The following is a 56181-nucleotide window of genomic DNA, read 5'->3' as shown; positions in this document are numbered from 1 at the left end:
CGCCTCGTTGATCTCGACGAGGTCGATGTCGTCGATGGTCAGTCCGGCCTTGGCGAGGGCCTTGCGGGTGGCCGGGGCCGGGCCGGTGAGCATGATGGTGGGCTCGGAGCCCGAGACGGCGGCGGAGACGATCCGGGCGCGGGGCGCCAGGCCGTAGCGCTCGCCGACCTCCCGGGAGCCGATCGCGACGAGCGAGGCGCCGTCGACGATGCCGGAGGAGTTGCCCGCGTGGTGGACGTGGTCGATCTTCTCCACCCAGTGGTACTGCTGGAGTGCCACCGCGTCGAAGCCGCCGAGTTCACCGATGTCCGCGAAGGACGGCTTGAGCCCCGCGAGGGAGTCGGCGGTGGTGCCGGGGCGGGGGAACTCGTCGTGGTCGAGGACGACGAGGCCGCTGCGGTCCTTCACGGGGACGACGGACCTGTCGAAGCGGCCGTCCTTCATGGCGGTGGCGGCCCGCTCCTGGGAGAGGGCGGCGTATTCGTCGACGTCGCGCCGGGAGAAGCCCTCGATGGTGGCGATGAGGTCGGCGCCGATGCCCTGGGGCACGAAGTTGACCAGGAGGTTGGTCATCGGGTCGTTGAACCAGGCGCCGCCGTCGGAGGCCATCGGCACCCGGGACATGGACTCGACGCCACCCGCGAGGACGAGGTCCTCCCAGCCGGAACGGACCTTGGCGGCGGCCAGGTTGACGGCCTCCAGGCCCGAGGCACAGAAGCGGTTCTCCTGCACGCCGGCGACGGTGTCGGGCAGGCCCGCGGCGATGGCGGCGATCCGGGCGATGTCGGAGCCCTGGTCGCCGACCGGGCCGACCACGCCGAGGACGATGTCGTCGACGGCGGCCGGGTCGAGGTCCGGGAACCGGGCGCGGATCTCGTGGATGAGTCCGACGACCAGGTCGATGGGCTTGGTGCCGTGCAGGGCGCCGTTCGCCTTGCCGCGGCCGCGCGGGGTGCGGATCGCGTCATACACATACGCTTCGGTGCTCACGAGGAGGCCTTTCACTGAGGGTTGCCAAGCGCGGGGAGCAGCCCGGGGACGTCCCAGTCCCGGGCGACGTCCGTGGTGTCGGCGCCCGGCCGGGCCGGGCCGGTACGGACGGAGGTCGGGGTCGCGGAGAAGCGGGGGGCCGGGGCGGGCTGGGTGATGCCGCCGTGCTCGGTGAAGGTGCCGCGGGCGGCGAGGTGCGGGTGGTGCGGGGCCTCGCGCAGCGACAGCACGGGCGCGACGCAGGCGTCGGTGCCGTCGAAGACGGCCGTCCACTCGTCCCTGGTGCGGCTCTTGAAGCGGGCGGCGACTTCCTCGCGCAGTTCACCCCACCGGGCGACGTCCGTGCGCGCCGCGGCCCGGTCCCCGACGCCCAGGAGGGTGAGGAACTCCGCGTAGAACTGCGGCTCCAGGGCGCCGACGGCCATGTACCGGCCGTCCGCCGTCTCGTACGTGCCGTAGTACGGGCAGCCGCCGTCCAGGAGGTTGGCGCCGCGGCGGTCCTGCCAGCCGCCGGCGGCGAGCATGCCGTGGATCATCGTCGAGAGATGGGCGGTGCCGTCGACGATGGCGGCGTCCACGACCTGGCCGGTGCCGGTGGCGCGGGCGTGGTGGAGGGCGGCGAGGACGCCGACGACGAGGTAGAGGGAGCCGCCCGCGTAGTCGCCGAGCAGGTTGGCCGGGGCCGCCGGCGGCTCGTCCGGGCGGCCGATCATGCCGAGGGTGCCGGTGGGGGCGATGTACGCGATGTCGTGCCCGGCGCGCCGGGCGAGCGGGCCGTCCTGGCCCCAGCCGGTCATCCTGCCGTAGACGAGACGGGGGTTGCGGGCGTGGCAGGGCTCGGGGCCGACGCCGAGGCGCTCGGCGACGCCGGGGCGGTAGCCCTCGACGAGGATGTCGGCGCGGGCCACGAGGCCGAGCACCTGCTCGGGGCCGTCGGGGGCCTTCAGGTCGACGACCACCGAGCGCTTGTTGCGGTTGGTGACGTCGCAGGCCGGGTCGATCGCGAGTCCGGGGCCGCCCGGACGGTCCACGCGGACGACGTCGGCGCCGAGGTCGGCCAGGAGCATGGCGGCGAACGGGCCGGGTCCGATGCCGGCCAGCTCGACGACGCGCGCGCCGGAGAGCGGGCCGTGCCCTGGCGTCCTTGCCGTGGTCATCCAGCCCCCAGTGCTGTGACACATCTGATGTAACACCAGCGATGCTAAGAACGTGTTCCACTCGGCACAAGCCCTGAACGAGCAAGCGCTCAGCAATCTGCCGGACGAGGTCAGTGCCCGTCCAGCACGACTATCAGCCGCTTCGGGGCGATCTCCCGGTAGCTCTCCTCCACCCAGTCGCAGAGCACCTCGGCGGCCGGGGCGCCCTGCTCCTCCAAGGGGACGTACACCCAGCCCGCCTTGCCCAGGCCGTACCCGGCGGGCTCGGCGCCGGGGCAGGCCAGCGCGTGGGCGTGTGCCGTCTCGTCCTTGAGCTTCACCGTCACTCCCAGGGGGTAACTGCCGTCCTGGACGCCGAGGAAGACGAACACCTTCCTGTTGACCTTCGCGACGGACTCGCCCCAGGGGAACTCCTCGACGGCATCCGGCAGCCCCAGTGCGAACGCGCGCACTTTCTCCCACTTCTTCAGGGCATTCCTGGGCACGGCCATCGTGGTCCTCCGGGCTCGTCGTCGGGCTCCGCACTCCTCACGCTAGCCTCGGCCACCGACAGCGGCACGGGCTGCACGACCGAGGGGTGTCATGAGCAGGCAAAGCAGGACGGACCGTCCGTACGACATCGTGCTCTTCGGAGCGACCAGTTTCGCCGGAGCGCTCACCGCGGAGTACCTGGCCGCCCACGCCCCCGAGGGGCTGCGCTGGGCGATCGCGGGCCGCAACGCCGGGAAGCTGGAGCGGCTGCGGGAACGCCTGCCCGCCGGCACCGAGGTGGGGGTGCTGCACGCGGACGTCTCCGACCCGGCCTCGCTGCGCGACCTCGCGGACCGCGCGCGCGTGGTGGCCACGACCGTCGGCCCCTACGTGACCCACGGCGAGGAACTCGTCGCCGCCTGCGCGGACGCCGGAACCGACTACCTGGACCTGTGCGGCGAGCCGGAGTTCGTGGACCTGATGTACGTGCGGCACGACGCCCGCGCCCGGGAGACCGGGGCGCGGCTGGTGCACGCCGCCGGGTTCGACTCGGTCCCGCACGACCTCGGCGTGTACTTCACCGTGCAGCAGCTGCCTCAGGACGTGCCGCTGAGCGTCGAGGGCTTCGTGACCGCCGACGCGGCGTTCTCCGGCGGGACCTTCGCCTCGGCGCTGGGCCAGTTCGCACGGCAGCGGGAGATGGCGGCCGCGGCCCGCGACCGGCGGCGGCACGAACCGCGGCTGGTGGGCCGGCGGGCGGCGGCCCCGCTGGGCGGTCCCCGGTTCGCCAAGGAGGTCGGCGCGTGGGCGCTGCCGATGCCGACCATCGACCCCCAGATCGTGCGGCGCTCGGCGTCGGCCATCGACCGGTACGGGCCCGACTTCCGCTACCGGCAGTATGCGGCCGTCCGGCACCTGCCGGTGGCCGTCGGCGGGGTCGCGGCGGTCGGCGCACTGGTCGCGGCGGCCCAGGTGCCGCCCGCGCGGCGCTGGTTGTCGGACCGGCTGAAGCCCGGGGACGGGCCGAGCCCCGAGAAGCGGGCGAAGAGCTGGTTCTCCGTGCGCTTCGTGGGCGAGGGCGGTGGCACGCGGGTGTACACGGAGGTCTCGGGCGGGGATCCCGGCTACGACGAGACGGCGAAGATGCTCGCCGAGTCGGCCCTGTGCCTGGCGTTCGACGACCTGCCGCAGACGGCGGGCCAGGTCACGACGGCGGCGGCCATGGGCAACGCGCTGATCGACCGGCTGCGCGCGGCGGGCATCCGCTTCCGCGTCGCGTCGACCCGCTGAGGCAGCCGCGTCGGCTCGCTGAGGCTCCTACAGCGGCCACTCGGCGATGGTGTAGATCATCCCGGCGATCCAGCCGAGCCCCGCCAGCACGGCGAGGATCAGCCCTATGGTGACGGCCCGTTCGACGGTCTGGGTGGGGCCGGCAACTGGCTTGGGGGCGCGGTGCGTCGTCATGCGCCCCAGCCTGCCGACGGGGGTGGGGGCGGGCATCCGTACGGGTACTCAGAGCCGGTACTCAGTTCCGGCCGCCCGCCCGGCCCGCCCATCTCCCCCCGGCTTGAGACTTTTCGGCGTTCCGCCCCCGGTGACCGCTCGAAAAGTGCCAACAAGGAGTTCAATGAAACCCTTGAAGGTATGAGATTCCTTCTGGAAGTTTCCCTGGACGACGCGGCGTTGGCGAAGGACCCGGCGGGCGAGCTGGGCAGGATCCTCAGGTACTGGGCCGGCAATCTGCGCCACTACGCGCTCGCCCCCGGGGACCAAGCGGCGATCTACGACTCGGAGTACCGCGAGGTGGGCCGCTGGCGGGTGGACGGTCAGGACGAATAGGTCCGGCGGAGTGCCTCGCGGCACAGCGCGTCCGCCCGGCGGGTGGTCTCCGGGAGACGGTATGCGGGGGTCAGGGCGAGGGTGTGCGCGCAGGCGTTGTCCAGCGTCGTCCGGTGTCCGACGGAGACGAACACCGGCTTGACCCCGTCCCGCGTGCGCAGGGCCCGGCCGACCTCCTCGGAGCCGGCGAGGAGCGCGGAGGTACTGCCGCGCGGGGTGTCCGGGTCGTCGTAGGTGAAGGTGAACGGGTTCTTGGCGACGCCGATCGTGGGCAGGCCGGTCAGGACGCCGAGGTGGCCGGCGAGGCCGAAGCGGCGGGGGTGGGCGAGGCCGTAGCCGTCGCAGACGACCAGGCCGGGCGGGCAGGGCAGGGCGGCGAGGGCGGCGAGGACCGTGGGGATCTCACGGAAGGCGAGCAGCCCGGGCACGTAGGGGAAGGAGATCCGGCCCACGGCCGTGGCCTCGGCGACGACTTCGAGACTCGACGCGTCCAGCACGACCGCCGCAGCGGCGACGACGTCACGTTCGTCGTCGTAGGCGACGTCGACCCCGGTGACCGGGCCCGAGCCGGGCGGCGGCCCCGGTTCGCCGAGGATCACGCGGGCGCGCAGTGCGTCCTGGACGGCGCGGGCCTCGTCCTCGGTCGTGGGCCAGTCTTCGGGGATGCGTACGGTCGTCATGGTGGCCCGAGCCTACGGGCTTCCCGGCGGCGGGGCGGATGCCCGGGGGTAGGCTCCCGGGCATGTTCGTGCTGGAGCTGTCGTACACCGCCCCGCTGGAAGCCGTCGACGCCGTGCTGGAGGAGCACGTGGTCTGGCTCGACGAGCAGTACCGGCAGGGGGTCTTCCTCGCGTCCGGGCGCAAGAACCCCCGCGACGGCGGGGTGATCATCGCCGTCGCGGGGGACCGCGAGCGGATCGAGGAGATCACCGCGGAGGACCCGTTCGTCACCGCGGGCGTGTGCGCGTACCGCGTCACCGAGTTCACGGCGACGAAGACGGCGCCCGCGCTGGAGGCCTACCGGGAGACCCTCTGAAGCATCCGCCTCACTTGCCCAGTGCGCGCTGCAGCTGGCTCTTGTTCATGCTGGAACGGCCCTCGACGCCCTTGCGCTTGGCCTCCTGGTACAGCTGGTCGTAGGTGGGGCCCTGGGAGCCCTGCCCCGACCGCTGGCCACCGCGCTTGCCGGACGACATGTCCTTCGTGGAGGTGCGGCTGGCCGTCTTCGACTCGCCGGAACGGGCGCGTTCCTTGTTCACCGTCCGTGCGGCGATCTCCTTGGCGCGGCCGGTGCTCTCGCCCCGGTCCTTCGCACTTTCCTTGATGTGTTCGTACTGGCGCTCCCGCTTGGAGCTCGAACCGCGTGGCATTCTCGCTCACTTCCTTTCACGATCAGTGAACGAGTACCCACCCTGCCAACGATCAGGGCACCCCGCATGCTCAGCGCTCCAGGCGGGCAACCCGGCCCTTCTCGCCGGCCGCCCAGCACCCGTGGTCGGGAGTGCAGTCGACGGTGTCGTAGGAGCCGGTGCCGACGGTCCGCCAGGTGCGGCCCGCGTCCGTGGTGAGGTCGGTGCCGGTGGGGCCGACGGCGAGGGCGGCGGTGCGGCTGTGCGGGAGCCAGGCGACGCCGGAGCGGTAGGCGGGCGCAGGCGTGGCCGCCGGACGCCAGGTGCGGCCGCCGTCGGAGGTGCGCGCGGCGGCGCGCGGTGAGGGCTGGTCGGGCCGGTAGTCGCCGCCGACGGCGAGGCCGCGGGTGCGGTCGCGGAAGGCGAGCGCGAAGACGCCGCGGGCCGGGTCGCCCGCCGGAAGAGGCGTGTCGGTGGCCGTCCAGGTGCGTCCCCGGTCGGCGGAGTGCAGCACCCGCGCGCGTGCCGCCCCTCCGGTGGCGAGCCAGACGTCCTTCGGCCCGGACGTCACCAGGCACTGGCCGCTCGCCGCGAAACCGGCCTCGCCCTCCTGCGCGGCCGGCATGCCCTCGTCCGGCAGCACCTTCCAGGTACGACCGCCGTCGCGGGTCGACAGGATGCGGAACCTGCCGTCCACCGGGTCGCTCATCGCCAGGCCGTGGCGGTGGTCGAAGAAGGCGAGGCAGTCGTAGAAGGCCCTGGGGTCGGTGTTGCGGAAGGATTCCGTCCAGGTCGCTCCGCCGTCGTCGGTGCGGTAGACCCGGGACGCCTCGCCCTCGCCGATGGCCAGGACCACGGCCCGGCGCGCGTCGAACGCCTCGACGTCCCGGAACTGCAACTCCCCCGCGCCGGGCGGTGAGACGTTGCGCCAGGTCGCCCCGGCGTCGGTGGTGCGCAGGACGGTGCCGCCGGTCCCGGCGACCCAGGCGGTGGTCCGGCTGACTGCGGCGAGGCCCCGGAACCGTGTCTCCGGGGCCCCGGTGTCCTTGAGTTCCCAGTGCGGCACCCGGCGCTCAGGTTCGTGCGCCTGTGCCGGTACGGCGGTCAGGGCCGCCAGTGCCGTCGCGCAGGCCGCCAGCGCGGTCGCCCTGCTGCGGATTCGTCCCGTCCGTCGCGTGCTCCCCATGCGCCTCATGGCGGGGGAAGCTAGCCCACCGCCCGGGTGCCGTCCAGATGGCCTCACCGGCTCTCCGCGTGGTGCCGCGGGTGCCACAAGTGCCCTTCGTGGCACACGAGGAGAGCCACGTCACTCTGGTGCATGAACGCGGTGACAGAGGTCACTCGCATTTCGTGTGCACGGATTGGCTGATTCCGTCGTCTCTTCCAGTGCCCGGCCTCATCCGCCCGGAAGTGTCCGTCCAGCCGTCACAAGGGAGCAAGGCGTTGTCCATCGTCATCGAGCAGCCCGTGGAGGCCCGCCTCGTCGCCGCCGCGCCGCGTATGCCGAGCATTCCCGCGACGCTGCACTACGACCGGCGTGACCCGTTCGCGGTCCGCATGACCTTCCCCGCCCCGGCCACGCTGGAGGGCGTCGAGGTCTGCTGGACCTTCTCCCGCGAGCTGCTCGCCGCGGGCCAGAAGAGCGCCGAGGGCCACGGCGACGTGCGCGTGCGGCCCTACGGCTACGACCGCACGGTGCTGGAGTTCCACGCCCCCGAGGGCACGGCCGTGGTCCACGTCCGCTCCAGCGAGATCCGCCGCTTTCTGGAGGCCACGAGCGAGCTCGTGCCCGTCGGTCTCGAGCACCTCCAGCTGGATCTGGACCACGGTCTCGCCGAACTGATGCGGGACGCGTGCTGAGCTGAGGGGACTGTTCGAGAAGGGCGTTGACCTCACCGCGGGCGAGCTGGCCGGTCAGCGCCCCGTAGGTCCCCCGGTCCAGCAGCTCCGGTGTGAGGTCCTCCCCCACTGCCCTTGAGTCGTGGGAGGTGCCACCACCCAGGCGGCGATCAGGCAGGCGTATCGGTCCCTGGGGGGGGTGTCAGGGCGAGGCCGCCACCGCTGCTCCGGCCGTCACCGCCGTGCTCAGCTCGCGCAGGATCCCGCGCAGCCCGGGCGCCGCCGCCGCGGCCCGTTCGGCCAGCTCCTCGGCGCGCCGGCCGGGTGTGCTGTCGCCGAAGAGGCCGGCCGCGGCGGCGAGGACGGCGAGCGCGGCGTCCCGCTCGGAGATCCCGGCGACCGGCAGCGGCCCGCGAAGGACCTGCCGGGTCTCCTCCCGGAGCACCTCCACGGCTGCCCTGCGCTCCAACGCGTACTCCACGGACGGGAACACGCCGAGGACCCGTCTCTTCTCCGCCCGCAGACACCCCTCGGCCACCAGTTGCTCCCGTACGGCGTCGAGGGTCACCCGTGCGCGCAGCGTCACCCAGGTCCGCCAGGGGTGGGGACACGACTCGCGGACGAGTTCGAGCAGCCCGTCGAGGACCGCGTCCCCCGTGCCCGTGTCCAGGTCGGCCGGTGTGACGATGCCGTCGTCGTCGGTGAGCAGCCCGCGACGGGCCAGCTCGACGAGGGCGCCGGCCCGGACCGGTCCGGGCCGGTGGGCGGTGCCGTCGGCCGCCGGCCGCGCGGTGTCCCAGGTCAGCAGGCAGAGCCGGGCCGGCAGCGTGAGCGGGCCGTGGGGCACGGGGCCTCCTCGGTGCGGGGAGATCGGGTTCCACGTTAATCCGTTGACAGCCTCAGAGCGCCCTCGTACGGTTTGTAGCGCCCCTGTTGCCGCCGATTGGAGAAGGACGTTGCTCGTCTGAGGTCCTGAGACACCGCGTCACACCCGACTGGTGTGCGCTGCGTGCGACCTCGGCGTTCGAGCCGTCCTTTGGTGCGGGGCATTTTTCCTGTCCGTGGTGTGCCATGGAGCCTCCCCCCCCTGGTCGCAGGTGTCTCGACACGCGTTTGCCCCCGACCGCTTCGAGCAACCGCGAGTGAGGCCCCATGTCTGCTTCCATCACCGTGACATCCCTTTCGTTCACCTGGCCCGACGGCAGCCCCGTCTTCGAGGGCCTGGACGTCGCCTTCGGCCCCGGCCGGACCGGCCTGATCGGCGTCAACGGTTCCGGAAAATCCACCCTGTTGAGGCTGGTCGCCGGTGAACTCGCACCGGCCGACGGCACCGTCCGCGTGGCCGGCGAGGTCGGCTACCTCCCGCAGAACGTCACGCTCGACACCGCCCTGCGCGTGGACGAGGCCCTCGGCATCGCCGGACAGCGCGCCGCCCTGCACGCCATCGAGGCCGGTGACGTCTCCGAGAGGCACTTCGAGACCGTCGGCGACGACTGGGACGTCGAGGAACGCGCCCTCGCCACCCTCGGCGAACTCGGGCTCGGACACGTCGAGCTGGACCGCACGATCGGTGAGGTGTCGGGCGGCGAGTCGGTGCTGCTGCGCCTGGCCGCCCTGCTGCTGCGCCGTCCCGACGTACTGCTGCTGGACGAGCCGACCAACAACCTCGACCTGTACGCCCGCAAGAGGCTGTACGCGGCCGTCCAGTCCTGGCCGGGCGTGATGGTCGTCGTCAGCCACGACCGTGAACTGCTGGACCTCGTCGACCAGATCGCCGATCTGCGCTCCGGCCGGGTCACCTGGTACGGCGGCAACTACTCCGTCTACGAGGAGGCCCTGGAGATCGAGCAGGAGGCGGCCGAGCGCATGGTGCGCGTCGCCGAGGCCGACTTCCGCAAGCAGAAACGCGAACTGACCGACGCCCAGGTCAAGCTGGCCCGCCGCAAGCGGTACGGGCAGAAGATGTGGGATCAGAAGCGCGAGCCGAAGATCGTCATGGGGGCACGCAAGCGCGCGGCACAGGAGTCCGCGGGCAAGCACCGCATCATGCACGAGGAGAAGCTCGCCGAGGCCAAGGAGCGGCTGGACGACGCGGTGGAGGCGGTCCGGGACGACGACGAGATCCGCGTCGATCTCCCCTATACGGCCGTGCCGCCGGGCCGTACCGTCCTCACGCTTCAGGATCTCGGGCTCCGCTACGGCGCCCGGGTGAAGGGCGGCCTGGAGCTGCGCGGCCCCGAGCGGGTCGCGCTGATCGGGCGCAACGGCGCGGGCAAGACCACCCTGCTGCGCACGATCGCCGGGGAGCTCGCCCCCGAGGCGGGCGAGGTACGGGCGCACGTCCCGCTGCGGTTCCTGCCGCAGCGGCTCGACGTCCTCGACGGCGAGCGGACCGTCGCCGAGAACGTGGCCCGGTACGCGCCGGGCGCCACCAACAACCGGGTCAGGGCGCGGCTGGCGCGCTTCCTGTTCCGGGGCGCCCGCGCCGACCAGAAGGCGGCGACGCTGTCCGGCGGCGAACGCTTCCGGGCGGCGCTGGCCGCGCTGATGCTGGCGGAGCCCGCGCCGCAGTTGCTCATGCTGGACGAGCCGACCAACAGTCTCGACATGGCGAGCGTCCGGCAGCTCACCACGGCCCTGGAGTCGTACGAGGGGGCGCTGGTCGTGGCCAGTCACGACCTGCCGTTCCTGGAGTCGGTCGGCATCACGCGCTGGCTGTTGCTGGAGGAGGGAGAACTGCGGGAAATCACGCCAGAGGCTGTCTGGTTTTCCGCCTAGCGTCGGTGGCATGACCGACTTCGCACACGATGCCATCACCCTGACCGGAGCACGCGAGAACAACCTCAAGGACGTCACCCTGCGCATCCCGAAAGGCCGGCTGACCGTGTTCACCGGCGTTTCGGGGTCGGGGAAGTCGTCCGTCGTCTTCGACACGATCGCGGTGGAGTCGCAGCGCCAGCTGAACGAGACGTATCCGTGGTTCGTCCGCAACCGGCTGCCCAAGTTCGAGCGGCCGCACGCGGACGGCCTGGAGGACCTCACCCCGGCCATCGTCGTCGACCAGCGGCAGGTCGGCGGCCACTCCCGGTCCACCGTCGGCACCATGACCGACGTCTACTCGGTGATCCGGGTGCTGTTCTCCCGGCACGGCACCCCGAGCGCCGGACCGGCGACGGCCTACTCGTTCAACGACCCGTCGGGCATGTGCCCCGGGTGCGACGGCCTCGGCCGGGCGGTACGGCCCGACTGGGACCGCATCCTGGACCCGGACCGTTCCCTCGCCGAGGGGGCGGTCCGCTTCCCGCCCTTCGCCGCCGGGACCTGGCAGGGTCAGACGTACACCAACAGCGCCGACCTCGACCCGGACAAGCCGGTGGGACGCTTCACGGCCGCCGAGCGGGAGTTCCTGATGCGCGGGCGGCCCGGCAGCAAGGTCACCGTCAGCGGCACGGGCGGTACCTGGGTCACGGAGTACGAGGGGCTGGCCGTCCGCTTCGAACGGCTGTACCTGAAGCGGGACCTGTCGGCCATGAGCCAGAAGACCCGGGAGCTGGTGAGCGCGTTCCTGGTGGAGGACACCTGCCCGGACTGCCGCGGAGCACGTCTGAACGCGGCGGCCCTGGCAACGAGGATCAACGGCCATTCGATCGCCGACTGCACCCGTATGCAGGTCACCGACCTGATCGCCGTGCTGAAGGAGATCGACGACGCGGTGGCGGGGCCGGTCGCCTCGGCCGCCGTGGCCGCGCTGGAGCGCATCGAGGCGATCGGCCTCGGCTACCTCAGTCTCGACCGGGAGACGGCCACGCTGAGCGGCGGGGAGGGGCAGCGGCTGAAGACGGTGCGGCACCTCGGCTCCAGCCTGACCGGCATGACGTACATCTTCGACGAGCCGAGCGTCGGTCTGCACCCGCGTGACGTGGGCCGTCTCGGCGACCTGCTGCTGAGGCTGCGCGACAAGGGCAACACGGTGCTGGTCGTCGAACACGACCCCGACGTCATCGCGCTGGCCGACCACGTCGTCGACATGGGCCCGGGCGCCGGAGCCGGGGGCGGAACGGTGGTGTTCGAGGGGACGCCGGAGGAGCTGGCCGTGTCCGGCACGCTCACCGGGCGCTGCCTGCGCACGCGCACGGCGGTCAAGGACGAGGTACGGAACCCCGTCGGCGAACTGTGGGTCAAGGGCGCGGACCGGCACAACCTGCGGGACGTGACCGTGCGGTTCCCGGCCGGGGTGCTCACGGCGGTGACCGGCGTCGCGGGGTCGGGGAAGAGCACCCTGGTCCGGGAGTTCACCGCGGCGCACGAGGAGGCCGTGGTCGTCGACCAGTCGTCGATCGGCATCTCGGGCCGCTCCACCCCGGCGACGTACCTGGGGATCATGGACACGGTCCGGAAGATCTTCGCCCGGGAGACGGGGGCCGGGGCGGGCCTGTTCAGCTTCAACTCCGGCGGGGCCTGCGGCACCTGCGAGGGGCGGGGCGTCATCCACACCGACCTCGCCTTCATGGACCCCGTGACGACGACCTGCCACGAGTGCGAGGGACGGCGCTTCAAGGAGGAGGTGCTGCGGCTGACCGTGCGGGGCAGGTCCGTGGCCGACGTCCTGGGGATGACGGCCGAGCAGGCACTCGGCTTCTTCGACGACACGGGTGTGCGGCGCCGGCTGCGCGCCCTGGCGGACGTCGGGCTGACCTACCTCACTCTCGGCCAGCCCCTCTCCACGCTCTCCGGCGGCGAGCGGCAGCGCATCAAGCTGGCCACGCGACTGCACCGGACGGGCGCGGTCTACGTGCTCGACGAGCCGACGACCGGCCTGCACATGGCGGACGTGGAGGGCCTCGTCACCCTGCTGGACCGGCTGGTCGACGCGGGCAACACGGTCGTCGTCGTCGAGCACAACCTCGATGTGATCGCCCGCGCCGACTGGGTGATCGACCTCGGCCCGGACGGCGGCCGGGACGGCGGGGAGATCGTCTTCGAGGGGACGCCCCGGCAGCTTCTGGAAGCGCGGGGCTCTTTCACCGGGGAGCATCTGCGGCGGGCGGTCCGCCGGGAGGTCATCGTGCCGGTGTGAGCTCCCCGGTGAGCGCTACGCCCGAGTGAGCACTGTCGCTGACGACGGCGAGCCGGGGCCTCGCGGTCCGGGCTGCCACTGCCCGCCGACCAGGGGAAGGAGGGCGATGTTGGGCGTCCGTCCCCTGGTCCAGTCGAGACGCCCTGGCGATGGTGTCGAGACGGGTGCCGGCGAGGGCCTGCGCGACGGACGCCCGGTCGGTGGGGTCGTCCGCGGTGGAAAGGGCGTGGTGGGCCTCTCCAGGAGGGCATGGGCCAGACCCAGCGGCTGGAGCCAAGCGGCACCGGTGTCCTGCCGTTAGGCGCGGGCGAGCTCGGCACACGTGGTGCCGTCCCGTCCGGAGCGGTAGGGGTGGCCGGGACTCCAGTAGACCAGCGTCGCCACGCGGGCGTCCGCCAGTTCGCCGTGGACGGCCGGGGCGGGGGTGGTGCGGGTGTGCGGGTAGGTCAGCCGGCGCGAGCAGGTGATCAGCCGCGGACGCAGCCCCGCCTCGCGGGCGTGGCGGTGGAAGAGGGCGAGGCCGGTGGCGGTGGCGGCGCTGGTGATCAGGTCGGCGCCGTGTCCCGCATCCGCTCGGCCTGCGCCTGGAAGCCGTCGGCCGGTTCTCCGCAGGCGCCGAGATCGACGAGCGCGTGCCCCCGCGCGGACCTCACCGGCGCGAAGCCGTAGCGCTCGTGAAGCAGCAGACCATCCTGCAGGTCGTCGTTCCAGAGGCATCCGACGGCGCCCGCTCCGCCGGCCGGCTCCCACAGGTCCGCGAAGACGGCGGCGATGTCGTCCAGCCCCCACGCGAAGTGGTAGGTCCAGCGGAAGCGGTGCGCGGCCTCGGCCCCGCGCGTGTGGACGTGCGCCTGCCAGGGGGGCGTCGTCGACACACAGGGGACCCCGGCCTCCTCGCAGGCCGCGGTCACGGCGGGCAGCGCCCGAGTGCCGGCCATGGTGAGCACGAGGTGGGCGCCGCCGGCATCGGCCAGGTCCCGCACGGCCTGCCGGGTCGCGTCGGGATCCTTGACCCGCGACCCCGACACGGATGACTACCTGATCGAGTGCCTGCGCCCGGACGAGCTGGAGAAAGCTGCCGGTGGGGTGACGCCGGCCCAGCGGCAGGGCGCGGAGGAGGCCAGGTCGGTGGGGTGACGCCGGCGCGGCGGCAGAGCTGTGACCGACCGGCGCCCGGCGCCTGCCGACGGAGGCACAGCACCTGCAACCGGCCGCGACCGGAGCGGCCGCTCACCCACCCAGGGCTGTCCTCTCCCCCGTTCGCCCTGCATGATGGTCGGCCGACGCCCGATGGGTTCCGGCCGGTCCCAAAGGCCCCGTCGGTGCGGTCCAGACACGTCCATCCGATACGGAGTCACGCTCGTGCCCAGCAAGAAGGCCCTCGTCCGCCGCCCCAGCCCGCGTCTCGCCGAGGGGCTGGTGACCCACATCGAACGGCAGAAGGTCGACGTCGACCTCGCCGTAGAGCAGTGGGAGGCGTACGTGGAGGCCCTGCGCACGCACGGCTGGGAGACCATCGAGGTGGACCCGGCCGACGACTGCCCGGACTCGGTGTTCGTCGAGGACACGGTCGTGATGTACCGGAACGTCGCGCTGATCACCCGCCCGGGCGCCGACTCCCGGCGTGCGGAGACCTCCGGGGTCGAGGAGGCCGTGGCCGGTCTTGGCTGCTCGGTGAACTGGATCTGGGACCCGGGCACGCTGGAGGGCGGCGACGTCCTGAAGATCGGCGACACGGTCTACGTGGGCCGGGGCGGGCGCACCAACGCCGCCGGCGTCCAGCAGGTGCGCGCCGCGTTCGAGCCGCTCGGCGCCCGGGTCGTCTCCGCGCCGGTGAGCAAGGTGCTGCATCTGAAGTCGGCGGTCACGGCGCTGCCGGACGGTACGGTCATCGGGCACATCCCGAAGATGGACACGCCCTCACTGTTCGCGCGCTTCCTGCCCGTCCCCGAGGAGGCGGGATCCCACGTCGTCCTGCTCGGCGGGGACAAGCTGCTGATGGCGGCGAGCGCGCCGAAGACAGCCGAGCTGTTCGCCGACCTCGGGTACGAACCGGTCGTCGTGGACATCAGCGAGTTCGAGAAGCTCGAAGGATGTGTGACGTGCCTCTCGGTGCGGCTGCGGGAGCTCTACGCCTGACCGGACTGCCTCATTCCCCCCTCCGGTCCCCCGACCTGCAGCGCCTGGGGTGGGTGACGCGCGTACGAGCGACCCCGCAGATCAGTGGCCCTTACGGCCCGCTTAACCTACGGCCTCGTAACCTACGGCAACGTAGCCTACGATGCCGTAGGTTCCCTGCACACCGCTCATACGTTTGTCCCCTGGAGAGTCCATGACGATCACCACTCCCCACCTCGGCAGCCCGGCCGGCGCCTGGACCGACGCTCAGCTGCTGTACGCCCTGGAGGAAGTGGTCGAGAAGGAACTCAACCGGCATCTGAAGGTCGCCAAGGACTGGATGCCGCACGAGTACGTGCCGTGGAGCGACGGGCGCAACTTCCCCGGCGTCTTCGAGGACGGCGAGGCCTGGGACAAGGAGCAGTCCAAGGTCACCGAGATCGGCCGCATCGCGCTCGTCGTCAACCTTCTCACCGAGGACAACCTGCCCAGCTACCACCACGAGATCGCCTCGCTGTTCGGCCGCGACGGCGCCTGGGGCACCTGGGTGCACCGCTGGACCGCCGAGGAGGGCCGGCACGGCATCGTGATGCGCGACTACCTGCTCACCTCGCGCGCGGTGGACCCGGACAAGCTGGAAGAGTTCCGGATGTCCCACATGAGCGAGGGCTTCGAGTCGGACAACCGGCACTCGATGCTGCACTCGGTCGCCTACGTGGCCTTCCAGGAGCTCGCGACCCGCGTCTCGCACCGCAACACCGGCCACCAGTCCGGGGACCCGGTCTGCGACCGCATGCTGGCCCGCATCGCCACCGACGAGAACCTGCACATGGTCTTCTACCGGAACCTGCTGAAGGCGGCCTTCGAGCTGGCGCCCGACCTGACCATGATGGCCGTGCGCGACGTCATCGTGAACTTCCGGATGCCCGGTCACGGCATGCCCGGCTTCGAGCGGGCCGCGGCGCAGATGGCGATCGGCGAGATCTACAACATGCGCATCCACCACGACGACGTACTCCAGCCGGTGCTGCGCTTCCTGAAGATCATGGAGATCGACGGCCTGGGCCCCGAGGGCCGCAAGGCGCAGGAGGAGCTCGGTCTGTTCATGGGCGGTCTGGACTCCGAGGCGTCGAAGTTCGACGAGAAGCTGGCCGCCCGCAAGGCCCGCATGGCGGCCCGGGCCGGCGCCTGACACCGCCCCGCACCCACTCCACGAGGCCCCCCGGCCGCCACGAGCGGCCGGGGGCCTCGTGCGTACCGGCAGCGGTTCCGAGACGAACCGGAAGGTGCCCGCCCCCCGTGGCCCCTACCGCGACACCCGCCGCAGCTCCAGCCGCTCCTTCTCCGAGAGACCGCCCCAGACGCCGAAGCGCTCGTCGTTGTCCAGCGCGTACGCGAGGCACGCCGCACGGATCGGGCACATACCGCAGATCCGCTTCGCCTCCCGCACCGAGCTGCCCGGTTCGGGGAAGAAGAAGTCCGCCCCCGTCTGCGCGCACAACGCCTCTTGCTGCCATTCGAGTTCGGGCGAGGTGATCGTGTCGATGTGCATGACCGGAAGCGTTGCGGGCGGTGAAAAACGTTCGATCAACGCGGGATCAACACCGCGTTCCCAGCCCTCCCGGCCGCTTCGATGGTGGCCCTCGGGACCGGCCGGCGCACGGCGGCGCGCGGAAACACCGCGCAAGCCGCCGCGGGCGGTGTTCCGGCGGCGGATGTCACCCGGCGGTGAAAGACTCGGCAGTGCGGACGACGGGCCCCTGCGCGAGGAGGGCGACGATGCTCACCACCCGTTACGTCACCGGCGCTCCGAACTGGATCGACCTCGGCACTCCCGACATCGACGGCGCCGCCGCCTTCTACGGCGGACTGTTCGACTGGCGGTTCCAGCCGGGCGGCCCGGAGGTCGGAGGGTACGGCCTCTTCCAGCTCGGCGGCAGGACGGCCGCAGGGGGCATGCAGACCACCGCCGAGCAGGGCCCGCCGTCCTGGACGGTGTACTTCCAGGCGCCGGACGCGGACGCCACGGCGCGTGCGGCCGAGCAGGCGCGCGGCTCGGTGGCGGTGCAGCCGATGGACGTCCAGGACCTGGGCCGGATGGCGATCCTCGCCGACCGGGCGGGAGTGACCTTCGGCCTGTGGCAGCCGGGGCGCCACAAGGGTCTTGAGGTGGTCCAGGAGCCCGGCTCACTGTGCTGGGTCGAGCTGTACACGGCGGACGTCCCGGCCGCGGCCGCCTTCTACCACTCCGTGCTGGGTCTGGAGACCTTCGGCGCCGACTTCGGCGGCGGCACGTACACCGCGTTCAGCCCCGCGGGGCAGAGCGAGGACGCCATGTTCGGCGGCGTCGTCCCGCTGGCCGACGACCCGGCCGAGGAGGAGGCGTACTGGCTGCCGTACTTCGAGGCCGCCGACCCGGACGCCATCGTCGCCCGGGCCGTGGAACTGGGCGGTACGGTCCGCCTCCCCGCCACGGACCTGCCGTCCGTCGGCCGCCTGGCGAAACTCGCCGACCCGTACGGCGCCCGCTTCGCGGTGATCCGCAGCGAGCCGCAGCAGGGGTAGGACGGGCCCGGGCCCTCACGAAGAGCGGCGCGCCCTGCGTCGCACCTCGGCGTTCCGTGTCCGGCTACCCCGCACTCACCGCTTCACCGCGCGGCCGGGCCGATAAGGAGGCCATCGCGCTGCCCTCCTCGGCGGTGGTGGTGCGGCCATCCCCGGGAGAAGCGGCGCAACGGGTTCACCACGCCCGCCGGCACGGGCGCTCCCGTTCAGAGAGCCCCGGGCACGGGCCCTAGGCCGACCCCCGCCGTACCAGCGTCGTCGGAAGCACCACGCTGGAGGGCGTCGCCCCGACGCCCTCCCGGGGAGCGACCCGGTCGAGGCCGCGCAGCAGCAGGCGGGCCATCAGGCGGCCCATCTCCTCTATGTCCTGACGGACCGTCGTGAGCGGCGGGTCGGTCTGTTCGGCCACGGGCCGCATGTCGTCGAACCCGATCACGGCCACGTCGTCGGGGACGCGGCGGCCCGACGCGCGCAGGACGCGCAGTGCCCCGGAGGCCATGAGGTCGTTGGCGGCGAACACCGCGTCCACGTCCGGGCAGCGCTCCAGCAGCTCGCGCATCGCCCGCTCGCCCCCGGCCGGGGTGAAGTCGGCCTCGGCGATCAGCCGCGGGTCGGCGTCCACCATGACGTCGCGGTAACCGTCGAGGCGGTCCGCGGCGGAGGTCTGGTCGAGGGCGCCGGTGATGTGCGCGATGCGGGTACGGCCGAGGCCTGCCAGATGGCGGACGGCGTCCCGGGCGCCGCCGCGGTTGTCGCTGTCGACGTAGACCACCTCGCGCCGGTCGCCGCTCCAGCCGGGCCGGCCGCCGAAGACGGTCGGGACACCGGCCCGCTGGATCAGCTCGGGCAGCGGGTCGTCGAGGTGCAGGGAGAAGACGAGGGCGCCGTCGACGTGCCCGCCGGCGAGGTACCGGGCGACCCGGGCGTGGTCGTCCCGGCCCTCCGTGAGCAGCAGCACGAGCTGGTTGTCGTGGGCGGTGAGCTCCTTGCTGATGCCGCGCAGCTGGAGCGCGAAGAACGGGTCGGCGAAGACCCGGGTCTCCGGTTCGGCGACGACGACCGCGACCGCGTCGTGCCGCCGGGTCACCAGGGAGCGGGCAGCCTGGTTGGGTACGTAGCCGAGCTCGTCCACGGCCTTGCGGACGCGCTCCACCAGAATGTCCCGCACCCCGTCGCCGCCGTTGACCACGCGGGACACGGTGGCCCGCGAGACACCGGCCCGGGCGGCCACGGCCTCCAGGGTGGGACGCGGGGCTGTGTCGGTCACTTCGGGGCTCCTCACCTGCGGCTGCGGTTCAGGATAGCCCCGGGACCTCAGCCTGGTGAGAGCGCTCTCGCGTGCCGCGCGGAACGGTCGCCCGTCAGTGCTCGTGGCCGCCGCCCGCGGGGCCCTCGCCGTGCTCGTGGCCGCCACCCGCCGGCTCCTCGCCGTGCTCGTGCGGCTCGTACCCCGGGATGGTCCCGTCCGGCTTCTTCACCAGGAAGAGCCCCACCATCCCCATGTCGGAATGGCTCTGCACGTGGCAGTGGTACATCCAGGCGCCCGCGCCGACGCCCTCCCCCGCGATCACCTGGAAGCCGAACGAGTCGGCCGGGCCCGTGATCTTGTTGTCGATGACCTGGCTGGGGTCCTCGGGGCCGGTCAGCATGCCGGTGCGGTTGTCGGCCCAGCGATGACCGTGCATGTGGAACGTGTGGTAGAACTCGCCGTGCGTGATCACGACGAACTCGACGCGATCCCCCACCGTGGCCTCGAAGTTCGGCCCCGAGTGCGGCGGCCTGTTGTTGATCCGCATGTCGTTGAAGACGACGGTGTGCGTCCGGTCCGGCAGGACGTCGCCCTTGCGGCGGACGATGACCGGGCCGAACAGGCCCTTCTGCAGCCCCACCGTGCCGTGCTCGGTGCCGACGACGTGGTCGTGGTAGTGCCAGTAGCCCGCGCTGCCCGCCCGCCAGGTGCCGTCCTTGCGACGGCCGGGGGCGTGGGTGCGCCAGGTGTAGGTGCGGGTGCCGCCCGGTTCGACATGACTGCGGTTCATCTTCGTGCCGTCGCTGGTGATCTCGTAGTCCAGGCCGTGCACATGCAGGCTCACCGCCACGTCCATGGCGTTCTCGAACTCGATGTGCAGGGTGTCGCCCTCATTGAGTTCGATCAGGGGGCCCGGGACGGACGCCTTGCCCTTCTCCAGGCCGTAGCCCATCTGCCCGTCGGCCAGCTTCTCGGCGTACAGCTTGATGCGCTTCACCTCGCCTCCGGCCGGCGCCGTCTTCGCCGGTCCGGCGGCGCTGACGGCCTCCGGCGCCACGGACAACGATGTCGCGACGGCCGCGCCGCCCAGCAGGACCCGCCGGTTGAAGCTGCGTCTGTCCATGCGGAACTCCCCACCTTGGTCAGGCATTTACGGAGGCGTACCTGTGATGAACCTGTGCGACGGTACCGGCCACGCTGCCGTTTATCCACGCTCAAGACAAAGTTGACGTCATCCCGGTCATAGGTATTGGCGTGACGTGCAAAGGGGTTTAGCTTCCTTGGCGGTGTTGCTGTGACCGAGGAGGTGCCCATGCACTTACGAGGGTTGAGCAAGTCAAGACGCGTCTGGGCGGCGTCCGTCGCCGCCGGGGTCGTGACCGCCGGGCTGCTGTCGGGCCCGGCCGCGAACGCGCGCCCTTACCCCGAACCCCCGTTGACAACGATGTCGATCAAGTCGCCGCCGGGCGGCGCGAACGTACGGGTGCTGATCTTCCACGGTTCCGCGGCGGCCGGTGAGGAGTCGCCGGTGGTGAACGCCGGGATCGAGGCCATCGAGGACATCGGCCTGTCGGGCCCGGCGAACCGCCGCTTCAAGGTCCAGGCAACCGGTGACGCCTCGGTGTTCACCGACGAGACCAGGCTCGGCCGTTTCAACGCGATCGTGTTCCTGACCGGCGGGGGCGATGTCCTCGACGCGGAGCAGGAGGCGGGCCTGGAGGCCTACATGGAGGCCGGTGGCGGATTCGTCGGCATTCACGACGCGGCGCGCGCGGAGCCGTACTCGGACTGGTTCACCGGTCTGGTGGGTGCCCGTCCGGCCGCGTCGAGCCCTACGGCCGTGCAGCGGGCGACCGTGGAGGTCGGAGACCGCCGGCACCCCGCCACCAAGGGGCTGCCGGTGCAGTGGAAGCGCCCGGACCGGTGGCTGAACTGGGTGAAGAACCCGTCGGGCGAGGTGCACACGGTGGCCCGGGTCCGCGAGTCGACGTACCAGCCGGGTTCCGGCTCCAACGGCTGGGACCACCCGGTCAGCTGGTGCCGTGACTACGACGGCGGCCGTTCCTTCTACACCGGCATGGGCGGGACGGTGTCGTCGTACGACGAGACCGACTTCCGCGACCATCTGCGCGGCGCGCTGCTGTGGACGACCCGGCTGGAGCAGGCCGACTGCAAGGCCACCATCAACGCCAACTACGCGGCGGAGCGCCTGACGAAGCCGAACCAGCCCGGGCAGAACGACCAGATCGGCGAGCCGCACGGCATGGTCACGGCGCCCGACGGCCGGGTCTTCTACATCGGCCGGGGCGGAGCCGACTCCTCGCAGCCCGTGATCACGGACTGGAACAACCCGGACATAGGCAAGGGCAGGGGCGAGATCCACGTCTACGACCCGACGACCAAGCAGGTCACCCTCGCCGGGGCGCTCACCGTCTTCGGCAACAAGGGCGGCGGGGACGAACTGGTCAAGGTCGAGGAGGGGCTGCTCGGCATCGAGCTGGACCCGGGGTTCGCACAGAACGGCTGGGTGTACCTGCACTACACGCCGCACGAGCGGATCGACCGCGAGAGGCGGATGGCGGAGCGGCGGGTCTCCCGGTTCACCCTCGACCGGGCCACGAACAAGCTGGACCTCGCCAGTGAGAAGGTCCTGCTGAAGTGGCCGGTGCAGATCCACAGCTGCTGTCACGCGGGCGGCGGGATGGCCTGGGACTCCAAGGGCAACCTGTACATCGCCACCGGCGACAACAACTCCAGCGGCTTCAGCGCCGGTTACTCGGGCAACAACCCGGAGCCGAACTACAAGGGCGTCTCGTTCGCGGACGCGCGCCGTACCGCGGGCAACACCAACAACCTCAACGGCAAGATCCTGCGCATCCACCCGGAGCCGGACGGGACGTACACGCTCCCCGCGGGCAATCTCTTCACCGGGAAGGAGACCGCCGAGGGCGGTGGCAAGACGCGCGGCGAGATCTACGTGATGGGGGTCAGGAATCCCGCCCGTATCTTCGTCGACACGTCGACCGACGTGCTCTACGCGGGCTGGGTCGGACCGGACGCGAGCGCGCCCTCGACCACCTGGGGTCCTGCCAAGTACGACACGTTCGCCGCCATCACCGAGGCGGGCAACCGCGGCTGGCCGTACTGCATGGGCAACAAGCAGCCCTACCGGGACCGCAATCTGCCGGACCCGTCCAAGCCGCTGGGCTGGTACGACTGCGACCACCCGAAGAACGAGTCGCCGAACAACGACGGCCTGGTCAACCTGCCGCCGGTGACCGGCAACAACATCTGGTACTCGCCGTCGGGCGGTGCGCCGGACTACCCGAGGGACGCGGGCGGAGTCCCGTCGTACAAGCCGGCGGAGGCCACCTACCGGCTGCCCTGGCTGAAGGGCGGCGGGCAGGCCGCGATGAACGGGCCGGTCTACCGGTACGGCACGGCCGCGCCGGACAGTGCCGTGAAGTGGCCGGCGTACTGGGACGGCAAGTGGTTCGTCGGTGACTTCTACGACGCCGACCAGCCGCGCCACGCGGTGCTCATGGACCCGAAGACGCAAGGCGACGGCGGTCTGCCGGTGCACGCGGAGTCGCTGAAGAAGATCGTGCCGGTCGGCAACGACGGCATCAGGAACCTCATGGACTGGAAGTTCGGTCCCGACGGCGCGCTGTACGTCCTCGACTACGGGCGCGGCTTCTTCACCTCGGACTCCAAATCGGCCCTGTGGCGGGTCACCTACAAGGGCGGCGGGCCCACCCCGGCCGCCGATCGGCTGGCGAGGGGGAGCGAGTGATCCGGCACCGAAGAGTCTGGGCCGCCCTGCTGGCCGCCCTGCTGATGCTGCTCGGCGTGCAGGCGCTGCCCGCCGCCGGGCAGCCCGGGAAGGAGGCTGCCGACCAGGTGCTCACCTGGACGGCCGGCAACGACATCGACAAGTACCTCTCCGCGCCGAAGACCGCGGTCGCCGGCGCGGCCACGATCGTCTTCGAGAACAGCACGGCCACCGGCAACACCACCGGCATGCCGCACACGCTGACGTTCGTGACCAGCGATCCCGAGTTCAACAGTGACGTGCAGCTCAACATCCTGGCCAACCCGAACGACGCCCAGGGCGGCAAGCACACCGCCCAGGTCACGCTCACGCCCGGCCGGTACTTCTACCACTGCACGATCCCCGGCCACGGCCAGATGCAGGGCATCCTGACGGTGACCGAGGGCACCGGCGAGGACACCACGGCGCCCGAGGCGTCGGCGCACGTCAGCGGCACGCAGAACACACAGGGCGCGTACGTCGGCTCGGCGAGCGTGGCGTTGCACGCCACCGACGAGGGCGGCTCCGGCGTCGACCGGATCGAGTACGCGATCGGCGAGGCGGGTGCCTGGCAGCCGTACACCACGCCGGTCGTCGTCGACCAGGTCGGCAGCCATCAGGTCCGCTACCGGGCGTTCGACAAGGCGGGGAACGTCTCCGCCGAGAAGAGCGCCGCGTTCACGGTGGTGGCACCCCAGTCGGACGACACCACCGCGCCGGAGACCTCGGCGACGGTGAGCGGTGAGCGCGACGCCGACGGGGCGTACATCGACATGGCGACGGTCACCGTCTCGGCCTCCGACACCGGGTCCGGGGTCAACACCATCGAGTACGCGGTCGGTTCGGGTGCCTGGCAGCCGTACACCGCCCCCGTGATGGTGCACCAGGTGGGTGAGCACACCGTCCGCTACCGCGCCACCGACAAGGCGGGCAACGTGGCGGCGGAGAAGAGCGTGCGGTTCACGGTGGCCGCCGCGCCGCCGCAGGACACCACACCCCCGGTGACGGGCGTGACCGTGGAGGGCACGAAGAATTCCGCCGGGGCGTACGTCAACAGCGCCCGGGTGACCGTCACGGCGACCGACGCGCACGGCTCGGGCGTCGAGAGGATCGAGTACTCGCTGGACGGCGGGCCCTACCTCGCCTACGCGGCGCCGGTGGTGGTCGACCGGGCGGGTGCGCACACCGTGGCCTACCGGGCGACGGACAGGGCCGGGAACACCGCGGCGGCCCGCACCGTGACCTTCACGGTTGTCTCCGGGCAGGTCCCGGCACCCGACTGTCCCGAGTACGACGAGCGGCTGACGGTGATCGTCGGCACGGTCGACTCCGGGGTGCGCAACCGGGTGACCGACAACCGGTGCCGGATCGGCGAGCTGATCGAGGACGAGAAGGAGTGGACGTCCCAGGCGCTGTTCCTCAAGCACGTGACGTCCGTTCTCGACGCGCTGCTGAAGGAAGGGGTCATCGACCAGCGGGAGTCAAGGGCGATCCGGAAGGCGGCCCGCGAGTCGGGCATCGGCAGGCCGGGGCAGACCGAGGGCTATCGGGCGCTGTTCGACGGCACGGCGGACTCTCTCGCCAAGTGGCAGCAGGTGGGCGGCGGTTCGTTCGGGCTGAACCCCGACGGGACGATCACCTCCAGCACCACGACGCCCGGCATGGGCATGCTGTGGTTCCCGCAGCGCAAGTACGGCGACTTCTCACTGAAACTCCAGTGGCGTGACGACGCTCCCGGCACCGGCAACGCCAACTCGGGTGTCTTCGTGCGCTTCCCGTGGGTCCATGACCACCCCGAGGAGTCCCGCCCGGAGTGGGTCGCCATCAAGTACGGGCACGAGGTGCAGGTGCTCGACCGGCCCGACGGCGACATGTACAAGACGGGGTCGGTCTACGGCTTCGACCGGGTCGGTCTGGCCGGCGCGGGCGTGACGCAGAAGGGCACCTGGAACGACTACGAGATCCGCGTGGAGGGCCAGCACTACTCGGTGCTGCGCAACGGTGTGCTGATCAACGAGTTCGACAGCACCGGCGGCCAGGAGTTCGCCCCGCCCCGCTCGGACGACCCGGGCACGGACGGGCGGCGGTTCGCCTCCGGCTACATCGGGCTCCAGGTGCACGGCACGACGGACGTGGTCTCCTACCGGGACATCCGGATCAAGGAGCTGTAGGAGGAGGCTCCTTCTCCTTGCGGGCCCTGCTCGGCTGTACCCGCATGGGCTCCCCCGGCATCTTCGGATACTCGGGCGGGTACGGCAGGTCGCCAAGACCGTGATCGTGCTCGTCGCGGCGGGCCAGGTCGAGCAGGGCTTCCAGGGAGTAGCGCTTGTCGTCCATGTCCGCGTGCACGTCGCCTAGTTCGGCGTAGCGCGCGGGCATGGTCGCGAGGTCGAAGTCCTGGGGGTGCGCGATGCCGACCTCGTCCCAGCGCAAGGGCGCGGAGACGGGGGCGTGCGGGCGGGGGCGTACGGAGTAGGCGGAGGCGATCGTGCGGTCGCGGGCCGTCTGGTTGTAGTCGATGAAGATGCGCTCGCCGCGCTCCTCCTTCCACCACTTGATGGTCACGTGCTCGGGCATCCGCCGTTCCATCTCCCGGCCGACGGCGATGGCGGCGCGCCGGACCTGGGTGAAGGTCCAGCGCGGTTCGATGGGCACGAAGACGTGCAGGCCCCGGCCTCCGGAGGTCTTGGGGAAGCCGCGCAGGCCGCCGAACTCGTCGAGCACCGCCCGTAGTTCATGAGCGGCGCGGGCGGCGTCGTCGTAGCCGGTGCCGGGCTGCGGGTCGAGGTCGATGCGGAGTTCGTCCGGGTGGTCGACGTCGTCGCGGCGTACCGGCCAGGGGTGGAAGGTGAGGGTGCCGAACTGTGCGGCCCACACCACGGCACCGGCCTCGGTGGGGCACATCTCGTCGGCGCTGCGGCCGCTGGGGAAGGTGATGTGCGCGGTGGGGATCCAGCCGGGCATGTTCTTCGGCGCCCGCTTCTGGAAGAAGTTCTCGCCGTTCACACCTTCGGGGTAGCGCTCCAGGGTGGTCGGCCGGTCGCGCAGAGCGCGCAGGATGCCGGGGCCGACGGCGATGTAGTAGCGCGCCAGGTCCAGCTTGGTGAATCCACGCTCGGGAAAGAACATCTTGTCCGGGCTGGACAGCCGTACGGTCCGGCCGTCCACCTCCAGTTCCACCGCGTCACCCATGCCGCCACCGTAGGCGTCGCCCGCATACCTCGCACATCGGGCATGTGGCGGAATATCGGCGCAGAATCGATCCATGGATCTGCCGGTGATGCCCCCTGTCCTGCCGATGCTCGCCAAGTCGGTGACAGCGATCCCCGCGGGCATGCAGTACGAGGCGAAGTGGGACGGGTTCCGGGCGATCGTGTTCCGTGACGGCGACGAGGTCGAGCTGGGCAGCCGCACGGGAAAGCCGCTGACCAGGTACTTTCCCGAGCTGGTGACAGCTGTGCGGGAGCGGTTGCCGGAGCGGTGCGTGGTGGACGGGGAGATCGTGATCGCGCGGGAGGGGCATCTGGACTTCGACGCGCTGACCGAGCGGATCCACCCGGCGGACTCACGGGTGCGGACGCTGGCCGAGCGGACTCCGGCTTCGCTCGTCGTCTTCGACCTGCTGGCGCTGGGCGACGAGTCGCTGATGGACGTCGCGCTGACCGGGCGCCGGGAGCGGCTGGCCGCCGAGCTCTCCGGCGTGCGGGCGCCGGTGCACCTCGCCCCGGCGACCACCGACATCGAAGTGGCGCGGCGATGGTTCGAGGAGTACGAGGGTGCCGGCCTCGACGGTGTCATCGCCAAGCCCCTGACCGTGCCCTACCGGCCCGATCAGCGTGCCATGTTCAAGGTCAAGCACGAGCGGACGGCGGACGTCGTGGTCGCCGGGTACCGCCTGCACAAGAGCGGCCCGGTCGTGGGTTCGCTCCTGCTCGGCCTGTACGACGACCGGGGCACCCTCCAGCACGTGGGTGTGTCCGCCGCCTTCACGATGAAGCGCCGCGCCGAGCTGGTGGAGGAGCTGGAGCCGTTGCGCCTGGACGACGTGACGGGGCATCCGTGGGCGGCCTGGTCCGAGGAGACCGCGCACGAGACGGCCCGGCTGCCGGGGGCGCCGAGCCGCTGGTCGGGCCGCAAGGACCTGTCGTGGGTGCCGTTGCGGCCGGAGCGGGTGGCCGAGGTGGCGTACGACCACATGGAGAACGGGCAGCGCTTCCGGCACACCGCCCGTTTCCGCCGCTGGCGCCCGGACCGGACCCCCGGGAGCTGCACGTACGCGCAGCTGGAAGAGCCGGTCCGCTACGACCTCTCGGAGATCCTCGGCGGCTAGCCGAAGGCCCGGTCAGGGCTGCATCAGGACCTTGACCGCGCCGTCCTGCTTGCGCTGGAACATCTCGTACGCGTGCGGGGCCTCCGACAGCGGGACCCGATGGGTGGCGAAGTCGTCCACGCCGAGGGGGTCCTCGTCGGTCAGGTACGGGATGATCTCGTCGCTCCAGCGGCGGACGTTGGCCTGGCCCATGCGCATCTGGATCTGCTTGTCGAACAGGGTGAGCAGCGGCAGCGGGTCCGCCATGCCGCCGTAGACGCCGGAAAGCGAGATGGTGCCGCCGCGGCGCACCAGGTCGATGGCGGTGTAGAGCGCGGCGAGGCGGTCGATGCTGAAGCGCTCGGCGATCGGGGCGCCGATCTTGCGGGGCAGGATCGCGGCGGCGTTCTGCACCATGCGCGCGGCGGCACTGCCGTGGGCCTCGGTGCCGACGGCGTCGATGACGGCGTCGGGGCCGCGGCCGTCGGTCTGGTCGCGGATCGCTTCGACGAGTTCCTTCTCGTCGTCGAAGGACCTCAGGTCGAAGGTCTCCACGCCCCGTGCCTTCGCCCGGCGCAGCCGCTCCGGGACGAGGTCGACGCCGAACACCCGTCCGGCGCCCTGGACCTGGGCGACCCGGCAGGCCATGTCACCGATGGGTCCGAGGCCGAGCACGGCGACGCTGCCGCCCTGCGGGACGCCGGCGTAGGCGACCGCCTGCCAGGCGGTGGGCAGGACGTCGGAGAGGTAGACGAACCGGTCGTCCGGCGGCCCCTCGGGGACTTTGATCGGGCCGAACTGCGCCTGCGGGACGCGCAGGTACTCGGCCTGGGCGCCCGGCACCGCGCCGTAGAGGCGGGTGTAGCCGAACAGGGCGGCGCCCATGCCCTCGCCCTGCACCTGGGTGGTCTCGCACTGCGTGGGCAGCCCGGTCAGGCACATCCAGCAGTTGCCGCAGGCGATCTGGAACGGCACCACGACCCGGTCCCCCACCTGCAGATCCGGGACACCGGCGCCTACCTCCTCGACGATGCCCATCGGCTCATGGCCGAGGATGTCGCCCGGGGTCATGAACGGGGTGAGCACTTCGTACAGGTGCAGGTCGGACCCGCACAGCCCGGTGGAGGTGATGCGGATGACCGCGTCCGTCGGCTCCTGGATCACCGGATCGGGCACGTTCTCCACCCGCACGTCCCGCTTGCCCTGCCAGGTCACTGCCCTCATCGCCTCGCGCTCCCTCCGTCAGCGTGCGCGTCGGTCGTACGGCGGGTCCCGGGTACCCGGACGCCCCGCGCTGAACCTTGAGCCGATCGACGGATGACGCCGAGACACTTCCCTGCCAAGAACGATCAACTATGGCCATCGATGTTCAGATAAGCGCACAATCAAGGCAGATCGATGACATAAGGCGCGGTGGCGACGGTGGGCATGGGACGAGGGACGCGCGGACGGCGCGCCGCGACGACGGTGGCGCTGCTGGCCGCCGCGGTGACGGGCGCCCTGACGGCGGGCTGCACCAGCGAGGGCGGACCGGGCGACGACGGACGGGGCGCACCGGAGGAGTCGAAACGGGGGACGTCCCCCTCGGCGACCGGCCCTTCCGCCCTCGCCGTCAAGATCGACAACGCCGCCGCGGCCCGTCCGCACACGGGCGTCGACGCAGCGGACGTGGTCTACGCCGAGCAGGTCGAGGGCGGACTGAGCCGGCTGATGGCGGTGTATGCGACCCGGCTCCCGGAGACGGTCGGGCCGGTGCGCAGCGCACGCGAGTCGGATCTGGAACTCCTGCGCCAGTTCGGCCGCCCCACGCTCGCCTTCTCCGGCGCGCAGAAGAAGCTCCTGCCGCTGATCGACAAGGCGCCGCTGCGGGCCAAGACGCCCGGCAACGCCGCCGACGCCTTCTTCCGCGGCTCGGGCAAGCCCGCACCGCACAACCTCTACCTGCGGCCGGAGCGGATCGTGCCCGAGACGCCCGGGCAGGCCGCCCTGACCACCGGTTTCCGCTACGGCCCGGCACCCGAGGGCGGCACGGCGACGGACTCCCGGACGGTGCGCTACCCGGCGGCCCGTTTCACCTTCACCTGGTCGGACGCCCGCGACCGGTGGCTGGTCGGCATGGACGGCGCGCCCGCGACGGCGGCCGACGGGAAGCGGATGACGGCCGCGACGGTCGTCGTGCAGTACGTGAAGGTGCGCGAGTCCGCCTTCCGGGATTTCCTGGGCAACAACACGCCGTACACCGAGACGGTCGGCTCGGGCAAGGCGACGGTGCTGCGCGACGGGCGGGCCTGGGACGTGGACTGGAAGCGGGAGAAGGCCACGGACGGCACCTCGTTCACCACCGGCGACGGCACCCCGGTGAACTTCGCGAAGGGCCAGGTGTGGGTGGTGTACTCCAAGACGCCCTGACGGCCCGCTCGGGCCGCGCCCCTCAGCGGGGCGCCACCAGGGGCTCCCCGGGATTGCGGAGCCCCTCGGCCGCGTCCGCGACCCGCCGGATGAGATCGAAGAACACCGTCCGCTCGTCGGCCGCCAGCGGGGCGAGGAACACCTGGTTCATCCGGGCGGTGCGCACGGTGAGCCTGCGGTGCGTGCGCTCCCCCTCGTCCGTGAGGTGCAGCAGGGAGCGGCGGCCGTCCTGGGGGTCGCGGACCTTGTCGAGCAGGCCGCGCCGGCTGAGCCGGCTGATCACCTCGGCGATGGTGGACCGGTCGAGCCCCACTCGCTCCCCCACCGTGCGCTGGTCCAGGCCGGGCTCGGCGACGAGGGTGTTGAGAACCGCGAACTGGGGCGAGGTGATCTCCTCGGAGACCATCGCGTTCCACAGCAGGTAGTGGGCCTGCTGGAGCCGCCGGGCCAGGTGCCCGGGGTGGGTGGTGAGGTCCGCGGCCGCCATGTGCACCCCTCGGTCGTTTTCGTCGGTGCACTGAACAATACCCATAGGCACGGGACGCTGTCTGCCGCGCACACAAAGAGCTGTGACCGTATCTGCCGAGGTCTTGACGCCTCTCGGGTCCCGATGGCAGCGTGAGGGTCAGCTCGCAGAAATACTCAGTGCCCTGATTAATTCGGTCGGGTCGCTCGGAAGAGATGGGGCTCCTCGGATGGACAAGGTGGTCGCCACAGCCCTGGAGGCGGTGGCCGACGTGCCGGACGGCGCGTCGCTCGCGGTGGGTGGTTTCGGGCTGAGCGGTGTGCCGAACGTGCTGATCGGGGCGTTGTACGAGCGCGGCGTGGCCGGGCTTTCGGTCGTCTCCAACAACTGCGGGGCGATGGAGTCGGGCCTCGCGGTGCTGCTGGCCGCCGGCCGGATCGCCCGGGTCACCGGGTCCTACATCGGCGCCAACAAGGAGTTCGCCCGGCAGTACCTGGCCGGGGAGCTGGAGGTCGAGCTGATTCCGCAGGGCACCCTGGCCGAGCGGCTGCGGGCCGGCGGCGCCGGGATCCCCGCCTTCTACACCCCGGCCGGCGTCGGCACCCAGGTGGCCGACGGCGGTCTGCCCTGGCGCTACGACGGTGAGGGCGGCGTCGCGCTCGCCTCGCCGCCGAAGGAGGTCAGGGAGTTCGACGGCACGGAGTACGTGCTGGAGCGGGGCATCCGCACCGACTTCGCCCTGGTCCGCGCCGCTCAGGGCGACCGGCACGGCAACCTCGTCTTCAGCAAGTCCTCCCGGAACTTCAACCCGCTGGCCGCGATGGCCGGGCGCGTCACCATCGCCGAGGTGGAGGAGCTGGTGGAGCCCGGCGCGATCGACCCGGACGCGGTGCACCTGCCGGGCATCTTCGTGCAGCGGGTGGTCGCACTCACCCCGGAGCAGGCGACGGACAAGAAGATCGAGCAGCGGACGGTGAGGTCCTGATGGCCTGGACGCGCGAGGAGATGGCCGCACGGGCGGCGCGGGAGCTGCGGGACGGCCAGTACGTCAATCTCGGCATCGGTCTGCCGACGCTGATCCCGAACTACCTTCCCGAGGGCGTCGAGGTCGTCCTGGAGTCGGAGAACGGCATCCTGGGCACCGGCCCCTACCCCACCGAGGACGAAGTCGACCCCGACCTGATCAACGCCGGCAAGGAGACGGTGACGGTCCTGCCGGGCGCCTCCTTCTTCGACTCGGCGCTGTCGTTCTCGATGATCCGGGGCGGGCACATCGACGTCGCCGTGCTCGGTGCCATGCAGGTGTCCGAGCGGGGCGACCTGGCCAACTGGGCCGTCCCCGGGAAGCTGATCACCGGCATCGGCGGGGCGATGGACCTGGTGCACGGCGCCCGCACGGTCATCGTGGTGATGACACACACCGCCAAGGACGGCTCCCCCAAGATCCTCACCGAGTGCGCCCTGCCGCTGACCGGCAAGGCGTGCGTGAACCGGATCATCACCGACCTCGGCGTCCTCGACGTCACCGACGGCGGCCTCGTCCTGGCCGAGACCGCGCCCGGCGTGACCGTCGAGGAGATCGTCGCCAGGACCGACGCCGAACTGATCGTCCCGGAGGGCCTGAAGTGAAGGACGTCTACATCGTCGACGCGGTCCGCACGCCGATCGGCCGCTACAACGGGGGCCTCGCGAGCGTGCGTCCGGACGACCTGGCCGCGCACGCCGTCCGCGAACTCCTCGCCCGCACACCGGAGCTGGACCCGGCCCGGGTCGAGGACGTCTACTTCGGCAACGCCAACGGGGCCGGCGAGGAGAACCGCAACGTCGGCCGGATGGCCGCGCTGCTCGCCGGTCTGCCCACGTCCGTTCCGGGCGTGACCGTCAACCGGCTCTGCGCGTCCGGCCTGGAGGCCGTGATCCAGGCGGCCCGGGCCATCGCGCTCGGCGACGCGTCCATCGCGCTGGCCGGCGGTGTCGAGTCCATGACCCGGGCGCCGTACGTGCTGCCCAAGAGCGACAGGGCCTTCCCGGCCGGGCACACCGAGCTGTACTCGACGACGCTCGGCTGGCGGATGGTCAACCCGCGCATGGAGCCGCAGTGGACGGTCCCGCTGGGCGAGTCGGCCGAACTCATCGCGGACAAGCACAAGATCGGCCGGGAGCAGCAGGACGAGTTCGCCCTGCGCAGCCACGAGAAGGCCGCGCGGGCGCAGGCCGAGGGCCTGTTCGACGGTGAGCTGGCGCCGGTGGCGATTCCGCAGCGCAAGGGCGAACCGGTGATCCTGTCCGCCGACGAGTGCGTCCGGCCGGACGCCTCCCTGGCGGCCATGGCCCGGCTGAAACCGTCGTTCCGCACGGAGGGCGGCACAGTGACGGCGGGCAACGCCTCGCCGCTGAACGACGGCGCGGCGGCGCTGCTCCTCGTCGACGAGGAGGGGCTGAGGGCGACGGGCCGCGAGCCGCTCGCCCGGGTCCGCGCCACGGGTGTCTCCGCGACCGACCCGCACTACTTCGGGCTGGCGCCCGTGGCGGCGGTCGAGCGGGCGCTGGCCAAGGCGGGCAGGGGGTTCGACGACCTGTCCGTGCTGGAGCTGAACGAGGCGTTCGCCGCGCAGGTCCTGGGATGTGTGGCCGAGTGGCCCGAGTTCGATCCCGCGATCCTCAATCCGCAGGGCGGCGCGATCGCCCTGGGGCATCCGCTGGGGGCGTCCGGGGCGCGGCTCGCCGGGACCGTCGCCCATCAACTGGCCCAGCGTGGCAGTGGAGTGGGTGTGGCCACTTTGTGCATCGGAGTGGGGCAAGGGCTCGCCCTCGTCCTGGAACGCTGAGCGATGCGTGCGGCTGCGGCCCGGTCGTGGCCGGTCGCGCCCGCGCGGCGGACCCGCATAGCGGTCCGGCCCCGCGCCCCTTCGCGGCGCGCCCCCTCCCCCGTCGACGACAACCGGAAGAGTTTCTCAGGGACCCCCATGACTCTCACGCAGCACGACATCGACCAGGAGATCGCGGCCGAGCACGCCGCGTACGAGAAGCGCCTCGCCGACGGCGGGCCCGTCGAGCACCAGCCGCGGCGCGACTACGCGCCGTACCGGTCCTCGGTGCTCCGGCACCCCAAGCAGCCCCCGGTCACGATCGACGTCAGCAAGGACCCCGAGCTGGTGGAGCTGTTCTCCCCCGCCTTCGGGGAGCGGGACATCACCGAGATCGACAACGACCTCACCCGGCAGCACGCCGGGGAGCCCATCGGTGAGCGCATCACCGTCTCGGGGCGGCTCCTGGACCGCGACGGCCGCCCGGTGCGCGGTCAGCTCGTGGAGATCTGGCAGGCCAACTCGGCGGGCCGCTACGCCCATCAGCGCGAGCAGCACGACGCGCCGCTGGACCCCAACTTCACCGGAGTGGGGCGCACGCTCACCGACGACGACGGCCGGTACCGCTTCACCACCGTCCAGCCCGGCCCGTACCCGTGGCGCCAGCACGCCAACGCCTGGCGGCCGGCGCACATCCACTTCTCGCTGTTCGGTACGGCGTTCACCCAGCGGCTCGTGACGCAGATGTACTTCCCGAGCGACCCGCTCTTCCCCTACGACCCGATCATCCAGTCCGTGACGGACGACGCGGCCCGGCAGCGGCTGGTCGCGACGTACGACCACAGCCTGTCGGTGCCGGAGTTCTCGATGGGCTACCACTGGGACATCGTGCTGGACGGCCCGCAGGCCACCTGGATCGAAGAAGGGCGCTGACCAGCCATGACGAGGATCGACACCAGCCGGCCGGACAGCGTGCTGCCCACCCCCTCGCACACCGTCGGCCCGTTCTACGGCCACGCCCTGCCGTTCCGCGGGGGCGAGGACATCGCGCCCCTCGGCCACCCGGACACCGTCACCGTGCACGGCCACGTCACCGACGGCGAGGGCGACCCGCTGCCGGACGCCCTGATCGAGCTGTGGGGCCCGGACCCCGACGGCAACCTGCCGAGGGCCGACGGCTCGATGCGGCGCGACCCGGCCTCGGGCGGCTTCCTCGGGCGCAACGGCGTGGAGTTCACGGGCTGGGGGCGGATCCAGACCGACGCGAACGGCCACTGGTACGCGCGGACGCTGCGGCCCGGCGCCCGCGGTCGCAACGCCCCCTACCTCAGCGTGTGCGTGTTCGCGCGAGGGCTGCTCGTGCACCTGTACACCCGGATCTACCTTCCCGTCGACGCGGCGGTGCTCGCCGCCGATCCGCTGCTGTCCGGGCTGGAGGACGCCCGCCGCGACACGCTGATCGCCGCGGAGGAGGGGGACGGCACGTACCGTTTCGACATCCGCCTTCAGGGCGAAGGCGAGACGGTCTTCCTGGAGTTCAAGTGACATCTCCCTCTGGCGACACCGGCCTGCTCGCCCCCGGGTGGGCCGGTTCGGCGGCCGCGGCGGACACCGGCGACCACGCGTATCTGCGGGCCCTGCTGGACGCGGAGGCCGCGCTGACCCGCGCGCAGGCCGCCCTGGGGCTCGCGCCGGCCGAGGCGGCGACGACGGTGACCGAGGCGGCCGGCGGCGCCTTCGACGCGGTCTCCCTCGCCGGGCGGGCCCGCGCGGGCGGCAACCCCGTCATCCCGCTGGTCGCGGATCTGACGAAGGCCGTGGGCGACGTGTACGGCCCCTACGTCCACCGGGGCGCGACCAGCCAGGACATCATGGACACGGCAACGATGCTGGTCGCCGCACGGGCTCTCGGCCCGGTCCTCGCCGACCTCGGCCGGACCGAACAGGCCCTCGCCCTGCTGGCCGCCGGGCACCGCGACACCGCGATGCCGGGGCGGACCCTCACCCAGCACGCCGTACCGACCACCTTCGGGCTGAAGGCGGCCGGGTGGCGGTCGCTGGTGCTCGACGCGCGGGACCGGGTGAAGGCCGTCCGGGAGTCGTTGCCCGCCCAGCTCGGCGGTGCGGCGGGGACGCTGGCGGCCTTCGGAGCCTACGGCGCGGGCGATCCGGCCGGGTTGCCGGAGGCGTACGCCCGGGAACTCGGGCTGCGGGCGCCCGATCTGCCCTGGCACACCCTGCGGACGCCGATCGGCGATCTCGCCGGGTGTCTGGCCTTCGCCGCCGGTGCGCTCGGCAAGGTCGCCGTGGACGTCCTGACCCTCTCACGCACCGAGATCGCCGAGGTCGTGGAGGGCAGCGGCGGGAGTTCGTCCGCCATGCCGCACAAGTCCAACCCCGTACGGTCCACCCTGATCGCCGCCGCCGCGCGGCGGGCGCCGCAGCTCGCGGCCACGCTGTACGGGTCCATGGCCGCCGAGGACGAGCGCCCGGCCGGGGCCTGGCACGCCGAGTGGGAGCCGCTGCGGGACCTTCTGCGGCTGGTCGGCGGGGCCGCCCGGGACGCCGCCGAGCTGGCGGAGGGACTGCGGATCAGGCCCGGGGCCATGCGCGAACACCTGGACCTCACCCACGGATTGATCGTCTCCGAGCGGCTGTCCGCCGAACTGGCCCCGGTATTGGGCCGGGCCCGCGCCAAGGAACTCCTCACGCGGCTGGCCGCGGAGGGGCGCCCGCTCGCCGAGGCGCCGGAGCTGGCGGACGCCGACCTCGACCCGACCCACTACACGGGCTCCGCCGGGGCCCTCACCGACCGTGCCCTGGAGCGACGTTGACCCTGCTGAACCACCGTGCCGAAGGCCCCTCCTCCGCTCCCCCGCTGCTGCTCGGCCCCTCGCTCGGCACGTCGTACGCCCTGTGGGACGCGGTGGCGCCCGAACTGTCGATCAGCCATCGGGTGGTCCGCTGGGACCTGCCGGGGCACGGCGGTTCGGCGCCCGGCCTCATCGAGGCGGGTGCGACGGTCGCCGATCTGGCCGGGCTGGTGCTGGCGCTCGCCGACTCGCTCGGCATCGAGCGGTTCGCCTACGCGGGCGTCTCGCTGGGCGGGGCCGTCGGGCTGCATCTCGCGGTGCACCATCCGCAGCGGCTGTCCTCCCTGGCCGTGATCTGCTCGTCGGCGCATTTCAACGGATCCAGGCCCTGGGAGGAGCGGGCCGCAGCGGTGCGGCGGGAGGGGCTCGCCGGACTGGCGGAGAACGCCGACGCGCGCTGGTTCGCCGGTGACTTCACCGTGCCGCGGCTGGTCCAGGACCACCGGGACGCCGACCCGGAGGCGTACGCCGCCTGCTGTGACGCGCTGGCCGCGTTCGACCTGCGGGACCGGCTCACGCAGATCGCCGTGCCGACGCTGCTGATCGCCGGCCGCGAGGATCCCGCGACGCCCCCCGCGCATCTGCGGGAGATCGCCGACGCCGTGCCGGGCGCGACGCTCGTGGAGTTGCCGGGCGCCTCGCACCTGGCCCCGGCGCAGTGCCCCGAGGCGGTGCTGACCGCCCTGCGCGCCCACTTCGGCCAAGGCGCCTCCCGGGGCATGGCGGTCCGGCGCGAGGTGCTCGGGGACGCCCACGTCGACCGGGCGCAGGACCGGCAGACACCGTTCACGGCCCGCTTCCAGGACTTCATCTCGCGTTACGCCTGGGGCGAGATCTGGACCGACCCGGCCCTCTCGCGCCGCGAGCGCAGCATGATCACCCTCACCGCCCTGGTCGCGCACGGCCACTACGACGAACTGGCCATGCACGTCCGTGCGGCCCGCCGCAACGGCCTCACCCCGGAGGAGATCGGCGCGGTGCTGCTCCAGACGGCGGTGTACTGCGGGGTGCCGGCGGCGAACTCGGCGTTCGCGACGGCCCAACGGGTGCTGGCGGAGGAGGACGGCACCGCTTAGGGCCACAGGGTGACCCCGCCGGTCATGGGCACGGCCAGGTCTCGCACCCGCCCTGTCCCGTGCCTACCGTGGAGGCATGTCCATGATGCGCCTGGCCTACTCCGGGCCGACACCGGCCTTCAAGGCGGCGCGTGCCCGGTCGGCCAGGCCGTCGGCCCCGCTGGAGACCGCCAGGTCCAGGCCGCGGTGCAGGTCGGCCGCCGAGCGGGCGGCGATGCCGAACTCGATGCGGGCCGCCGCGTGTTCGTACTGGCAGGGCGAGGCCTCCAGGTACGTGACCGCCTGGGCGTAGAGCCGGACGGCTCGCTGGCCGGTCTCCAGGTCGGCGGCGCAGCGCAGGGCCTCCCCTATCGCCGTGTCCGTGCCGAAGCGCTCCGCCTGGCGGCGGACGTCGACCGCGAGCCGGGCGGCACGGGCCGGGTCCTCGGTGCTGAGGGCGCGGGCGAGATCGGCAGCCCAGGGGACGAGCACCGGGTTGTGGTGGCCGCGGGCCGCCGCGGCCTTCTCCGCGGCTTCCAGTTCGTTGATGCCTTCCTTGGTGCGGCCGACGGCCAGCAGCAGCCGCCCGCGCACCGAACGGGGGTCGGGCAGGACGATGGTGGAGGGGTAGGGCGGGGCGAAGCCGTGCTGTTCGGCGACCTCCCAGGCCTGCTCGACGTGGCCGCGGGCGAGCAGGGTGTCGACGAGGCTGCACGTCGCGGACCAGTATCAGGGGCAGGCCGCGGCCGACGCGCTCGGCGAGGCGCAGTGCCTCGCGCAGGGACGCCTCCGCCTCCTTCAGACGGCCCCGCCTGCGGTGACCGATCCCGACGTACGCGTGGGCCAGGGCGAGGTGGCCGCCGCTCCAGCCGGCCGTCTCGTAGGCGCGCAGGGCTTCGTTGTAGAGGGTCTCGGCGCGGTCGAGGCGGTCGGTGAAGCCGTAGGCGTTGGCCAGCATCAGCAGCAGCTCGATGCCCCACTCGGTGTCGGTCCAGCCGAGACCGGGGGCGAGACGGCCGTTGACGAGGGCGCGGTCGCACAACTCGGCGACCTCCTCGGCGTTCTCGCCGTGCATGAGGGCGTCGAAGCCGCGCAGGATGAGCAGGGCGCGTTCGGAGTTGTCCCGGCCGGTGCAGGGGCGGGCGAGGTCGGCGAGCCGCTGGGACCGGCCGGGTGAGGCGGCCTCCCCGGCGTGCAGCCCCTCCCACATGAACTGCGCGGCCTGCAACCGCATCCGGTCGGGGCCCGGCTGGAGCCGGGCGGCCTCCGCCTCGACCGTGCGGACGGCCTCCTCCAGCTGGTCGTTGTGGAGCAGCGCCTGGGAGAGGCGGAAGACGGCGTCGACCCGCTGGCCGCCGTGCAGGCCGGGCATGCCGAGCGCGGTCCGCAGATGGCCGATGGTGCGGGCGGGCGCGGTGAGGAAGGTGGCCTCGGCCAGTTCGTACAGCACCTGGGGGTGCGACTCGGGCCGCGGCGGTTCCTTCAGGGCGCGTTCCAGGCAGCGGCGGGCCGCGTCGGGGGCGCCGACGGCGAGGTGCTCGCGGGCTGCCTCGCGCAGTTGCCCGACGAGTTCCTCGTCGTCGTCCGGGTGGACCTCCAGGAGGTGGCGCGCCGCGGCCGCGGCGCCGTGTCCCTCGTCGGAGACGATCCGGGCGGCTATGCCGTGCATGGCGGTGCGCAGAGCGTCGGGGATGGAGTTGTAGACGGCGGACGCGATCAGCGGGTGGACGAACTCCAGGTCGCCGTCGGCGCTCCGGCCGGTCGCGGGGTCGGGCGAGGTGAGGATGCGGGCGGTGCGCAGCAGGTCGGCACAGCGGCGGGCGTCGTCCGGACGCAGGGTGGCGAGCTTGGCGACCAGGTCGGTGGAGATGCCGGTGCCGAGGATGGCGGCGGCCCAGGCGAACCGGGTGGCGTCGATGCCGAGTTCCTCGAGGCGGGCGACGAGGCCGCCGCCGCGGGCCGAGCGGTTCAGCTCGCGCAGTTCGCCGGCCCGGGCCTCGACCGGTTCGAGTTCGTTGTCCTGCACCCTCGCGAGGAGTTCGACGGTCTCGTAGGGGTTGCCGGCGGTGACGGCCCAGACCTCGCGGCAGAACGCGGCGTCGGCATGGTCTCCCAGGGAGGCGCGGGTGAGCCCGGCCGTGGCGTCCGGCGTCAGAGCGCTCAGCGTCGTCACGGGGCCGTGCGCGGCGGCGGCGACGGTGTCGAGGTGGCGGGCGCTCGCGCCGGAAACCTCCTCGGGGCGGCGGGTGACGACGACCAGGACGGACATCTCGTCGATGCGCTCGGCGAGCCCCGCGAGCCAGTGCAGGGTCTCCTGGTCCGCCCAGTGGGCGTCGTCGAGCAGCAGGACCAGCGGCCAGTCCCGGCGGGCGAGCCGGCGCACGGCCGCGACCAGGCCGTCGCACACGCCCTGCGGGTCGGCCTGCCGGTCGCCCGGTTCCGCGATGCCGAGAGCGGGGCCGGCGATGTCGTACCAGTCGCCGAGGTACTCGCGGGCCTCCTCCGGCAGCATCGACACCAGGGCCGGCTGGAGCAGTTGCCGCACCACGTTGAAGGGGACCGACCTGAGGGTCTCGCCGCCGCGCGCCGACCAGACCGTGCAGCCGCGGGCCTCGGCGATGCGGCGGGTTTCGGCCAGCAGGGCGGTCTTGCCGAGGCCGGCCTCGGCGCGGAAGACGAGCAGTCCGCCGGGCGAGGAACGGTCCGTGCACAGGGTCTCGACCGCCCGCGTGACGGCGGCGATCTCCTCGTCGCGCTCCCACAGGAAAGCCGAGGCGGCGGCCGTGGGCCGTACCTCCGTCATCCCGCTACCTCCCCAAGTCGCCCGAACGACGTACAGACGTCGAGCGTAGCCGTCCGATTGCCCGAGTGGAGGGTGGTCGGGGCACGTCTTGCCGTGACGGGTGACACCGGGTACGGCCGGGCGACGCGCCTGGCCCGTCACCAGCCGTATTTCGGTCAACGCCGCGCAAAGCAAGGGAAGGTGACGTTCATTCAGCCATAGCGGGACGAGGCGTGAGCGGCTGCTTCGCCGATCTCCGGCGGGCCGTGCCGCGGCCATGGCCGGCGGCCCCTGGAACAGCCGGTTCCGGGTCCTCTCATGCCCCTTTCACCGACGCCTCATACGGTGGGGGCATGACGCAGGAGACTCCTCCCGGGTGGTACCCCGACCCCGGACAGACAAGTGACGGGCCCGCCACCGAGCGCTGGTGGGACGGCAGGACCTGGACGGACCGCGTCCGCCCGGTACAGCCGCCCCCGACCTGGGGTCCCCCGGCCGGGAGCGACGCACGGGGTGCCGGGGACCCGGCCGGGCGCGAGGCGCCGGCTGCCGATGCGCCGGTGACCGGGCAGCCGACCGGTACCGCGGGCCCGGACGCCGCCGGGGAGCCCGACGGCGTCCCGGGCTCGGAAGCCGCCGGATACGCAGATGCCGCCGGGCAACCGGGCGGAACGTATCCCCACCCAGGTGCTGCCGGGTCGGGAGCCCATGGGCACCCCGCGGGCGGCGCGTATCCCGGGGGCGGCGCCTTTCCGGGCGCTGCCGGGTATCCCGCCTACCCCGCCTATCCCACCGCGCCTCCGGGCGGCCGCGGGCGGCGGCTTCGCACAGGCGCGGCCGTCGCGGCGGCCGTGGTCGTGCTCACCAGCATCGGCGTGGGCGTGTACGCCCTGACGGACGACGGAGGGGGCGGCTCGCCCACGTCGCAGGGGCAGCCCGGCGGGCCGGGTGCGCCCGGAGGGCCGGGCGGGCCGGGCGGGCCGGGCGGGTCCGGTGGTTCCGGCGGTGACGGAGGGTCCGGGGGCGACGGCGGGTCCGGCGGGCGGAGTCCGGGGCCCGAGCAGTCGGAGCCGCCGAAGATCAGGAGCGGGTCGGTGACCGACGCGGTGAGCGGGATCAGCCTGCCGATACCGAAGGGCTGGTACGGCCAGCAGGCCCGGGCCGGCGCGCAGGTGACGTCCGAGGACTCCTACAAGTGTCCCGGCGACACCTCCTCGACCTGCACCAAGGGCGGCGCCTACTCCGCACCGGCCCTTGCACTCGGCACCAAGGGCGCCACTCCCGAGGAGATAGCCAAGGCGGACATCGGGAAGAACGCCGAGGAGTCCTACGGCGGCAAGTCCTACGGCGGGATCACCTCCCACGACGTACTGGAGTCCAAGGCCGTGACGGTGGCCGGGCAGAAGGGCTACCTGGTCCGCTGGAAGGCCGTCACGAGCAAGGGCGCCGACGGCGTCGTGGAGTCGCTCGCGTTCCCCTCCCCCGCGAACGCCAAGCTGATGGTCGTCATCCGGTTCGGCGTCGACGCGGGTCAGCAGGAGAACGTGCTCGACGACATCACCAAGGGCATCAAGGTGGCGACGGGCAGCGGCAACGGTCAGGACGTCTGACCGGGAGCGGACACCCGCTCACCGGTCGGCCGGGTGGGGCACCCCCGCCGCTCACAGGGGAACCCCACCCGGCCGGGGGGTGCGCGCCGCCCCCGTCCCCACGGGTCGGCGCGGTCGGGTCACCGTCCGGTCATCCGGCGGACGGCGGCCCGGGTCTCAGGTCAGGCCCAGTGCCGGCAGCACGGCGGCCTCCACGAACCGGACCAGGTAGTCCGGGTCGGCCCACTCGCCCTCCAGGACGGGCCGCACCCGCAGGACGCCGAGCAGTTGTGCCGGGATGTACTCCAGCGCCGGATGGTCGGCAGGCACCTCGCCGCGTTCGACCCCGCGCCGGATGATCTCCTTCAGCGCGGCGATCTCCGGCTCGACCAGCGCCTCGCGCAGCGCACGCTGCAATTCCGGGTCCTGGCCCGCGGCATGGGCGAGCGCCTGGAGCAGCTTGGTGTCCCGGCCGGACAGCTCGCCCGCCGCCCGGGCCGCCTCGCGCAGGTCCTCGGCGAGCGAGCCGGTGTCGATACAGCGCGTGCGCCGGTGGGAGCGCAGCGCCGCCGCCACCAGCTGGGGCTTGGTCTTCCACTGGCGGTAGAGCGTGGACTTGCTGCACCGGGTGCTCGCGGCGACGCCTTCCATGGTGACGGAGTCGTAGCCGCACTCCCCGAGCTGTTCCAGCACGGCGTCGTAGAACTCCTGCTCACGCTCGGGCGTGATCTTGGAGCGGCGCGTGGCACCGACCGGCTCGGGCCGGTCCGCAGCCTGCGACGTCATGGGCGGTGCTCCTGGCTTTCGTCGGGCGGCCGGACATTCCCGGCCGGCGATGTGTCGTACGTCTATCGATACGGCAGTGTACCGGTACGCAACCGTATCGGTACACTGCCGTATCGGTACGCTCTCGTACCGATAACAGCGCCACCGTCACCGAAGGGGCCGGGGGATGAATGCCCGCACCGAGCCTGCGCAGGCGGGGTCCGACGCGACAGCGCGACCGCCGCTCGTCCGGGAGCTCCTGCTCGTCGCAGGGCTCTTCCTCGTCTACAAGTTCGGCCGGCAGCTGGCCACGGGCCACAGCGGCGAGGCCTTGCGCAACGCGCACCGCGTGTGGGAATTCGAACGAGCGGTCCGTCTGCCGGGCGAGGAGAGGGTGCAGTCCCTGCTCCTGCACGGCGACGGTTTGGCGCACCTCGCGAACACGTACTACGCGACCGTCCACTTCCCGGCCACCGCCGCCTTCCTGGTCTGGCTGTACCTGCGCCGCCCGGCGCACTACGTGTGGGCCCGCCGGGTCCTGGCCACGGTGACCGCCGCCGCCCTGGTGCTGCACCTGCTGTTCCCGCTCGCCCCGCCGCGCATGTCGGCCACGACCGGTCTCGTGGACACCGCGCGGGTGTACGGGCCGTCGGTGTACGGCGACCCGGCGACCGACTCCCTGTCGAACCAGTTCGCCGCGATGCCGTCGCTGCACTTCGGCTGGGCGCTGATGGTGGCGATCGGGCTGATCGTCGCGACCCGCTCGCGGTGGCGCCGGCTGTGGCTGGCGCATCCGCTGATGACGTTGCTGGTGATCGTCGGTACCGCCAACCACTACTGGCTGGACGCGATCGTGGCGACAGCCCTGCTCGGCCTCGCGCTCGCGGTGATCCCCATGCCTGATCGCAGGGCGACCACGGCCCGCCGTGCGCAGGGCGGCCTCGTACCGGCTCAGCGCGACGAGCAGGCACTCGCGGGAGCGGGCCGGTGAACGCCGTCCTGGTCGCCGTCGCCCTGTCGCTCGTCTCCGCCGTCGCCTACGCGGCCGCCGCGGTCACCCAGGAGCGGCTCGCGTCCCGCTCCCCCGGTGCGGGCCCGCTGCGGCTGCTCGGCAGTGGCGCCTGGTGGGGATCGGCCGGGCTGAACGCCTCGGCCGCGCTGCTGCACGTCGTCGCCCTCCGGTACGGTCCGCTGACCGTCGTCCAGCCGCTCGGGGCGCTCACCCTGGTCGCGGCGGTGCCCATGGGGGCGCGGATGGCGGGACGGCACGTGAGCGCGGTCGAGTGGAGGGGCACCGCGCTGACCCTGCTGGGCCTGGGCGCGGTCCTGGTCACGGCGTCCGGTCCCGCGCCGGACGATGTACTGAGCGTTCCCGAGGCGCTGGCGGTGGCGGGCGCCACCGCGGCCTTCATCGGGGTGCTGTCCCGGCCGGGCGCCCGGCCCGGACTGCGGCACGCGACCGCGTCCGGGCTGGCCTCCGGTGTCGCCTCGGCCCTGACCCAGACGGTGACCGTGGCCGCCACGGACCGGACCGGCCCGGTGCTGAGCGTCCAGGTGGTCGGCGTGGCGCTGCTCGTCGCGGCCTTCGCGGCCGGCGGGCTGCTGCTCTCCCAGACGGCCTACCGCGGCGGTCTGGGCGGCCCGCTCGCGATGGTGACGCTGGCCAACCCGCTGGCCGCCGCGGTGATCGGCCTGTCGCTGCTGGGCGAACGCCTCCAGGGCGGCCCGGCGGGGGTCCTGCTCGCGCTCGCGGGGGCGGGCCTGGCGTCCTGGGGTGTGGTGCTGCTGAGCCGGGCTGTCCCCGCGGCGGCCGGCCCCATCGACGGCGACCATCCGGTGGCCGCGGTCCTGGCCCTGGAGCCCGGCTCGGCCACGGCCGAACCGGCGCTGGTGCCCCGGCCGCACGATCCGGGGCACCTCACTCCCGCTACGCGGTGATGATCGCCGGGTCGCTCACCCCCGGCCGCCCGTTCTCGACGTGCCCGGCGAACCGCCGCAGGAACGCCTTGTCGCCCTCGGCGGTGACGGTCAGGTCGTACCAGCGGCGGCTGCCGGCGAGTTCGACGGTCCGGCACACCCGGGCGCCCGGGCGGACGGTGACGGTCGAGGGCCGGCCGCCGTAGGCACTCTCGAGCTTCAGACGGGCCGTGCCGGAGCCCTGGTTGGTGAAGGTCAGCTCGATGTCGTCGCCGGTGTGGCGCGCGGTGACCTCGCAGCCGGCCTCCTTGTTCGAGCCCTTGAAGACCCGCACGAAGCCGTTCGGGCCGTGCACGGTCAGGTCGTAGGAGCCCCCGGAGTAGGCCGAGTTCCAGGTGTCGGAGAGCGTCCTGCCGGCCTCGGTGGTGTACATCCAGGGACCGTCGGTGCGGTTGCCGGAGGTGATGTGGAAGGCGCCGCCCGCCTTCGCCCCGGAGACGAAGGTGAGGGTGAGCCTGCCGACCGCGGCGTCGACCGAGGCGTCCACGTGCGGGGCGTACTTCAGCGGCCGGGAGCGGCGCAGGCCGCGTTCCTGGCGGGGCATGCGCGGGTCCGCGGGCGGGGTCGGCCGGTAGTCGGGGTGGCGCTCGCGGTCCTGCGGCTCGTACGCGTCGGTGCCGGGCAGCGGGACCGGGCGCGCGTCCTTGCGGGAGAAGTCGAACGCGGACGTCAGGTCACCGCAGACGGCCCGGCGCCACGGCGAGATGTTGGTCTCGCGCACGCCGAAGCGGCGCTCCATGAACCGCAGGATCGAGGTGTGGTCGAGGGTCTCGGAGCAGACGTAGCCGCCTTTGCTCCACGGCGAGACGACCAGCATCGGCACCCGGGGGCCCAGCCCGTAGGGGCCGGCCGTCTTCCCGGCGCCGCCCGGGAAGAGGTCGAGGGAGACGTCGACGGTGGACAGGCCCCGGGAGGCGTCCTTCGGCGGCAGCGGTGGCACCACGTGGTCGAAGAAGCCGTCGTTCTCGTCGTAGGTGATGAACAGCGCGGTCTTCGACCAGACCTCCGGGTTGGAGGTGAGGGCGTCCAGGACCTGGGCGATGTACCAGGCACCGTAGTTCGAGGGCCAGTTGGAGTGCTCGGAGAAGGCCTCGGGGGCGGCGATCCAGGAGATCTGGGGCAGCTTGCCGGCCTTGACGTCGGCGCGCAGCAGGTCGAAGTAGCCGTCGCCGGCCTTGGCGTCGGTGCCGGTGCGGGCCTTGTCGTACCAGGGGTCGCCGGGCTGGGCGCTCCGGTACTTGTTGAAGTACAGCAGGGAGTTGTCACCGTAGTTGCCGCGGTAGGCGTCCTGGATCCAGCCCCAGGAGCCCTTCGCGTCGAGGCCGTCGCCGATGTCCTGGTAGATCTTCCAGGAGACGCCCGCCTGCTCCAGACGTTCGGGGTAGGTGGTCCAGCCGTAGCCGAGCTCGGCGTTGTCCAGGACCGGGCCACCGCCACTGCCGTCGTTGCCGGTGTACCCGGACCACATGTAGTAGCGGTTGGGGTCGGTGGAGCCGATGAACGAGCAGTGGTAGGCGTCGCAGACGGTGAAGGAGTCGGCGAGGGCGTAGTGGAACGGGATGTCCTCGCGGGTCAGGTACGCCATGGTCGTCGTGCCCTTGGCGGGCACCCACCGGTCGTACTTGCCGCCGTTGTAGGCCTGGTGGCCGTCGGGCCAGGAGTGCGGCAGACCCTCCAGGAACTGCATGCCGAGGTCGTCGGCGTCCGGGTGGAAGGGCAGGACCTCCTTTCCGTCCTTCTCCTGGTGCCAGACCGGCTTGCCGTTGTCGAGGGTGACCGGGCGGGGGTCACCGAAGCCGCGGACGCCTCGCAGGGTGCCGAAGTAGTGGTCGAAGGATCGGTTCTCCTGCATCAGGACGACGATGTGCTCGACATCCTCGATCGACCCCGTGCGGTGGTTCGCCGGCAGTGCGGCCGCGCGCTGGATGCTGGCGGACAGCGCGCTGAAGGCCGTGGTGGTGCCCGCGAGTTGGAGGAAGCGGCGCCGGTTGACTTCGGACATGAAGGACAGACCTCTCATCCTGCTGTGCTGGATGGCCGGAACGTGACGGAATCTGCGCGGAAGGAGTGTTTCAGGGACACCAAACGACAAGGAAGGGGCCGGTGACACTCGTGTGAAAGTCGCCGGTACGCCGGGTGTGCCGGGGCGTTCCCAGGGGAGGGTGAGGGGCGTGACAGAGACGCAGACGGCTTCCCCGCCGACGCAACGGCCCGTTCGCCAGCTCCTCGCCGCCTCCGTGGGCAACGCGGTGGAGTGGTACGACTGGTACGCCTACACGTTTCTGGCCACCTACATCGCCGGCCAGGTCTTCCCCAAGAGCGCGGACAACTCGCTGGTGCCGCTGCTGTCCACGTTCGCGGTGTTCGCGGTCGGCTTCTTCATGCGGCCGGTCGGCGGGCTGCTGATGGGCGCGGTCGCGGACCGGCACGGACGGCGGGCCGCGCTGACGGTCACCATTCTGCTGATGGGCGGCAGCAGCCTGCTCGTCGGGCTGACCCCCACCTACGCGACGGCGGGTGTGCTGGCGCCGGTGATCCTGGTGCTGGCGCGACTGCTGCAAGGCCTGTCCGTGGGTGGTGAGTTCGCGGCCTCGACGACCTTCCTGGTGGAGTCGGCGGGGCCCGGCCGGCGCGGGCTGTTCTCCAGCTTCCAGTACGTGTCGACGACAGTGGGGCAGCTGGTCGCCTCGGGCATCGCCACCCTGCTGGTGGGCACGCTGGACGACGGGCAGATGAACGGCTGGGGCTGGCGGGTGCCGTTCGTGCTCGGAGCCGTACTGAGCCTGGTCGGCTTCTGGATCCGGCAGGGCGCACAGGAGACCCGTAGCGCCGAGCAGCGGCAGGGGCCGCGCCCGGGCCTGTTCGAGGCGCTGCGCCGGCATCCGCGCGAGTCGCTCCTCATCGGCGGCATCACGGCGGGCGGCACGATCGCGTACTACACCTGGACGTCGTACCTGCCGACGTACGCCGAACTCAACGCAGGCATCGAGAAGTCGGACGCGCTGCTCGCGGGCACGATCTCACTGGGCTTCTTCGCCCTGCTGCAACCGCTCGGCGGCCTGCTGTCGGATCGCTACGGCCGTCGCCCCCTGCTGCTCTTCTTCGGGCTGGGCTTCGCGCTGCTCGCGGTGCCCCTGCTGCACACCCTGAGCGACTCGTTCGCCGTCCTGCTGCTCGTGCAGTGCTCGGGCATGGTGCTGCTGACCGGGTTCACCTCGATCAGCGCGGCCGTGAACGCGGAGATCTTCCCGCCGCGGGTCCGCGCGGCGGGCATCGGCTTCCCGTACTCGCTGACGGTGGCCCTGTTCGGCGGTACGGCCCCCTACGTGGGCACGCTCTTCAAGGAGCAGGGGCACGCGGGGCTGTTCCCCTGGTACGTCGCGGTGATCTGCCTGGTGTCGTCGGTGGTGTACCTGCGGTTGCCGGAGACGGCTCACGCACCGCTGCGGCGGTGAGGTGATCCGCCGTCGGGGACCGGTTCGCCGTCTCCGTCGGGCCCGTGCGGCTCGTCGTGCGGGCCCGCACCGTTCGGCGATCCGGTGGCGGACGCCGGTGGCCCTTCCCTGACGGCGAGTTTCTCGGGGTCGATCACCGCACCGGTGGTGCTGCGGACCTCCGACAGCGTCATCTGGGCGCGGTCGTCGACGAGGCGCGTCACCAGGTGCTGCGCGGCGCCGAAGGCCGCGGCCCAGGCGAGGACCTGCGCCCTGCTGTCGAGGTCGCTGAGACCGGGGACGAAGGCGCCCCGGATCAGCAGCAGCCCGAGGAAGGCCGACAGGGCGCCGGTGGGCAGCTTCAGCACCGCCGACGCCAGGGGCAGCATGTAGGGGGAGTCGGTGCCCCGGATGCGGCGCAGCGATGCGATGACGGTGAGGGCGGCGCCGGCGAGTCCGGCGATCTCGACGGTGAGGATGTCCGTCCCACGGGCCAGCCTGCTCGGGTCGGTGTCGGCCGGCTGGTTGTGGTATTCGGCGGTGGGGCACACGACGGTCACCGTGTCTCCGGAGCCGCCCTGGGGTGAGAAGCACAAGCTCAGCGAACTGGGCGAGAGCCACCCGTACAGGGCCAGGTTCACCACCCCGACCACCACGAGGGCGGTCGCGACCCAGAGGATGTTGCGCAGGCTGCGCACCCGGGCCAGTTCGTCGTCCAGGCTGCTGTACGCGGCGTCGAGCGCCCGGGCCATGAGATCCCGGTCGCTCGTGGTGATGTCTCCCGAGATGATGGGACGCAGTCGCAGGGCGAGCCGGACCCGGCGCGGGTCGTCCGCCTCCAGATGATCCTTGACCAGCGCCATGACCTCATGGGCGCGACCCGCGGCCTCCTCGGCGGAAACCAGTTGAATCAGCAACACCTCGGCGCTGCGGATATTCGAGCACACGCCCTCACGGGCAGCCGAACCCGACCACGGTTTCCGCCATCCGAAATCCTCGTCAGCGGCCGCGCGGGCCTTTTCCAGATGACTTCGCATTCCCTCGATGAGCGCTGTCCGGTGATCCGGAGCACGCCGGGTGCTTTCGTGTTCCAGCTCTGCCTCGAGATAGGCGATCCGCGCCCGGGCTTTGGCGCGCCAGGCCGTCCGCGGAGGCCGGCCCGACGCGATGCCGGTCACTCGAAGACGGCGGGTACGTGAAGCCTCTCCCAGGACTTCCGGCCCGGCGTGCCGTCAGCGTCGCGGCCTGTGAATCCGAGCTTGCGCTGCCACATCGCGTACGACTTCCGGTCCGCCTCGCTCCACTGCGAGTCGGGCCCGGCGGCGTACGCCGAGCAATCCTCCTCGATGAGACGGAAGCCCATGGCCTCGATGACCGGGCTCGTGACGGAGGACTGGAAGAAGTCGGCGCCCGGGAACGGCTCGAACTCCCCGTGCGCATGTGGTGCCCTCACGCGGATTCGCTGACCGGGGTGGATGATGTCCGGATTCTCGATCTGGGGATTCCACTCGAGAATCTGGCCCAGCGTCACACCGTGCCTGGACGCGATCTTGACGAGAGTGTCACCGTGCTTGACCACATAGAACTCAGCTGTATTTCCCATATGTCCAGAATAAGTGAATTCTCCGCCGGGAAGAAGTCCGGGATTCTGTTGCTCTTTCACTTTTTGACGCGGCAACGGCTTCCGTCCGACGGAAGGCCCGTTGCGACGCCTGGAGAGCCGCCCCGACGATGACGGCACGACCACAGACGGGAGCCAGCGCCCATGCCGCACATGACCGCCTTCGCCAGGAACCAGTGGTACGTCGCCGCCTACAGTCACGAGGTCGGGCGGGAGTTGCTCGGCCGGACGATCCTCGGTGAGACGCTCGTGCTCTACCGGACGGAGGAGGACGGCACGCCGGTCGTCCTGCACGACCGGTGCGTGCACCGCCGTTACCCGCTGTCCCAGGCGCCGACGCGCCTGGACGGGGACCGGATCGTGTGCGGCTACCACGGCTTCACGTACGACACGAGCGGCACGTGCGTGTACGTGCCGGGGCAGAAACGGGTGCCGCGCACCGCCCGGGTGGCCTCCTACCCGGTCGTCGAGCAGGACTCGCTGATCTGGGTGTGGATCGGCGACCCGGGGCTCGCCGACCCGCAGTCCATCCCCCGGGCCCGGCACCTGGACTCCCCCGGCTGGGTCACCGTGCGCGGCATGGAACCCATCGACTGCGACTACGGCCTGCTCGTCGACAACCTTCTGGACCTGTCCCACGAGACGTATCTGCACGGCGGTTACATCGGCACCCCCGAGGTCGCCGAGACGCCGATCACCACCGAGGTCGACGAGGGCGCCGGGATCGTCCGGGTGAGCCGGCACATGGACGACGCCGCGTGCCCGCCCTTCTACGCGAAGTCCACCGGCATCGAGGGCCGCATCACCCGCTGGCAGGACATCGAGTACCACGCGCCGTGCCTGTACCTGCTGCACAGCCGTATCGCCCCGGTCGGAGTGCTGCCCGAGGCGGACGGCAGCGATCCGGACGGCTTCCACACCGAGATCACGTACGCGATCACGCCGTCGGGCGACGGCAAGGTGTACGACTTCTGGGCCGTCTCGCGCGACTGGGCCACGGACGACGCCGAGGTCACCGAGTTCCTGCGCGGGAACAACCACACGGTCGTCATGCAGGACGTCACCGCGCTCAACCTGTTGCAGGAGACGCTCGGCACCGAGCGGACCGGCTACCAGGAGCTGAGCATCAACATCGACACCGGCGGCCTGGCCGCCCGCCGCATCCTCGCCCGGCTGGTCGAGCAGGGCGACAAGCCCGTGGAGAAGGTCCTGTGACGGCTCCGACCGGCGAGATCTACCGCATCGACTGGGTGCCCGGCACCGACGTGCTGCACGGCACGTGCCACTGCGGCCGTGAGCACACGGCGCAGGACCCGGTGGAGATGTGGGAGTGGATGCTCGCCCACCCCCAGGGGCATGTGAGCGACGACGAGCCACGAGGGAACCGCACATGACCGTGTACGAGGACGAACTGATCGTCCAGCGAAGGGAGTTCGCCGCCGAGGGCGTGCTCGCCCTGACCTTGCGCCATCCGCTGGGCGAGCCGCTCCCGGCCTGGGAGCCGGGCGCTCACGTCGACGTGCTGCTCGGGCCCGGCCTGGAACGGCAGTACTCGCTGTGCGGCGATCCGGCGGACCGGTCGGCCTGGCGGATCGCGGTGCTGCGCGAGCCCGCCGGGCGGGGCGGCTCCGCCCACGTGCACGAGCAGCTCGGCGAGGACGCCAAGGTGCGGGTGCGCGGGCCCCGGAACAACTTCCGCCTGGAACCCGCCCCCCGCTACCGCTTCGTCGCCGGCGGCATCGGCATCACGCCACTCCTGCCGATGCTGGCGGCGGCGGAGGCGGCGGGCGCCGAGTGGACGCTGCTGTACGGCGGGCGCACCCGCGGATCCATGGCGTTCGCCGGGGAACTGCGCCGCTACGGGGACCGCGTGACGTTCGCGCCCGAGGACGAGACGGGCCTGCTGGACCTGCCCTCGGTGCTGGACGACGTGCCCGAGGGCACGCTCGTCTACTGCTGCGGCCCCGGGCCGCTGCTGGACGCCGTCGAGGCCCGCTGCCCGTCCGGTGTCCTGCGCGTCGAGCGGTTCCAGCCGAAGGAGCAGGAGACCGGTGGCAACACCGCGTTCGAGGTGGAACTGGCGCGCAGCGGCAGGACGCTCACCGTCGCGCCGGACGTGTCCGTCCTCGACGCCGTGCGCGGTGCCGGGGTGGAGGTGCTGTACTCCTGCACCGAGGGCACGTGCGGCACGTGCGAGACCGACGTCCTGGACGGCGAGCCGGACCACCGCGACTCGGTGCTCACCGACGATGAGCGCGCGGCGGGCGAGACGATGCTCATCTGTGTGTCCCGCTGCCGCGGCGGGCGGCTCGTGCTGGATCTGTGACCCGAAGGTGCCGGCTTCAACAAGCCTTCACCGCACGCGCATTGACCTTGGCTCCGGACGGGCCCTAGGTTCCCGCTGAGCACTTCCGTACTGCCTGCGCACAGCCTGTCGGAGCACCTCAGCCGGTCCCACAGGGGGAGCCATGCGTCGCCTGCTCGTCGGTATCACGGCCGGGTCCGTCCTGGCCGCCCTCACCGCCTGCGGCTCGTCCGACCCCGGGGGGAAGGACACGGCCGGCTCGTCCGGCGGCACCACCACCGTCAAGGTCGGGATCGTTCCCGTCCTGGACGTCGCACCCATCTACCTGGGCGAGAAGAAGGGCTTCTACGCCGACCGCGGCCTCGAACTGGAGCTGATACCGGCCCAGGGCGGGGCCGCGATCGTGCCCGGAGTCATCTCCGGCCAGTTCCAGTTCGGCTTCAGCAACACCACGTCGCTGCTGGTCGCCCGGTCCAAGAACGTACCCGTCAAGGCCGTGGCGAACGGGGCCGCGTCGACGGGCAAGGACGGTGCCGACTTCGCCGCCGTCACCGTCGGGAAGAACTCACCCCTCACCTCCGCCAAGCAGCTCGAAGGCAAGAAGGCGGCGGTCAACACCCTCAACAACATCTGCGACACCTCGATCAGGGAGTCCGTCCGCAAGGACGGCGGCGACCCGTCGAAGGTGGAGTTCGTCGAGATGCCCTTCGACCGGATGCCGGCCGCACTGGACGCCGGTCAGGTCGACGCGGCCTGCACCCCGGAACCCGCCCTGGCCACCGTGAAGGCCGCGGGCGGCAAGGAGATCGCCTCGAACTTCCACGACGTGTCACCGGACCTCACCGTCGCCATGTACTTCACCTCACAGCAGTTCGCCGGCAAGAGCCCGGACCTGGTGAAGAAGTTCCAGCAGGCGACCGCCGAGTCGCTGAAGTACGCCGACAGCCACCCGGAGGAGGTCCGGCAGATCCTCACCACCTACACCAAGATCCCCGCCACTCTGCTGGAGAAGCTGACCCTGCCGCGCTATCCGGCCGGGCCGGACCGCGCGTCGATCGAGCGGCTGGCGGAACTCGGCGAACGGGACGGCCTGTTCGAGAAGGCGCCGGACCTGGACGAGCTGCTGCCGTGAGGGGCTCCGACGCGGCCCTGGGCGCGGCCGGGTGCGCGGTGTTCGTCCTCCTCGGTGAGGCGGTGCCGCGGATCGGCCTGGTCGGCGAGGAGCACTTCCCGCCCGTGAGCCGCGTCATCGGAGCGCTCGGCCGTGAACTCTCCGACACCGCCTTCTGGTCGGCGCTCGGCGACACCCTCACCGGCTGGGCGCTGGGCCTGGCGATCGCGGTGAGCGCGGGTGTCGTCGCGGGGGTGGTGATCTCCGTGGTGCCGTATCTGCGCGAGGTGACGGCCTCGACGATCGAGTTCCTGCGGCCCATCCCGTCGGTCGCGCTGATCCCGCTGGCCGTGCTGCTGTACGGCACCGAGCTGCGCTCGGTCCTGCTCCTGGTCGGGTACGCCGCGTTCTGGCAGGTGCTGATCCAGGTCCTGTACGGCGTGCGGGACGTCGACCCGGTCGCGGAGGAGACGGCCCGCTCGTACGGCCTGGGCGGCTGGGCCCGGGTGCGGCATGTGCTGTGGCCGACGGCGCTGCCGTACGTCATGACCGGGGTGCGGCTGGCCGCCGCCGTGGCGCTCATCCTCGCCGTCACCGCCGAACTGGTCATCGGGGCCCCGGGCCTTGGGGCGCGGATCGCGGTGGCGCAGACCTCGCAGGCGGTGCCGGAGATGTACGCGCTGATCGTGGTGACCGGGGTGCTCGGGCTGCTGATCAACGTGGGGGCGAGGGCGGTGGAACGGCGGGCACTGGCCTGGCATCAGTCGGTGCGCGCAGAGGTGGCGGTGTGATGGGGGCCCCTCGTGGTGGAGCGACGTCGAGAGCCTTGGGGCGGGCCCTGCTGCGGATGGTGTTCGCACTGGCCCTGCCCGTGGTGCTGGTGGCCGCCTGGTGGGCGGCGTCGGCCGGCAGCACGAACGTCTACTGGCCACCGCTGCGGACCGTCTTCGGCGTCTTCCCGGACGTCTGGACGGGCGAGCGGCTGCGCGGGGACGTGCTGCCCAGCGTGCTGCGGCTCGCGGCGGGTTACACCGCGGCGGCCGTCGCGGGGGTGGCGCTCGGCACCGTCATCGGCTCCCGGCGGCGGGTGCGGGCGCTGTGCGAGCCGGTGCTGGAGTTCCTGCGGGCGGTGCCGCCGCCGGTCCTGGTGCCGGTCATCATGCTGTTCGCCGGGATCGGCGACACGATGAAGATCGCGGTGATCGCCAGCGGCTGTGTCTGGCCGGTGCTGCTCAACACGGTCGAGGGCGTCCGCGCGGTCGACCCGGTGCTGGCCGAGACGGCCCGCTCGTACGGCATCACGGGCGCGGCCCGGCTGCGGGACGTGGTGCTGCGCTCGGCGAGCCCGCAGATCTTCGCGGGTCTGCGCCAGGCGCTGTCGATCGGGATCATCCTCATGGTGATCAGCGAGATGTTCGCGGCCAGCAACGGCCTGGGCTTCACGATCGTGCAGTTCCAGCGCGGCTTCGCCATCCCCGACATGTGGACCGGGATCCTGCTCCTCGGTCTGCTCGGATTCCTCCTCTCGGTCCTCTTCGGGCTGGCCGAGCGGCGGGTGCTCGGCTGGTACCGCGGTCTGCGCGCATCCGGCCGGCGGTCCCCGTGAACCCCGCGAAAGGGCGGTCCATGCTCGACGTACAGGGCCTGCACAAGGTCTACGAGGGTTCCGGGCGGCGGACCGAGGCGGTGCGCGATCTGACCTTCAGCGTGGCGGCGGGGGAACTGGTCTGTCTCGTCGGGCCGTCGGGCTGCGGCAAGACGACCCTGCTCAAGTGCGTCGGCGGTCTGCTCACGCCCACGGCCGGTGAGGTGCGGCTCGCGGGCCGCCCGGTGGACGGTCCGCCGCCCGGCATGGCGTTCGTGTTCCAGGAGTACGGCCGCAGTCTGTTCCCGTGGATGCGGGTCGGGCAGAACGTCGAACTGCCCCTGAAGCAGAAGAGGTTGAGCAGGGAGCGGCGCCGCGCACTGGTCGCGGACGCGCTGGAGGCCGTGGGGCTCGCCGACGCCTCCGGGGCGTACCCGTGGCAGCTGTCGGGCGGCATGCAGCAGCGGGTGGCCCTCGCACGGGCGCTGGCGTACGAGCCCGAGGTGCTGCTGATGGACGAGCCGTTCGCCGCGGTGGACGCCCAGACCCGGGCCGAACTGGAGGACCTCGTCCGGCGGTTGTGGCGGGAGCGCGGGATCACGATCCTGTTCGTCACCCATGACATCGACGAGGCCGTGTACCTCGGCGAACGGGTGCTCGTGCTGTCGGCATCCCCCACCGTCGTCCGGGAGCAGCTGAAAGTCGACCTGCCGGACGAGCGGGACCAGCTGCACACGCGCGTGGACCCGCGCTTCGCCGAGCTGCGAACCCGGGTGTACGAGCAGGTCCAGGCGGCGAAACGCGGCCGTTGAACCGGTGGCGTCCGGCTGTTCAGGGTGCCGCCCACAGGCCCCGCACGTGCCCCAGGTGCCGGGTCATGACGGCCCGTACGCCCTCCTCGTCGCGGGCGAGCAGCGCGTCCAGGATCTCCAGGTGCTCCTCGGCCGACGCCTCCAGCCGCCCCTGTTCGGCCAGGGCCGTCAGACCGTAGAGCCGGGAGCGGCGTCTGAGGTCGCGTACGACGTCGACGAGGTGGCCGTTGCCGGCGAGGGCCAGCAGGCCGAGGTGGAAGCGCAGGTCCGCCTCGACGTAGGCGATGAGGTCACCGGCCGCGGCGGAGGTGACGATCTCGCGGGCGACCGGGCGGAGCGCCTCCAGGGCCACCGGGTCGGCCGTGCGGGCCAGCTCCGCCGTGGTGGGGATCTCGATCAGTGCCCGGATGTGGGTGAACTCGTCGAGCTGCCGCTCGGAGACGGCGGTGACCCGGAAGCCCTTGTTGGGCACGGTGTCGACCAGTCCCTCCTTGGCCAGGTCGAGCATGGCCTCGCGCACCGGTGTGGCGGAGACGCCGAAGCGGCCGGCGAGGCCGGGGGCCGAGTAGACCTCGCCGGGCCGCAGTTCGCCGGTGATCAGGGCGGCGCGCAGCGCGTCCGCGACCCGCTCACGGTGGCTGGGCTTCCTGCTGCCGAGCACGGGCAGGGCGGGGGTGTGCCGCGCGGTCATGGCGGTCGGGGTTCCTCTCTCGTGTCCTGACAGGGTGTCTACAGGACGAATCCCGCCGGGAAGGGGTCCTCGGGGTCCAGCAGGTACTGGGCGGTGCCGGTGATCCAGGCGCGTCCGGTGAAGCTGGGCAGCACGGCCGGGCGGCCGGCGACCTCGGTCGTGCCGAGCAGTCTGCCGGTGAAGCGGGTTCCGATGAAGGACTCGTTCACGAACTCGGTGTGCAGCGGGAGTTCGCCGCGCGCGTGCAGCTGTGCCATGCGGGCGCTGGTGCCGGTGCCGCAGGGTGAGCGGTCGAACCAGCCGGGGTGGATGGCCATGGCATGCCGGGAGTGGCGGGCGGTCGAGCCGGGAGCGGCCAGGTAGACGTGGTGGAGGCCGTGGATGGAGGGGTCTTCCGGGTGGACGGGCGGGTCCTCGGCGTTGACGGCGGCCATGAGGGACAGGCCGGCGGCGAGGATCTCGTCCTTGCGGGACCGGTCGAAGGGCAGGCCGAACTGCTCCAGCGGCAGGATGGCGTAGAAGTTGCCACCGAAGGCCAGGTCGTACGTCACCGTGCGGCCGTCGGCGAGGGTGGCCTCGCGGTCGAGGCCGACGGCGAAGGAGGGGACGTTCCGCAGGGTGACCGACGTGGCGGCCCCGTCCTCGACGGCCACCTCGGCGACGACCGGGCCCGCCGGGGTGTCGAGCCGGATGGTGGTGACCGGCTCGACGACCTCGACCATGCCCGTCTCGACGAGGACGGTCGCCACGCCGATGGTGCCGTGCCCGCACATGGGCAGATAGCCGGACACCTCGATGTAGAGGACGCCCCAGTCGCAGTCGGGCCGGGCCGGGGGCTGGAGGATCGCGCCGCTCATGGCGGAGTGGCCGCGCGGCTCGTTCATCAGCAACTGCTTGATGTCGTCGCGGTGTTCGCGGAACCACAGCCGCCGTTCGTTCATGGTGGCGCCCGGGACGGTGCCGATCCCGCCGGTGATCACGCGGGTCGGCATGCCCTCGGTGTGCGAGTCGACGGCGTGCAGGGTGAGTCTGCTGCGCATGGTCCTCAGCTCAGTCCGGCCGCGAGGGCCTTCTCCGTGGCGGCGCGGACCGCCGCCTCCTGCCCGGGCAGCAGCGCGGCGCGGG

The 56181-nt window shown here is 72.1% G+C and carries 51 protein-coding genes and 2 pseudogenes (1 of these 53 only partly in view); 31 read left to right on the top strand and 22 right to left on the bottom strand.

The annotated features are described in order from the left end of the window. From GTY56_RS06185 to GTY56_RS06175, 3 genes are all read right to left on the bottom strand, one after another. Positions 1-990, bottom strand: partial view of an acetyl-CoA C-acetyltransferase gene (locus GTY56_RS06185; RefSeq protein WP_161363265.1) — the 5' portion only. Its footprint begins 225 nt before the window's first position; 990 of the gene's 1215 nt are visible here — the first part of the coding sequence; it begins with the start codon at positions 988-990; its stop codon lies beyond the left edge, outside the window. Positions 991-1001: 11 nt separating this feature from the next. Continuing rightward, entirely contained in the window at positions 1002-2147 is a 1146-nt protein-coding gene (locus tag GTY56_RS06180) for a CaiB/BaiF CoA transferase family protein (protein ID WP_161363263.1), read from the bottom strand. A gap of 110 nt (positions 2148-2257) precedes the next feature. After that, complete coding sequence (locus GTY56_RS06175) at positions 2258-2638, bottom strand: MmcQ/YjbR family DNA-binding protein (RefSeq protein ID WP_161363261.1); 381 nt, start codon at positions 2636-2638, stop codon at positions 2258-2260. Positions 2639-2729: 91 nt separating this feature from the next. On the opposite strand from GTY56_RS06175, the gene GTY56_RS06170 reads away from it, so the two are divergent. Beyond that, complete coding sequence (locus GTY56_RS06170) at positions 2730-3908, top strand: saccharopine dehydrogenase family protein (protein WP_161363259.1); 1179 nt, start codon at positions 2730-2732, stop codon at positions 3906-3908. A gap of 27 nt (positions 3909-3935) precedes the next feature. Here GTY56_RS06170 and mmpA read toward each other — a convergent pair whose 3' ends face one another. Then, entirely contained in the window at positions 3936-4082 is a 147-nt protein-coding gene (gene mmpA / locus GTY56_RS06165) for a morphogenic membrane protein MmpA (RefSeq protein ID WP_010042861.1), read from the bottom strand. Positions 4083-4262: 180 nt separating this feature from the next. Between mmpA and GTY56_RS06160 the strand changes: the two genes are divergently transcribed. After that, positions 4263-4457, top strand: a complete 195-nt coding sequence (locus GTY56_RS06160; RefSeq protein ID WP_161363255.1) for a hypothetical protein — start codon at positions 4263-4265, stop codon at positions 4455-4457. Here the strand turns inward: GTY56_RS06160 and GTY56_RS06155 are convergent. Then, on the bottom strand, positions 4445-5137 hold the full coding sequence (locus tag GTY56_RS06155) for an endonuclease V (protein WP_161363254.1): 693 nt from the start codon (positions 5135-5137) through the stop codon (positions 4445-4447). The genes GTY56_RS06160 and GTY56_RS06155 overlap by 13 nt on opposite strands. A 62-nt stretch (positions 5138-5199) precedes the next feature. Between GTY56_RS06155 and GTY56_RS06150 the strand changes: the two genes are divergently transcribed. Next, the gene (locus GTY56_RS06150) at positions 5200-5493 is read left to right on the top strand and encodes a YciI family protein (RefSeq protein WP_161363252.1); all 294 of its coding nucleotides are present in this window, start codon (positions 5200-5202) and stop codon (positions 5491-5493) included. A 10-nt stretch (positions 5494-5503) separates the two neighbouring features. Here the strand turns inward: GTY56_RS06150 and GTY56_RS06145 are convergent, their stop codons facing one another. After that, positions 5504-5827, bottom strand: a complete 324-nt coding sequence (locus tag GTY56_RS06145; RefSeq protein ID WP_062930312.1) for a hypothetical protein — start codon at positions 5825-5827, stop codon at positions 5504-5506. A gap of 70 nt (positions 5828-5897) precedes the next feature. Continuing rightward, positions 5898-6992 carry a WD40/YVTN/BNR-like repeat-containing protein gene (locus GTY56_RS06140; RefSeq protein WP_161363250.1) on the bottom strand — a complete coding sequence of 365 codons (1095 nt, stop codon included), beginning with the start codon at positions 6990-6992 and terminating at the stop codon, positions 5898-5900. 257 nt (positions 6993-7249) lie between these two features. Between GTY56_RS06140 and ssgD the strand changes: the two genes are divergently transcribed. Beyond that, positions 7250-7666 carry a spore wall synthesis regulator SsgD gene (ssgD, locus tag GTY56_RS06135; RefSeq protein ID WP_053674905.1) on the top strand — a complete coding sequence of 139 codons (417 nt, stop codon included), beginning with the start codon at positions 7250-7252 and terminating at the stop codon, positions 7664-7666. Between the two features lie 181 nt (positions 7667-7847). Here ssgD and GTY56_RS06130 read toward each other — a convergent pair whose 3' ends face one another. Next, positions 7848-8492, bottom strand: coding sequence for a GPP34 family phosphoprotein (locus GTY56_RS06130; protein WP_161363248.1), 645 nt, complete (start codon positions 8490-8492; stop codon positions 7848-7850). 305 nt (positions 8493-8797) lie between these two features. Here GTY56_RS06130 and GTY56_RS06125 point away from each other — a divergent pair, with 305 nt between their 5' ends. Then, positions 8798-10423 carry an ABC-F family ATP-binding cassette domain-containing protein gene (locus GTY56_RS06125; RefSeq protein ID WP_161363247.1) on the top strand — a complete coding sequence of 542 codons (1626 nt, stop codon included), beginning with the start codon at positions 8798-8800 and terminating at the stop codon, positions 10421-10423. Positions 10424-10433: 10 nt separating this feature from the next. Continuing rightward, positions 10434-12722 (top strand): ATP-binding cassette domain-containing protein, encoded by a 2289-nt coding sequence (locus tag GTY56_RS06120; RefSeq protein WP_161363245.1) that lies wholly within the window; start codon positions 10434-10436, stop codon positions 12720-12722. Between the two features lie 545 nt (positions 12723-13267). Here GTY56_RS06120 and GTY56_RS40370 read toward each other — a convergent pair. Beyond that, on the bottom strand, positions 13268-13750 hold the full coding sequence (locus GTY56_RS40370; protein WP_237524402.1) for a type 1 periplasmic-binding domain-containing protein: 483 nt from the start codon (positions 13748-13750) through the stop codon (positions 13268-13270). Positions 13751-14084: 334 nt separating this feature from the next. Here GTY56_RS40370 and ddaH point away from each other — a divergent pair, with 334 nt between their 5' ends. After that, positions 14085-14861, top strand: coding sequence for a dimethylargininase (gene ddaH / locus GTY56_RS06110; protein WP_161363243.1), 777 nt, complete (start codon positions 14085-14087; stop codon positions 14859-14861). A gap of 193 nt (positions 14862-15054) precedes the next feature. Continuing rightward, positions 15055-16032 carry an acyl-ACP desaturase gene (locus GTY56_RS06105; protein WP_161363240.1) on the top strand — a complete coding sequence of 326 codons (978 nt, stop codon included), beginning with the start codon at positions 15055-15057 and terminating at the stop codon, positions 16030-16032. Positions 16033-16146: 114 nt separating this feature from the next. On the opposite strand, the gene GTY56_RS06100 is transcribed toward GTY56_RS06105, so the two are convergent. Then, positions 16147-16392, bottom strand: a complete 246-nt coding sequence (locus GTY56_RS06100; protein ID WP_180989751.1) for a WhiB family transcriptional regulator — start codon at positions 16390-16392, stop codon at positions 16147-16149. Positions 16393-16619: 227 nt separating this feature from the next. On the opposite strand from GTY56_RS06100, the gene GTY56_RS06095 reads away from it, so the two are divergent. Continuing rightward, complete coding sequence (locus tag GTY56_RS06095) at positions 16620-17405, top strand: VOC family protein (RefSeq protein WP_161363238.1); 786 nt, start codon at positions 16620-16622, stop codon at positions 17403-17405. A gap of 229 nt (positions 17406-17634) precedes the next feature. Here the strand turns inward: GTY56_RS06095 and GTY56_RS06090 are convergent, their stop codons facing one another. Together GTY56_RS06090 and GTY56_RS06085 are read right to left on the bottom strand one after the other, a co-directional pair. After that, positions 17635-18672: a substrate-binding domain-containing protein gene (locus GTY56_RS06090; RefSeq protein ID WP_161363236.1), complete on the bottom strand. Its 1038-nt coding sequence runs from the start codon at positions 18670-18672 to the stop codon at positions 17635-17637. 94 nt (positions 18673-18766) lie between these two features. After that, complete coding sequence (locus tag GTY56_RS06085; RefSeq protein WP_161363234.1) at positions 18767-19777, bottom strand: multicopper oxidase domain-containing protein; 1011 nt, start codon at positions 19775-19777, stop codon at positions 18767-18769. 189 nt (positions 19778-19966) lie between these two features. On the opposite strand from GTY56_RS06085, the gene GTY56_RS06080 reads away from it, so the two are divergent. Both GTY56_RS06080 and GTY56_RS06075 read left to right on the top strand, forming a co-directional pair. Then, positions 19967-22447: a ThuA domain-containing protein gene (locus GTY56_RS06080; RefSeq protein ID WP_202509783.1), complete on the top strand. Its 2481-nt coding sequence runs from the start codon at positions 19967-19969 to the stop codon at positions 22445-22447. Positions 22448-22491: 44 nt separating this feature from the next. Beyond that, positions 22492-24636, top strand: coding sequence for an OmpL47-type beta-barrel domain-containing protein (locus GTY56_RS06075; RefSeq protein WP_161363355.1), 2145 nt, complete (start codon positions 22492-22494; stop codon positions 24634-24636). Here GTY56_RS06075 and ligD read toward each other — a convergent pair. After that, positions 24623-25657, bottom strand: a complete 1035-nt coding sequence (gene ligD, locus GTY56_RS06070; RefSeq protein ID WP_161363230.1) for a non-homologous end-joining DNA ligase — start codon at positions 25655-25657, stop codon at positions 24623-24625. The genes GTY56_RS06075 and ligD overlap by 14 nt on opposite strands. Positions 25658-25730: 73 nt before the next feature. On the opposite strand from ligD, the gene GTY56_RS06065 reads away from it, so the two are divergent. Further along, on the top strand, positions 25731-26795 hold the full coding sequence (locus GTY56_RS06065; protein WP_161363228.1) for an ATP-dependent DNA ligase: 1065 nt from the start codon (positions 25731-25733) through the stop codon (positions 26793-26795). 12 nt (positions 26796-26807) lie between these two features. Here GTY56_RS06065 and GTY56_RS06060 read toward each other — a convergent pair whose 3' ends face one another. Continuing rightward, a complete protein-coding gene (locus GTY56_RS06060) occupies positions 26808-27998 on the bottom strand; it encodes a zinc-dependent alcohol dehydrogenase (RefSeq protein WP_161363226.1) in 1191 nt (396 codons plus the stop codon). Positions 27999-28202: 204 nt separating this feature from the next. Between GTY56_RS06060 and GTY56_RS06055 the strand changes: the two genes are divergently transcribed. Beyond that, positions 28203-29183 carry a DUF3048 domain-containing protein gene (locus GTY56_RS06055; RefSeq protein ID WP_161363224.1) on the top strand — a complete coding sequence of 327 codons (981 nt, stop codon included), beginning with the start codon at positions 28203-28205 and terminating at the stop codon, positions 29181-29183. Positions 29184-29205: 22 nt separating this feature from the next. Here the strand turns inward: GTY56_RS06055 and GTY56_RS06050 are convergent, their stop codons facing one another. Beyond that, positions 29206-29670, bottom strand: a complete 465-nt coding sequence (locus GTY56_RS06050; RefSeq protein WP_161363223.1) for a MarR family winged helix-turn-helix transcriptional regulator — start codon at positions 29668-29670, stop codon at positions 29206-29208. 208 nt (positions 29671-29878) lie between these two features. On the opposite strand from GTY56_RS06050, the gene GTY56_RS06045 reads away from it, so the two are divergent. The 7 genes from GTY56_RS06045 to pcaDC all read left to right on the top strand — a co-directional run bounded on the left by GTY56_RS06045 (position 29879) and on the right by pcaDC (position 36405). Beyond that, positions 29879-30634, top strand: a complete 756-nt coding sequence (locus tag GTY56_RS06045) for a CoA transferase subunit A (RefSeq protein ID WP_161363221.1) — start codon at positions 29879-29881, stop codon at positions 30632-30634. Continuing rightward, positions 30634-31278 carry a CoA transferase subunit B gene (locus GTY56_RS06040; RefSeq protein WP_161363219.1) on the top strand — a complete coding sequence of 215 codons (645 nt, stop codon included), beginning with the start codon at positions 30634-30636 and terminating at the stop codon, positions 31276-31278. The genes GTY56_RS06045 and GTY56_RS06040 overlap by 1 nt, the downstream gene beginning before the upstream one ends. Beyond that, the gene (locus tag GTY56_RS06035) at positions 31275-32477 is read left to right on the top strand and encodes an acetyl-CoA C-acyltransferase (protein ID WP_161363217.1); all 1203 of its coding nucleotides are present in this window, start codon (positions 31275-31277) and stop codon (positions 32475-32477) included. The genes GTY56_RS06040 and GTY56_RS06035 overlap by 4 nt, the downstream gene beginning before the upstream one ends. A 138-nt stretch (positions 32478-32615) precedes the next feature. Beyond that, positions 32616-33389 carry a protocatechuate 3,4-dioxygenase subunit beta gene (gene pcaH / locus GTY56_RS06030; protein WP_161363215.1) on the top strand — a complete coding sequence of 258 codons (774 nt, stop codon included), beginning with the start codon at positions 32616-32618 and terminating at the stop codon, positions 33387-33389. 6 nt (positions 33390-33395) lie between these two features. After that, a complete protein-coding gene (gene pcaG, locus GTY56_RS06025; protein ID WP_161363213.1) occupies positions 33396-34001 on the top strand; it encodes a protocatechuate 3,4-dioxygenase subunit alpha in 606 nt (201 codons plus the stop codon). Then, complete coding sequence (pcaB, locus tag GTY56_RS06020) at positions 33998-35290, top strand: 3-carboxy-cis,cis-muconate cycloisomerase (protein ID WP_161363211.1); 1293 nt, start codon at positions 33998-34000, stop codon at positions 35288-35290. The genes pcaG and pcaB overlap by 4 nt, the downstream gene beginning before the upstream one ends. Beyond that, complete coding sequence (pcaDC, locus tag GTY56_RS06015; RefSeq protein ID WP_161363209.1) at positions 35287-36405, top strand: bifunctional 3-oxoadipate enol-lactonase/4-carboxymuconolactone decarboxylase PcaDC; 1119 nt, start codon at positions 35287-35289, stop codon at positions 36403-36405. Before pcaB ends, pcaDC begins: the two co-directional genes overlap by 4 nt. A gap of 96 nt (positions 36406-36501) precedes the next feature. Here pcaDC and GTY56_RS06010 read toward each other — a convergent pair. Continuing rightward, positions 36502-39187: pseudogene (locus GTY56_RS06010) on the bottom strand (ATP-binding protein). A gap of 332 nt (positions 39188-39519) precedes the next feature. On the opposite strand from GTY56_RS06010, the gene GTY56_RS06005 reads away from it, so the two are divergent. Next, on the top strand, positions 39520-40776 hold the full coding sequence (locus tag GTY56_RS06005; protein ID WP_161363207.1) for a DUF2510 domain-containing protein: 1257 nt from the start codon (positions 39520-39522) through the stop codon (positions 40774-40776). Between the two features lie 156 nt (positions 40777-40932). Here the strand turns inward: GTY56_RS06005 and GTY56_RS06000 are convergent, their stop codons facing one another. Then, positions 40933-41541 (bottom strand): TetR/AcrR family transcriptional regulator, encoded by a 609-nt coding sequence (locus GTY56_RS06000; protein ID WP_033307668.1) that lies wholly within the window; start codon positions 41539-41541, stop codon positions 40933-40935. 166 nt (positions 41542-41707) lie between these two features. Here GTY56_RS06000 and GTY56_RS05995 point away from each other — a divergent pair, with 166 nt between their 5' ends. Next, positions 41708-42511 (top strand): phosphatase PAP2 family protein, encoded by an 804-nt coding sequence (locus tag GTY56_RS05995; RefSeq protein ID WP_161363205.1) that lies wholly within the window; start codon positions 41708-41710, stop codon positions 42509-42511. Further along, positions 42508-43458 carry a DMT family protein gene (locus GTY56_RS05990; protein WP_161363203.1) on the top strand — a complete coding sequence of 317 codons (951 nt, stop codon included), beginning with the start codon at positions 42508-42510 and terminating at the stop codon, positions 43456-43458. Before GTY56_RS05995 ends, GTY56_RS05990 begins: the two co-directional genes overlap by 4 nt. On the opposite strand, the gene GTY56_RS05985 is transcribed toward GTY56_RS05990, so the two are convergent. Beyond that, positions 43448-45499: a phosphocholine-specific phospholipase C gene (locus GTY56_RS05985; RefSeq protein WP_161363201.1), complete on the bottom strand. Its 2052-nt coding sequence runs from the start codon at positions 45497-45499 to the stop codon at positions 43448-43450. The two genes, GTY56_RS05990 and GTY56_RS05985, sit on opposite strands and share 11 nt — an antisense overlap. A 169-nt stretch (positions 45500-45668) precedes the next feature. Between GTY56_RS05985 and GTY56_RS05980 the strand changes: the two genes are divergently transcribed. After that, the gene (locus GTY56_RS05980; RefSeq protein WP_161363199.1) at positions 45669-46952 is read left to right on the top strand and encodes an MFS transporter; all 1284 of its coding nucleotides are present in this window, start codon (positions 45669-45671) and stop codon (positions 46950-46952) included. On the opposite strand, the gene GTY56_RS05975 is transcribed toward GTY56_RS05980, so the two are convergent. Together GTY56_RS05975 and GTY56_RS39800 are read right to left on the bottom strand one after the other, a co-directional pair. Beyond that, complete coding sequence (locus GTY56_RS05975; RefSeq protein WP_237524401.1) at positions 46931-47794, bottom strand: hypothetical protein; 864 nt, start codon at positions 47792-47794, stop codon at positions 46931-46933. The two genes, GTY56_RS05980 and GTY56_RS05975, sit on opposite strands and share 22 nt — an antisense overlap. Before the next feature lie 311 nt (positions 47795-48105). Further along, positions 48106-48357: pseudogene (locus GTY56_RS39800) on the bottom strand (peptidoglycan-binding protein); the annotation flags it as partial. Between the two features lie 339 nt (positions 48358-48696). Between GTY56_RS39800 and GTY56_RS05965 the strand changes: the two are divergent. From GTY56_RS05965 to GTY56_RS05935, 7 genes are all read left to right on the top strand, one after another. Continuing rightward, positions 48697-49767 carry a Rieske 2Fe-2S domain-containing protein gene (locus GTY56_RS05965; protein ID WP_202509782.1) on the top strand — a complete coding sequence of 357 codons (1071 nt, stop codon included), beginning with the start codon at positions 48697-48699 and terminating at the stop codon, positions 49765-49767. After that, a complete protein-coding gene (locus GTY56_RS05960; protein ID WP_161363197.1) occupies positions 49764-49946 on the top strand; it encodes a hypothetical protein in 183 nt (60 codons plus the stop codon). The genes GTY56_RS05965 and GTY56_RS05960 overlap by 4 nt, the downstream gene beginning before the upstream one ends. Then, positions 49943-50878: a PDR/VanB family oxidoreductase gene (locus GTY56_RS05955; protein ID WP_161363195.1), complete on the top strand. Its 936-nt coding sequence runs from the start codon at positions 49943-49945 to the stop codon at positions 50876-50878. Before GTY56_RS05960 ends, GTY56_RS05955 begins: the two co-directional genes overlap by 4 nt. A gap of 142 nt (positions 50879-51020) precedes the next feature. Next, positions 51021-51989 (top strand): ABC transporter substrate-binding protein, encoded by a 969-nt coding sequence (locus GTY56_RS05950; RefSeq protein ID WP_161363193.1) that lies wholly within the window; start codon positions 51021-51023, stop codon positions 51987-51989. Beyond that, positions 51986-52759 carry an ABC transporter permease subunit gene (locus GTY56_RS05945; protein WP_161363191.1) on the top strand — a complete coding sequence of 258 codons (774 nt, stop codon included), beginning with the start codon at positions 51986-51988 and terminating at the stop codon, positions 52757-52759. The genes GTY56_RS05950 and GTY56_RS05945 overlap by 4 nt, the downstream gene beginning before the upstream one ends. Next, the gene (locus GTY56_RS05940; protein WP_524540082.1) at positions 52759-53574 is read left to right on the top strand and encodes an ABC transporter permease; all 816 of its coding nucleotides are present in this window, start codon (positions 52759-52761) and stop codon (positions 53572-53574) included. Before GTY56_RS05945 ends, GTY56_RS05940 begins: the two co-directional genes overlap by 1 nt. Before the next feature lie 20 nt (positions 53575-53594). Further along, a complete protein-coding gene (locus GTY56_RS05935; protein ID WP_161363189.1) occupies positions 53595-54365 on the top strand; it encodes an ABC transporter ATP-binding protein in 771 nt (256 codons plus the stop codon). 19 nt (positions 54366-54384) lie between these two features. Here the strand turns inward: GTY56_RS05935 and GTY56_RS05930 are convergent, their stop codons facing one another. Then, positions 54385-55056 carry a GntR family transcriptional regulator gene (locus GTY56_RS05930; RefSeq protein ID WP_161363186.1) on the bottom strand — a complete coding sequence of 224 codons (672 nt, stop codon included), beginning with the start codon at positions 55054-55056 and terminating at the stop codon, positions 54385-54387. A 38-nt stretch (positions 55057-55094) separates the two neighbouring features. Next, positions 55095-56096: a proline racemase family protein gene (locus GTY56_RS05925; RefSeq protein ID WP_161363184.1), complete on the bottom strand. Its 1002-nt coding sequence runs from the start codon at positions 56094-56096 to the stop codon at positions 55095-55097. Positions 56097-56181: the final 85 nt, after the last annotated feature.

Source organism: Streptomyces sp. SID5643 (genome assembly GCF_009872555.1).
In the GTDB taxonomy this organism is placed as follows: Bacteria; Actinomycetota; Actinomycetes; order Streptomycetales; family Streptomycetaceae; genus Streptomyces; species Streptomyces iakyrus.
This window is presented reverse-complemented; position numbering and strand designations above follow the sequence as displayed.

Coding starts and splice junctions, on each gene's coding strand:
- GTY56_RS06180 (WP_161363263.1), bottom strand. CDS start 2,147: ATGACCACGGCAAGGACGCCAGGGCACGGCCCGCTCTCCGGCGCGCGC.
- GTY56_RS06140 (WP_161363250.1), bottom strand. CDS start 6,992: ATGGGGAGCACGCGACGGACGGGACGAATCCGCAGCAGGGCGACCGCG.
- GTY56_RS06075 (WP_161363355.1), top strand. CDS start 22,492: ATGCTGCTCGGCGTGCAGGCGCTGCCCGCCGCCGGGCAGCCCGGGAAG.
- GTY56_RS06050 (WP_161363223.1), bottom strand. CDS start 29,670: ATGGCGGCCGCGGACCTCACCACCCACCCCGGGCACCTGGCCCGGCGG.
- GTY56_RS05975 (WP_237524401.1), bottom strand. CDS start 47,794: ATGGCGCTGGTCAAGGATCATCTGGAGGCGGACGACCCGCGCCGGGTC.
- GTY56_RS05985 (WP_161363201.1), bottom strand. CDS start 45,499: ATGTCCGAAGTCAACCGGCGCCGCTTCCTCCAACTCGCGGGCACCACC.
- GTY56_RS05965 (WP_202509782.1), top strand. CDS start 48,697: ATGCCGCACATGACCGCCTTCGCCAGGAACCAGTGGTACGTCGCCGCC.
- GTY56_RS05955 (WP_161363195.1), top strand. CDS start 49,943: ATGACCGTGTACGAGGACGAACTGATCGTCCAGCGAAGGGAGTTCGCC.
- GTY56_RS06060 (WP_161363226.1), bottom strand. CDS start 27,998: ATGAGGGCAGTGACCTGGCAGGGCAAGCGGGACGTGCGGGTGGAGAAC.
- GTY56_RS06040 (WP_161363219.1), top strand. CDS start 30,634: ATGGCCTGGACGCGCGAGGAGATGGCCGCACGGGCGGCGCGGGAGCTG.
- GTY56_RS06175 (WP_161363261.1), bottom strand. CDS start 2,638: ATGGCCGTGCCCAGGAATGCCCTGAAGAAGTGGGAGAAAGTGCGCGCG.
- GTY56_RS05995 (WP_161363205.1), top strand. CDS start 41,708: ATGAATGCCCGCACCGAGCCTGCGCAGGCGGGGTCCGACGCGACAGCG.
- GTY56_RS06145 (WP_062930312.1), bottom strand. CDS start 5,827: ATGCCACGCGGTTCGAGCTCCAAGCGGGAGCGCCAGTACGAACACATC.
- ligD (WP_161363230.1), bottom strand. CDS start 25,657: ATGGGTGACGCGGTGGAACTGGAGGTGGACGGCCGGACCGTACGGCTG.
- GTY56_RS05930 (WP_161363186.1), bottom strand. CDS start 55,056: ATGACCGCGCGGCACACCCCCGCCCTGCCCGTGCTCGGCAGCAGGAAG.
- GTY56_RS06000 (WP_033307668.1), bottom strand. CDS start 41,541: ATGACGTCGCAGGCTGCGGACCGGCCCGAGCCGGTCGGTGCCACGCGC.
- GTY56_RS06170 (WP_161363259.1), top strand. CDS start 2,730: ATGAGCAGGCAAAGCAGGACGGACCGTCCGTACGACATCGTGCTCTTC.
- GTY56_RS06120 (WP_161363245.1), top strand. CDS start 10,434: ATGACCGACTTCGCACACGATGCCATCACCCTGACCGGAGCACGCGAG.
- GTY56_RS06105 (WP_161363240.1), top strand. CDS start 15,055: ATGACGATCACCACTCCCCACCTCGGCAGCCCGGCCGGCGCCTGGACC.
- GTY56_RS06045 (WP_161363221.1), top strand. CDS start 29,879: ATGGACAAGGTGGTCGCCACAGCCCTGGAGGCGGTGGCCGACGTGCCG.
- pcaG (WP_161363213.1), top strand. CDS start 33,396: ATGACGAGGATCGACACCAGCCGGCCGGACAGCGTGCTGCCCACCCCC.
- GTY56_RS05940 (WP_524540082.1), top strand. CDS start 52,759: ATGGGGGCCCCTCGTGGTGGAGCGACGTCGAGAGCCTTGGGGCGGGCC.
- GTY56_RS05935 (WP_161363189.1), top strand. CDS start 53,595: ATGCTCGACGTACAGGGCCTGCACAAGGTCTACGAGGGTTCCGGGCGG.
- GTY56_RS06055 (WP_161363224.1), top strand. CDS start 28,203: ATGGGACGAGGGACGCGCGGACGGCGCGCCGCGACGACGGTGGCGCTG.
- GTY56_RS06065 (WP_161363228.1), top strand. CDS start 25,731: ATGGATCTGCCGGTGATGCCCCCTGTCCTGCCGATGCTCGCCAAGTCG.
- GTY56_RS06080 (WP_202509783.1), top strand. CDS start 19,967: ATGCACTTACGAGGGTTGAGCAAGTCAAGACGCGTCTGGGCGGCGTCC.
- GTY56_RS06155 (WP_161363254.1), bottom strand. CDS start 5,137: ATGACGACCGTACGCATCCCCGAAGACTGGCCCACGACCGAGGACGAG.
- GTY56_RS06100 (WP_180989751.1), bottom strand. CDS start 16,392: ATGCACATCGACACGATCACCTCGCCCGAACTCGAATGGCAGCAAGAG.
- GTY56_RS06005 (WP_161363207.1), top strand. CDS start 39,520: ATGACGCAGGAGACTCCTCCCGGGTGGTACCCCGACCCCGGACAGACA.
- mmpA (WP_010042861.1), bottom strand. CDS start 4,082: ATGACGACGCACCGCGCCCCCAAGCCAGTTGCCGGCCCCACCCAGACC.
- GTY56_RS05925 (WP_161363184.1), bottom strand. CDS start 56,096: ATGCGCAGCAGACTCACCCTGCACGCCGTCGACTCGCACACCGAGGGC.
- GTY56_RS06150 (WP_161363252.1), top strand. CDS start 5,200: ATGTTCGTGCTGGAGCTGTCGTACACCGCCCCGCTGGAAGCCGTCGAC.
- pcaH (WP_161363215.1), top strand. CDS start 32,616: ATGACTCTCACGCAGCACGACATCGACCAGGAGATCGCGGCCGAGCAC.
- GTY56_RS06085 (WP_161363234.1), bottom strand. CDS start 19,777: ATGGACAGACGCAGCTTCAACCGGCGGGTCCTGCTGGGCGGCGCGGCC.
- GTY56_RS05950 (WP_161363193.1), top strand. CDS start 51,021: ATGCGTCGCCTGCTCGTCGGTATCACGGCCGGGTCCGTCCTGGCCGCC.
- GTY56_RS06160 (WP_161363255.1), top strand. CDS start 4,263: ATGAGATTCCTTCTGGAAGTTTCCCTGGACGACGCGGCGTTGGCGAAG.
- GTY56_RS06125 (WP_161363247.1), top strand. CDS start 8,798: ATGTCTGCTTCCATCACCGTGACATCCCTTTCGTTCACCTGGCCCGAC.
- GTY56_RS06095 (WP_161363238.1), top strand. CDS start 16,620: ATGCTCACCACCCGTTACGTCACCGGCGCTCCGAACTGGATCGACCTC.